This window comes from Prosthecobacter sp., assembly GCF_044222345.1.
In the GTDB taxonomy this organism is placed as follows: Bacteria; Verrucomicrobiota; Verrucomicrobiia; order Verrucomicrobiales; family Verrucomicrobiaceae; genus Prosthecobacter.
On record NZ_JBGANL010000044.1, the window covers coordinates 1 to 45,698 of the forward strand.

At 61.1% G+C, this 45,698-nt stretch carries 30 protein-coding genes; 19 read left to right on the plus strand and 11 right to left on the minus strand.

Annotated features, from left to right (window positions below; genetic code table 11):
• Positions 1–228: 228 nt before the first annotated feature.
• Positions 229–759 carry a hypothetical protein gene (locus ACILSL_RS20090; protein WP_395733847.1) on the plus strand — a complete coding sequence of 177 codons (531 nt, stop codon included), beginning with the start codon at positions 229–231 and terminating at the stop codon, positions 757–759.
• 24 nt (positions 760–783) lie between these two features.
• On the opposite strand, the gene ACILSL_RS20095 is transcribed toward ACILSL_RS20090, so the two are convergent.
• The gene (locus tag ACILSL_RS20095) at positions 784–1,194 is read right to left on the minus strand and encodes a hypothetical protein (RefSeq protein WP_395733848.1); all 411 of its coding nucleotides are present in this window, start codon (positions 1,192–1,194) and stop codon (positions 784–786) included.
• A gap of 329 nt (positions 1,195–1,523) precedes the next feature.
• Here ACILSL_RS20095 and ACILSL_RS20100 point away from each other — a divergent pair, with 329 nt between their 5' ends.
• Complete coding sequence (locus tag ACILSL_RS20100; protein ID WP_395733849.1) at positions 1,524–2,702, plus strand: M12 family metallopeptidase; 1,179 nt, start codon at positions 1,524–1,526, stop codon at positions 2,700–2,702.
• Between the two features lie 155 nt (positions 2,703–2,857).
• Here the strand turns inward: ACILSL_RS20100 and ACILSL_RS20105 are convergent, their stop codons facing one another.
• Complete coding sequence (locus tag ACILSL_RS20105) at positions 2,858–3,844, minus strand: class I SAM-dependent methyltransferase (RefSeq protein WP_395733850.1); 987 nt, start codon at positions 3,842–3,844, stop codon at positions 2,858–2,860.
• Positions 3,845–3,951: 107 nt separating this feature from the next.
• Here ACILSL_RS20105 and ACILSL_RS20110 point away from each other — a divergent pair, with 107 nt between their 5' ends.
• From ACILSL_RS20110 to ACILSL_RS20130, 5 genes are all read left to right on the plus strand, one after another.
• Entirely contained in the window at positions 3,952–6,369 is a 2,418-nt protein-coding gene (locus ACILSL_RS20110; RefSeq protein WP_395733851.1) for a spermidine synthase, read from the plus strand.
• Between the two features lie 63 nt (positions 6,370–6,432).
• Positions 6,433–6,930, plus strand: a complete 498-nt coding sequence (locus ACILSL_RS20115; RefSeq protein WP_395733852.1) for a hypothetical protein — start codon at positions 6,433–6,435, stop codon at positions 6,928–6,930.
• Between the two features lie 24 nt (positions 6,931–6,954).
• Positions 6,955–8,550, plus strand: a complete 1,596-nt coding sequence (locus ACILSL_RS20120) for a flippase activity-associated protein Agl23 (protein ID WP_395733853.1) — start codon at positions 6,955–6,957, stop codon at positions 8,548–8,550.
• Positions 8,547–9,416 carry an FAD:protein FMN transferase gene (locus ACILSL_RS20125; protein WP_395733854.1) on the plus strand — a complete coding sequence of 290 codons (870 nt, stop codon included), beginning with the start codon at positions 8,547–8,549 and terminating at the stop codon, positions 9,414–9,416. The genes ACILSL_RS20120 and ACILSL_RS20125 overlap by 4 nt, the downstream gene beginning before the upstream one ends.
• A gap of 43 nt (positions 9,417–9,459) precedes the next feature.
• Positions 9,460–9,912: a hypothetical protein gene (locus tag ACILSL_RS20130; protein WP_395733855.1), complete on the plus strand. Its 453-nt coding sequence runs from the start codon at positions 9,460–9,462 to the stop codon at positions 9,910–9,912.
• 18 nt (positions 9,913–9,930) lie between these two features.
• On the opposite strand, the gene ACILSL_RS20135 is transcribed toward ACILSL_RS20130, so the two are convergent.
• Entirely contained in the window at positions 9,931–12,468 is a 2,538-nt protein-coding gene (locus ACILSL_RS20135; RefSeq protein WP_395733856.1) for a peptidase MA family metallohydrolase, read from the minus strand.
• 160 nt (positions 12,469–12,628) lie between these two features.
• Between ACILSL_RS20135 and ACILSL_RS20140 the strand changes: the two genes are divergently transcribed.
• The gene (locus ACILSL_RS20140) at positions 12,629–12,862 is read left to right on the plus strand and encodes a hypothetical protein (RefSeq protein ID WP_395733857.1); all 234 of its coding nucleotides are present in this window, start codon (positions 12,629–12,631) and stop codon (positions 12,860–12,862) included.
• A 6-nt stretch (positions 12,863–12,868) separates the two neighbouring features.
• On the plus strand, positions 12,869–13,309 hold the full coding sequence (locus tag ACILSL_RS20145) for a TA system VapC family ribonuclease toxin (protein WP_395733858.1): 441 nt from the start codon (positions 12,869–12,871) through the stop codon (positions 13,307–13,309).
• Between the two features lie 428 nt (positions 13,310–13,737).
• On the opposite strand, the gene ACILSL_RS20150 is transcribed toward ACILSL_RS20145, so the two are convergent.
• Entirely contained in the window at positions 13,738–15,033 is a 1,296-nt protein-coding gene (locus ACILSL_RS20150) for a DUF1501 domain-containing protein (RefSeq protein ID WP_395733859.1), read from the minus strand.
• 20 nt (positions 15,034–15,053) lie between these two features.
• On the minus strand, positions 15,054–17,219 hold the full coding sequence (locus ACILSL_RS20155) for a DUF1549 domain-containing protein (protein WP_395733860.1): 2,166 nt from the start codon (positions 17,217–17,219) through the stop codon (positions 15,054–15,056).
• A gap of 206 nt (positions 17,220–17,425) precedes the next feature.
• On the opposite strand from ACILSL_RS20155, the gene ACILSL_RS20160 reads away from it, so the two are divergent.
• Together ACILSL_RS20160 and ACILSL_RS20165 are read left to right on the plus strand one after the other, a co-directional pair.
• Complete coding sequence (locus tag ACILSL_RS20160) at positions 17,426–20,029, plus strand: zinc-dependent metalloprotease (RefSeq protein WP_395733861.1); 2,604 nt, start codon at positions 17,426–17,428, stop codon at positions 20,027–20,029.
• Positions 20,030–20,123: 94 nt separating this feature from the next.
• Positions 20,124–21,452 (plus strand): carbon-nitrogen hydrolase family protein, encoded by a 1,329-nt coding sequence (locus ACILSL_RS20165; protein ID WP_395733862.1) that lies wholly within the window; start codon positions 20,124–20,126, stop codon positions 21,450–21,452.
• 54 nt (positions 21,453–21,506) lie between these two features.
• Here the strand turns inward: ACILSL_RS20165 and ACILSL_RS20170 are convergent, their stop codons facing one another.
• Complete coding sequence (locus ACILSL_RS20170; protein ID WP_395733863.1) at positions 21,507–29,294, minus strand: PA14 domain-containing protein; 7,788 nt, start codon at positions 29,292–29,294, stop codon at positions 21,507–21,509.
• A 300-nt stretch (positions 29,295–29,594) separates the two neighbouring features.
• On the opposite strand from ACILSL_RS20170, the gene ACILSL_RS20175 reads away from it, so the two are divergent.
• Complete coding sequence (locus ACILSL_RS20175) at positions 29,595–31,481, plus strand: DNA gyrase subunit A (RefSeq protein ID WP_395733864.1); 1,887 nt, start codon at positions 29,595–29,597, stop codon at positions 31,479–31,481.
• 360 nt (positions 31,482–31,841) lie between these two features.
• Here the strand turns inward: ACILSL_RS20175 and ACILSL_RS20180 are convergent, their stop codons facing one another.
• From ACILSL_RS20180 to purB, 3 genes are all read right to left on the minus strand, one after another.
• Positions 31,842–32,348: a DUF4375 domain-containing protein gene (locus ACILSL_RS20180; RefSeq protein ID WP_395733865.1), complete on the minus strand. Its 507-nt coding sequence runs from the start codon at positions 32,346–32,348 to the stop codon at positions 31,842–31,844.
• 262 nt (positions 32,349–32,610) lie between these two features.
• A complete protein-coding gene (locus ACILSL_RS20185; RefSeq protein ID WP_395733866.1) occupies positions 32,611–32,967 on the minus strand; it encodes a VOC family protein in 357 nt (118 codons plus the stop codon).
• A gap of 501 nt (positions 32,968–33,468) precedes the next feature.
• Entirely contained in the window at positions 33,469–34,896 is a 1,428-nt protein-coding gene (gene purB / locus ACILSL_RS20190) for an adenylosuccinate lyase (RefSeq protein ID WP_395733867.1), read from the minus strand.
• 467 nt (positions 34,897–35,363) lie between these two features.
• On the opposite strand from purB, the gene ACILSL_RS20195 reads away from it, so the two are divergent.
• On the plus strand, positions 35,364–35,903 hold the full coding sequence (locus ACILSL_RS20195; RefSeq protein ID WP_395733868.1) for a response regulator: 540 nt from the start codon (positions 35,364–35,366) through the stop codon (positions 35,901–35,903).
• Between the two features lie 164 nt (positions 35,904–36,067).
• Here ACILSL_RS20195 and ACILSL_RS20200 read toward each other — a convergent pair whose 3' ends face one another.
• Positions 36,068–36,997, minus strand: a complete 930-nt coding sequence (locus ACILSL_RS20200) for an amidohydrolase family protein (RefSeq protein WP_395733869.1) — start codon at positions 36,995–36,997, stop codon at positions 36,068–36,070.
• Positions 36,998–37,074: 77 nt separating this feature from the next.
• Here ACILSL_RS20200 and ACILSL_RS20205 point away from each other — a divergent pair, with 77 nt between their 5' ends.
• Together ACILSL_RS20205 and ACILSL_RS20210 are read left to right on the plus strand one after the other, a co-directional pair.
• Entirely contained in the window at positions 37,075–37,674 is a 600-nt protein-coding gene (locus tag ACILSL_RS20205) for a TIGR00730 family Rossman fold protein (RefSeq protein WP_395733870.1), read from the plus strand.
• 738 nt (positions 37,675–38,412) lie between these two features.
• The gene (locus ACILSL_RS20210; protein ID WP_395733871.1) at positions 38,413–39,423 is read left to right on the plus strand and encodes an NAD(P)-dependent alcohol dehydrogenase; all 1,011 of its coding nucleotides are present in this window, start codon (positions 38,413–38,415) and stop codon (positions 39,421–39,423) included.
• A gap of 360 nt (positions 39,424–39,783) precedes the next feature.
• On the opposite strand, the gene ACILSL_RS20215 is transcribed toward ACILSL_RS20210, so the two are convergent.
• Positions 39,784–42,333, minus strand: a complete 2,550-nt coding sequence (locus tag ACILSL_RS20215) for an ATP-dependent RNA helicase (RefSeq protein ID WP_395733872.1) — start codon at positions 42,331–42,333, stop codon at positions 39,784–39,786.
• A 105-nt stretch (positions 42,334–42,438) separates the two neighbouring features.
• Between ACILSL_RS20215 and ACILSL_RS20220 the strand changes: the two genes are divergently transcribed.
• From ACILSL_RS20220 to ACILSL_RS20235, 4 genes are all read left to right on the plus strand, one after another.
• Positions 42,439–43,065, plus strand: a complete 627-nt coding sequence (locus tag ACILSL_RS20220) for a hypothetical protein (RefSeq protein ID WP_395733873.1) — start codon at positions 42,439–42,441, stop codon at positions 43,063–43,065.
• Positions 43,066–43,085: 20 nt separating this feature from the next.
• Positions 43,086–44,795 carry an arylsulfatase gene (locus tag ACILSL_RS20225; protein ID WP_395733874.1) on the plus strand — a complete coding sequence of 570 codons (1,710 nt, stop codon included), beginning with the start codon at positions 43,086–43,088 and terminating at the stop codon, positions 44,793–44,795.
• A 65-nt stretch (positions 44,796–44,860) separates the two neighbouring features.
• Positions 44,861–45,271 (plus strand): hypothetical protein, encoded by a 411-nt coding sequence (locus tag ACILSL_RS20230; RefSeq protein ID WP_395733875.1) that lies wholly within the window; start codon positions 44,861–44,863, stop codon positions 45,269–45,271.
• A gap of 99 nt (positions 45,272–45,370) precedes the next feature.
• A partial coding sequence (locus ACILSL_RS20235) for a hypothetical protein (RefSeq protein ID WP_395733876.1) occupies positions 45,371–45,698 on the plus strand: 328 nt, incomplete at its 3' end.

A 45,698-nucleotide genomic window follows, 5' to 3' on the forward strand; every position in this document is an offset into this window, starting at 1 on the left:
AAAGCAGCACAGCGCTGAGGGCAAAATCGCCTGGCAGAATGCCAGAATTTAACCGGCATTCCGGGCAGGCCTTTCTAAAAAGAGTGTTTTCACACAGCCTGTGTCCTCAGCCAGCCGCCGTCGAAGCCCATGATCATCGATCAAGAAACAGCCTGCTAAACGGAAATGAGTTTTGCGAACCGCTATAATACCCAAGGCAAACCACCACCCCCCTATTTTTTGCATTCGATGCTTCGAGAGCTGTCATTCAACAACCATCAACACCTGATCGAGCAGTTTCGCCGTGACGCTTACAAAGGCACCCTGATCCGGGTCCTGGATGATTTTGACCCGCGGGCCCATCACTTTGCCCTGTGCGACAAGCACGATCAAATTCTGGCATTGGCCCGAATTCTCCGCAGCGATGAAGTCCAGCCTTTCGAACTTTTTCTTGAGTCCAAGGCGCAGGGGCTGAAGCTTCCCACCCAGGGCCTCGGTTTGGAATCCTCCCGAGTCTGTGCCAAAGACGGCAGCGCCGGCATCTATCTCCTCCGGCTCTGTCTGGGCGTCAGTGAAATCGCCCAGCGTTGGAGGGCCGACTACCTCATCGCCAAGACGGAAACGCATCTGCTGCCCATTTACCGCCAGTTCGGTTTCACCGTTTTCGCCCCACCGTTCATCAGTGACTTTTTCGGGGACAACCGCACCGTGCATCCCATCGTGTACCGCTGGAGGCACAAGCAGCCCAGGGTGGAGAAAGACGAAGTGCTGGTCTATTGAGCCGGAGCGGGTTCAACAACCAGCTCACCGCTTCTCCCACAGCAGCGCCAGAAACAACGGGAACTCTTTCCGCGCCCGGTTCTCAGCTTTAGCCCTCGGGCCGGGCTGGCTTTCTTTGTGCGAGTACCATTCTTCGATGCCTGCAAGCCGCAAGCCCGCGCCGAAGCCGGTGCCGGTGAGGGTTTGCAGGCTGCGGTGGAAGGAGGTGGTGGTCTCGCTGTCGGGCCTCCCGGGGTGCAGGCATGTGAGGCTGGTGTGAAAAGTTGACCAGTTGCGCTGCAACTGGTGCGCAGCCCGGACAGCTTCATTCTGCGGATGCCTTGATCTTGGCAAGGGAAAGCAGGACCACGGATCGCACGGATTTTCACGGATGACGGAGGATGAAGCATTGAATGGATCCGTGCTGCTCGTGAAATCCATGGTTTGATGATTCATGGTTGGCGGGCTTGATGCGCCAGCATGATGCTGAATTCATAAGAGTCGTTATCGCGGTTTTCGTGACGTTACGCGAGGCGTGTCGCAGACGCTGGGGGGTTATGGAAGTCATCGCGGCGGCCCAACGCATCCAAGCTCGCGCGTTTTTTTCACGCCCTGTTTTCAGCAGCTTAAACGCCTCCAAGCTGACACATTTTAATTACATCTTATAAGCTTTAAGATTAACATAAAACATATTTCATCTATTTAATTTTTGACATTTTACAAATATGTTTAGTACTAATAATTAAGTGGCTAGATTTTATCACCCTAGCACTTATTCTTCTATCATGAACAACTACATACCTTGCTCAATTAAAACTCTGCCCGAAGAGCTCAGAGAAGCAGCGGCTGCAACGGCTGTTGCAATCAATCCAACCAACGCACCGGCCGTACACATGCTCAAGGCATTAGCACCGGATGTTGTCATCCCGCCGGCACATCTCGCTGTTCTGACTTCAAAATATTGGGGGGCTGGCGGCGTTCAGCTGACGGTTGGCTTTCTTGACAATCCAGCGGCGGATCTCAGAGCGCGCATCATTTCACACATGAACGCGTGGAACGCCACCTCCAACGTGACGTTCGTTGAGTCTGCGGTTAACCCCCAGGTGCGAATCAGCCGGGCCAACAGCGGCTATTGGTCCTACCTGGGAACAGACATTGGCCACATAGCCGCAGGCCAGCCCACCATGAATCTACAGGGATTCACCATGAACACTCCCGATTCTGAATTTCATCGGGTCGTTCGCCATGAGACGGGTCACACGCTCGGATTTCCGCATGAACACATGCGCTCCGAAATTGTGAACCGGATCGACAGAGAAAAGGCCATTGCTTATTTCATGGCGACCCAGGGCTGGACACGTGAGCAGGTCATTGCGCAGGTGCTCACGCCGCTCGACAATTCTGCGCTGATGGCGACAGCGCACGCAGACATCAATTCCATCATGTGCTACTGGCTGCCCGGATCGATCATGACTGACGGGGTTGCCGTGGACGGTGGTCTGGACATTGATGCGCAAGACGCGCAATTCGCCGCGTCTCTGTATCCCAAGCCTGCTATCCGGCTCAATCTGCTCGTTCACTTGCAAGACATCGGCGATGTGGTGGTGCATGAAAATCAGTTTGGCGGCACGCGTGGGCAATCCCGGCGTCTGGAAGGATTTCAGATTGATTTTGGCGCGGTCATTCCGGGCCTGGGCTGCCGCTACATGGCCCACCTCCAAGACATCGGGGATGTGCCCTGGGTTGATGCGGGTCACTTCATTGGAACGCGTGGGCAGTCGCGCAGGCTCGAGGGTTTCGCGATTGAACTGACGGGTCCGGCTGCGGCCAATTTCAATGTCTTCTACATGGCGCATTTGCAGGACATCGGGGATACCGGCTTGTATTCCAACGGGCAATTCTGCGGAACGCGCGGGCAGTCCCGAAGAGTCGAAGGCATGCTCGTTCGCATTGAGTACAAATGATGCGTTGTTGAGACTCGCCGGATCGAGTGACGCCGCCGAGCTTGTGCCAGCGGCGTTGCTTTTGGTCAACCGGACCCGACGTGGCTTCATTCCGCGCTCTTCGTGGCGCGGCTCTGTTGCAGGGAAGCCCTGAGGAGGCAGAAATGCCGCTGATACTAGCGCTTCTCCCACAGCAGCGCTAGAAACAACGGAAACTCCTTCCGCGCCCGGTTCTCCGCTTTAGCCCTCGGGCCGGGCTGGCTCTCTTTGTGCGAATACCATTCTTCGATGCCTGCAAGCCGCAAGCCCGCGCCGAAGCCGGTGCCGGTGAGGGTTTGCAGGCTGCGATGGAAGGAGGTGGTGGTCTCGCTGTCGGGCCTGCCGGGGTGCATGATGATGGGGATGCTCAGGGTGCTGCTGTAGGCATCGATGCGGCGGTATTGGATCTTGGTGGCTTCATCATTGCCCCAGCTCGTCTGGCGCGGGATGCGGAAGGCGGGATGATTGACAACCCAGAGCATGCGACCGCCGGGCTTGAGGACTTTCGCGGCGGCGGCGCTGACGACATCGAGGTGCTCCATGTTTTGCACGCAGAGGATGGCGGAGGCGGCATCGAACTCGCCGAGATCTTCAATCTGCGCGGCATCGCGGGCGAGATAACGCACCGGCGGCTTCACGGGGTAAGTGCGTGCTTTTTGGATCAGCGTAGGGGCGGCATCCACACCGGTCACCTGGCAGCCCGCCTGCGCGAGCGCGCGTGAAAACACCCCCTGACCGCAGCCGAGATCGAGCACGCGCTCGCCGCGTTTGGGTGCCAGCAGATTGAGCGCCCCGGGAATGACGACGGCCTGGTAGAGTTCGGAGCCGCGCTCGCCGATGATGCCGTCGTACCAGTCGGCGGATTTTTCCCAGGAGGTGCCGTGTGTGTGGCCGCCCTGAGCACGGTTGAGTTTGCGCTGGGCGCGATTGCCGAACTCACGTTTGACGGGTTCACGGTTGCCCTGCGGACGATTGCCGTATTCGCGGCGGCCTTGCTCACTGCTGCTCTGCGGACGACTGCCTTGCTCGCGTTGGCCAGGCTGGCGCTCCCCCTGTTCGCGACTGCCCGGCTCACGAGGCGGTGAGGGACGAGGACGGAAGGGGCGGCGGGGCGGTTGCGGCATGCGGCATGATGTCGCGATAGGCGTGGATTGCCAGCGGCTCTGCACAATGTCCTTACTTTTATCTTCCCACAATCAGGGTGATATGCCAGCCTCACGCCCTTCCTCCCATGTCCGCCTCCCCTTCCCGTGCCGTGCCCGGTCTCATCCTCGCGGCACTGAGCCTGTTGAGCGCCTTCCTGCTGTTTCAGGTGCAGCCGATCATCAGCAAATTCATCCTGCCATGGTTCGGCGGCAGTCCGGGAGTGTGGACCACCTGCATGCTGTTTTTCCAGGTGGTGCTGTTCGCCGGATATGCCTATGCGCACACGCTGACGCTGCTGCCACGGCGCTGGCAGGGCATCGTGCATGGCCTGCTGCTCGGCATGGCGATCGCCATGCTGCCCATCGCTCCGAATGAGATGTGGAAGCCCACGGGCACCGAAGATCCGGCGCTGCGCATTTTGCTGCTGCTTTTTGTCAGCGTGGGGCTGCCCTACTTTGTGCTCTCCAGCACGAGTCCGCTGGTGCAGGTGTGGTTTACCCGCACCACGAATGGGGCCAGCCCGTGGCGGCTGTATGCGCTTTCCAACATCGGCTCGCTCGCGGCCCTGCTGAGCTACCCTTTGTTTTTCGAAGTCCACTGGGATGTGCTGGAGCAGACCACGCTGTGGGCAGTGGGCTTCGGCGCCTTTGTGGTGCTGTCCCTGGCAGGCATCTGGCTGGACCGCAATCACGCCATCGAGGCAGAGGCCAGGCCCGATGTGGTGATCGACACCGCCGCCGACCATCCCGGCTGGCTGAAAAGAATCCAGTGGGTGCTGCTGCCCGCGCTGGCCAGCTGCGTGCTGCTTTCCGCAACGAATCACGTCTGCCAGGACGTGGCGGTGATCCCCTTCCTGTGGGTCGTGCCTCTAAGCCTCTACCTTCTCACCTTCATCATCTGCTTTGAGCATGAGCGCTGGTATGCGCGCATCTGTGCGCTGTGGGCGCTGCTGGCGCTGCCCGTCCTGTTTCTCACCTGCACGGAAAAGCTCCTGCAAGGCCAGTCATACTGGATCAATTTCGAACTGTGGATGCACAACCATGTGGAGCCAATCCTGAACCAGCTGACCAAACGGAAGTTTCACCTGAGCAACATCGACCTCACGCCGAATTTCATCTGGGAGCTGGGCTGGTCCTTCAGCGCCATGTTCATCGCCTGCATGCTCTGCCATGGCGAACTCACACGGCTGAAACCCGCCCCGCGTCGGCTCACGGAGTTTTATCTCCTCATGTCCTTCGGCGGTGCACTGGGTGGATTGTTCGTCAGCCTGGGTGCTCCGCATCTGTTCACCTCCTTTGCTGAGTGGCCGATCAGCCTCATCGTGGTGGCTGCGCTGGCGTGCTATATTTTGCTGCGCTCGGTGCTGCGGGTCAAACATGTGTGGGAATGGCTGCTGGCCCTGGTCATCACGGCCGTGACCTGCTGGATTGGCTGGGAGCTCCATCAAAGAGGCATCCTGACCCTTGAGAAGTTGCGGGAACTGATGAAGCAAAAAGACATGCCACCGGCTGCGGCGATCTACGGCGCCCTGGGCACCATCGGCCTCTGCCTGGGGGGGCTCATTTTCCGACTGACCCGGCGTGGGCGCATGCGGCCCGGCTTGGTTTCCGTCACCCTGCTGGGCATGTATTTTACCATGATCCTGCTTTTGATGTCCGACCTCGGCTTCAAGCATGACGACAAGGTGGAACGTGTGCGCAATTTCTACGGCATGCTCTCCGTCTCGGAGGATGATTACCAAAGCGGCGGCGAGACCTTGAAATACCGCCAGCTCACTAACGGGGGCATCATCCACGGCATGCAAAACCTCGATGCGTCGATCCGTGAAGAGCCCACGTCCTACTACGGCCATCACACGGGCATCGGCAAGGCGCTCGACAGCCTCAAAGACCGCCCGGACGCGCGTGTCGGCGTCGTGGGCATGGGTGCGGGCACCGTGGCCTGCTACGCGAAAAGCGGCCAGACCTTCCGCTTCTATGACATCAATCCCGACGTGGTGCGCATCGCGGACAAATGGTTCCTCTACCTCGCAGATGCCCGAAAGCGCGGAGCCAAGGTGGAGATTGTCGTTGCCGATGCACGTCTGGCGCTTGATCGTGAAAAATCACAGCAGTTTGATGTGCTGCTGCTGGACGCCTTCAGCGGGGACTCCGTGCCGGTGCACCTGCTGACTCAGGAAGCCTTTGCCATCTATGACCGCCACATGAAGCCGGACGGCATCATCGCCGTGCACATCACCAACAGTTATCTCGTGCTGGCGCCGGTGATTGAAAAGATCGCCGCGGCGGCCGGCTTCAAAACCGTCCGCATCGCCACGGAGGCTGATGGCGACCATGACTCGACCGACTACATCCTCGTGACCCGCAACGAGGCCTTCCTCAAGGCCACGCCAGCGGAACTGCTGGGAAATGAGACTGAACTGAAGCACGACGTCCGGCTCTGGACCGACCGGTATCACAATCTGCTGAAAATTTTGGACATCCCGCAGAACACGAAGGAATAGGGTTTCTGGACCAAGAGTGAATTTGCGAACGCCCGCGAACGCGCCAAACTTAGGCGATTCGCCATGCCCTCACTCGATCCAGTCCCCACGCCGCAGCAGCTTTTCCGCTGGTTCGACAGCGGCCAAATCACGCGGGAGGAATTCCGCACCGCCATGGCGGTGCACACCGGGGAGATCATTCAGGAGATGGAGCAGGCGCATGCCAACCCGCTCGTGGCCAAGTTCAATGAACTCATGAACCGCCGGGAGGCCTGGAAGTGGTCTCGCAAACATGGTGAGATGGTGATGCGTGAGATCCTCTGCGCCCTGATGGATGAGGAGCGTTTCTCACCGGCACGCTGGCTGTGGAACGCGGCGCACCCGCACATTCCCCTGCACTGCTTCTTTCGCACGCGCGGCACCCCCGTGCTGCGCTTTCTCGAAATGTCCGTGCATCCGCAGTACGTCACCGTCCTCATTGAGCACGGCGGCAGTGAAACCCTGACTCCCACCCAGGAGCGCTTTCACCTGCGCCGCACCCGCCAGCAAAGCCTTCAGGTCGAACGCCGCGAACTCCTTTAGCCCCTTCGACATTCGTTTTTCCAAATGCCCCCTCCTCAGAAAAAATCACTCGGACTCCTCGGTCTGACGATCTTCACCCTGGTCTCCCTTTTCCTGGGCGCTTATTACCGCTTCCCCACCCTTGGCGAACGCCCCATGCACACGGACGAGGCCATCCTCGCGATGAAGTCCGCCGAATTTCAGGCCACCGGGCATTTCCAATACGACCCGAAAGACTTCCACGGCCCGGGGCTGCACGACATCACCCGCATCTGGTCCAAACTGGCCGGCTGGGGCGACTCCTCCACCTGGACCGAAGCCCAGCTGCGCACCGTGCCCGTGGTATGCGGGCTGCTGCTCCTGCTGACCACGCTGCTGCTGCGCAATGCACTCGGCCGGCTTGCCACGGGGTTCGCGATGCTGCTCATCGCCATCTCGCCGATGGAGGTCTATTACTCACGCTACTTCATCATGGAGGTGCCGCTGGTGCTGTTCATCACTCTCAGCATCGCTGCGCTGTGGCACTACTCTCAGGGGGGCGGGCGCTGGTGGCTGGTGCTGGCAGGCTTCGCCCTCGGCATGCAGCACGCCACCAAGGAGACCTTCGCCATCAATGTCGTCGCAGGCCTCGTCGGATTGGCCGTCACCAAAATGATGGTCGGCGACTTCGCCCCCCGGCCCAGCGGCTATGACAGCGGTGCTGGCAAACGCCGTGCGGCCTCCCCCTGGCTGTGGGTCATCATCGCCGCCATCGTGACCAGCATCACGATCTACTCCGGCGGCTTCAAAGACTGGCAGGCCGTGAAGGACAGCGCCCTGACCTACCTGAACTACTTTGAGCGCGCCGGTGGCAGCGGCCATGAGAAGCCCTGGCACTACTACCTCACGCTCATCTTCTGGCGCAAAGACGGCCTCGTGTGGAGCGAGGCCATGATCGGCGGCCTGGGCATCATCGGCATGCTGCATGCGTTTCTGGGAAACCACACGAAGCAGCCCGCGCGGCAGGCCTTTCTCGTCTTTCTCTCCGTTTACACCCTGGTCCTTTTCTCCATCTATTCCTTCCTCGCTTATAAGACTCCGTGGTCCATCCTCAGCGCCCAGCATGCGCTGACGCTGCTGGCCGGAGTGGGTGCCGCCGCCATTTCCAGCGCGCTCACCGGCAGCATCTCGCGAATCGTTTTCAGGGTCGCCTTCGCCCTCGGCATGTACCATCTGCTCTCGCAGACCAACCACGCCATTCACCTCTACGCCGCCGATTCGCGCAATCCCTACGTTTACTCGCACACCTCCACCAATCTCCTGCGGCTGCTGCCCCAGGTTCGGGAGCTGCAGAAGACCGCGCCGGATGATGCCTTCAATGTGCTCGTCATCAATCGCGACGCGGGCTGGCCGCTGCCCTGGTATTGGCGCGACATTAGAAGCGTTCATTACACCAACACCATCCCTGAAACCATCGACGCACGGATCATCATCGCAGAACCCGAGATGAAGGCCGCGCTGGAAGCGAAGTTTGCCGGCAAAACCTACACCAAGCCGGATCTCTTCGGCCTTCGCCCCGGTGTGATGCTGAACCTTTGGATTGAACAATCCCTCTGGGACCGGCACAGCCTGCGCAAGCAGCAGGAGGCCGCCAAACCGTGAGCACACCCGCCCCGCAGCACCATCGCTTCACCTGCAATGCGATGGCCACCACCTTCGACGTCATCATCAATCATGAGGATGCCGATGAAACCTACGCCGCCCAGGCCTCACAGGCGGTGTTTCAAGAAATCGCCCGGCTCGAAGACGAGCTGAGCCGCTTCCGCGCCACCAGCGACATCTACCGTCTCGGGCAGCTCAAAGCAGGCGAGAGCATCCGCGTGGGCATGGCGGCGTGGGATTGCCTCTCGCTGGCCAAGGCCATGCATCAGGAGACCGCCGGAGCCTTCGACATCACCATCGGTCCGCTCATGAATCTCTTCATCACGTCCGAAGGCGAGCCACGCCAGGTGAACAAAGACGTGCTGGAGCAGGCGCGCCAGATTATCGGCAGCCACCGCTTCGACCTTGATGAAGAAACCATGAGCGCCACCGTGCATGCCTCCGGCATGATCTTTGACCTCGGTGCCATGGGCAAAGGCTACGCGCTCGATCAAGCCGCCGACGTGCTGCAGGACTGGAAGATCAGCAACTTCGTCCTCAATGCCGGAGACAGCACCATCCTTGCCATCGGTGCACCGAGCGGCAAAGAAGCGTGGGCGATCACCCTCGGAGGCGGTGAAAAACGAACCGCTCTTCTCAATCGCGCGGTGAGCGGCTCCGGCTTTGCCGTCAAAGGCGCGCACATCATGAACCCGCGCCTTTTTGCACCCGTCCCCCTCAGGAACCGCCGCACCTACGCCCTCGCCCCCACCGCTGCATTGTCAGACGCTCTCTCGACCGCCTTCATGGTGATGGAGAAAGAGGAGATCGATGCGCTGTGCACCCGCTATGAGGGTGTGGAGGCGCTGGAGTTGGAAATGCAATAGCCCCCAAAAGCCGAGCCCCATTCAATTCGACATCTTCACAACCATGCACCGAATCGCTTTCATTTTCCTCCTCACCGCCATTCTCGCCTCGTGCTCCAGCAAACAAGCACCCGAGCTGTCCAAAGAAGAAAAGGCCCATCTGCTCGGCCCAAACTCCAGTGTCTCCATGCGCTGGCACAAGGTGCCGGGACCGGACTTCAGGGTTTATCATGGCATCCCCAAATCGCCCGCAGAGGGTGAAATCGGTTTTTACATCGGCGGGCATCCATCGTTTGCACCACTCGCCGGCAGCACGCGGCATGCTGGTAAAATCGGCACTCACAAAGTCACGTGGCATCGCAAGACCAAGTCCGATGGCTCCATCTATCAGACGACCCTTTTTGCCTTGGACGAGGACTACAAGATCCATGCCTGGGTCCTTGGAAAAGACCCGTCCGAGTTGGAGGCACTGACACTGGAACTTGGCACCCTGCGCCTGTTCTCACAGACCAGGTAGAAGCCACTCACTCCAAGATCACTTCCACGCTGCCAAGAGAGCGAGCCCTTCGCGATTCCTTGGAGCCAGCGCCAGTGAATCCAGCAGATGGCGCTTCGCCTTCGTGGCATCGGATGCACGGAGCAGTTCAGCCAGCTTGAAATGCGTCTGTGCACCGCTGCTGGGATCGAGCACCAACACGCGTTCATAAGCCGCAATCGCCTCCGGCGTGTCGTTCAGCGCCGCATAGGCATCTGCCAGCGCTCTTTGCGGTGTCACAAGAAAGGGATTCAAGGCCATCGAACGCAGGGCATTGGCTTTCACTTCCGGCCAGCGCTTGGCGGGCACATCGAGTTCGATCAGGCGCAGGAAGGAGCTTTGAGCGCTGGATGATTTCGCCGCGATCTGCCGCAGCACGGCGGCTTCTTCATCCGTACGCTTGAGCTGACGCAACGCCTGCACCTTCAGCGCGTAGCCGCTGTCGGCATCGTAGCTCTCCGGCAGCAGTTCGATAATCTTGTCAGCCAGCGGCAGCACCTCGGCCCATTTCTTGGCCTCCATCATTGCCCCGGCCTCCTTGTGCAGAGCCCAGAGATTGGTGGGGTGCTTTTTGAGAAACTCGGTGAATGAGCCGGGCTCAAAGGGATTCAGCTCTTCGGGCTTGGGCTCATTCCATTCAGCCTTGGCACCATAACTTTGGGCCTTGGCGGTGATGAACTGGGCAAACTGCTTCTCGACTTCTTCAATGTCACCCACGTTCGCGGCGATCGCATCGTTGATTCGCTTGCCAGCGGCGAGTTCCTGCAGAATGCCCTGGAACTTGTCCTTGCCGAATTTCTCCAGCAGAAACTCCACGGCCTGGCTCGACTCATAGTAGGCGAACATCAGATGATCCTGGGTCTTTGGCGCCATGAAAGCACCGCTGAGACGCGTCAGGGGCGTCAGTGTTTCCTCATCGAGCACCATCTCGCGAAACTTGTCATTCATCCACATGCCCCAGGCGGGGTCACGCTGCCGCTCTTCGTGAACGCTGATGCCTTCGCTCAGCCAGCGCGGCATGCGGTTCTTCGTCACGGTGAGCGTGATCACATGGCAGAACTCATGCCACAGCGTGCTCTCCCAGTTGTTGCGGCCATGGGCCAGACTGCCGGGGCTGTTCATCGTCACCACAGTGCCGAAGCACACGCCCAGCATCCCCTGCCCGCCCAGTGCGCCGAAGGTGCGAATGGCAAAATCCTGCTGCGCACCGAAAAACTCCACCAGCACCGGCCGCTTCAAATCCATGCCGTATTTCGCGCCCAGCACCGACTTCGCATCGCGCAGCAGCGCCAGTGCGCGCGCGCCATAAATGGGCCAGTCGCGTTTCGGCATTTTCAAGATGAAGTCCTCGAAGGTCTGCGTGGTGTAGCCATTCATCTCCTTCTCCAGCAGCGCCAGATTGTGCGCCTGGATGTTGTAGCCGTCCTCCTTGCGGATCAGCTCCGCGAGCTTCCATGCCTCCGCTTCTTCACCGAGGCGGAGCAGATCATGGCAGAGCTGCATCTTGGCCGGCAGATACTTCGGATCAAACTCCAGTGCCTGACGCTGGCGGGCCGAGCTCTCGGCAAAACGATAGGCCCGCGACAAGCAACGCCCGATGGTGTGATCCACCTCGGGATTCTTACCCCACCGTTCCAAAGCATGCGCTCGTGCCTCCTCCATCTTGCCGGCATCGGCCATGAACAGGTAGGCCACGACCGCACGCAGCGACCATGCCACAGGGTTGTACTCATCTTGATCCAGCACCTGCTGAATGGCAGCCTCGGCCTCGATGAACTTTTCCCCGCCGATGAGCTGTTCCGCCCGCAGCAGATGAGCGGCCGCAAGATGAGGATTCAATTCCAGCGCCTTTTTCAAGCTCTCCGTCGCCTTCTCGCGATCACCCGATTGAAACGCTCTGGCAAGCCCCAGCCGCAGATCGGCCGTCTCACCATGCGCCTTGAGTCCGGCACGAAAAACATCCGCCGCGCGCTGCGCATCATCCTTTTCGAGCGCGAGATTTCCTTCGGCCAGATACGCCGCTTCCAGCTTGGCATCCTTGCCCTGCGCCAGTTTGAAGTATTGTGCGATCACCTTCTGCGCATCGGCCCCGAGCATCACAGCCGCCCGGCCAAGCACCACCGATTCCATCGCCGTGCGATCCTTCGCAGCCTTCGATTTCGCCGCTTCATTGATCCCCTTCAGAGCCTCCGCCATCACATCCGCCCGGCCCAGCATGTGCGCCAGATCATGACGCAGCAGCAGGATTTCGAAATGTCCCGGAAACAGCACCAGCGCCCTGCCGGTTTCCTCCAGAGCCTGCTCGATGTGCCCCATTTCCCGCAACGCCTTGAACCGCAAAATCCGCCAGTCCGGAGCCTTCAGCCCCTTCTCCGCCGCCGCTTCGCCGATGCGCGCCACGAGTTCGTAATCCCCACGTGCCAGCAGCTCCCCCACCGGCCCCAGATTGCGTTCCTCAAAGATTTTTTCGAGATCGATCTGCTGAGCATTCGAGATCGAGATGCCCAGAAGGAGCAGAAGGCAGGAAAGCAGGCGCATGGATTCAAATCGTGTCCGAACACCCGATTCTCGCATGAGTTGTGCCTGCGTGGAAAGGAAAGATGCAGGACACACGCGTGAACGGAGGATGGCCTGCCGGCATTGGTTGCCGCCCTTTCCCCGCATTGCTTTCGTGCACGAGTCAGTCTATTTTGCCGCCATGAGCAGCATCACCCTGAACTTCGAAAAGGAGATTGAAGCCCTTGAACCGGAAGACGCGCAGAGCATTCAGCGTGCGCTGCTGGAGATGCTGAAGCTGGCGCGCAAAAAAGCGGACAGATCAGTCATGCCAAAAGGTGCCCCCTACACACTGCCTAGTTGGAACCTGGGGGTGCGTTCAGGCTTGGATCTGACCAAGCTGGCCCATGCAGATGAAGACGACCTGCCCAAGTAACCGGCCATGATCTTCATTGACGCCAATCTCCTCATTTACGCTGTCAACGCCGACGCTCCGCTGCACCTCCATGCGAAAACATGGGTTCAAGAAACTTTAAACGGCCACCGAGGCCCTGTGGCGCTGAGCTGGTTCTCCTTGGTCGCTTTTGTCCGCATCATCACGAATTCCCGAATCATTATCGCACCGCGTTCGCTGGACGAGGCTCTGCAGTTGGTGAATGCGTGGCTGACCCTGCCCGCTGTCCGGCTCATTGAACCGGGCCCCGGTCATGCGCATCATTTTGAAGCGATCTGCCGCGCCACCAAAGCACATGGCAACCTCGTTACCGATGCCCACCTCGCCGCACTTGCCATCGAGCACGATCTCGAACTCGCCTCCTGCGACACTGACTTTGCCAGATTCCCCGGTCTCCGCTGGATCAACCCGCTGCAGAACTTGGAGTGATACCGTGCTCAAATGAAAACAGGTCTGTTTCTCGCTGACAGGGCGTGCGGGCTTTCTGAAGCGTAGGTCGGCCGTGTTTGGCGGGCCGAGCTTCCGCGGCTCCAGCGCCCCCTTCGCCAAACCGCCCGACTGCGAGGGGGCTCGCAAGGCTCCAGCGCTTGCCGTGTGTTCATGGCTGCCAGAACGCCCGCGGCCTCAAGATGCCTGCCTCACGCTCATGGACGGACGGGCTGTCGCCACATCCATCCCACGTCCCCGCATGGAGCGCCTGCCCGATGCTCTGCTTGAAATACCGGCCCGTTCATTCAGGCTCGTTTTCAACTGTTCGTGGTATGAGTCCTGAATATCGGTGCGCAGGATGAGTGCCGTTTCTTTGTAGACGCCCTGTGAGGAAAGGCCTGAGCCAGTTGCGGCGCAACGGGTCAACTTTAGCCAAACAAGCTCGTGATCGGCTGGCCCTTGTCGGTCACGGTGAAAGGACGCTTGGTACTGGAATACAGCACGAGATCGAGCGGCAGGCCGAGGGCGTAGGCGATGGTTGCGTTGAAGTCGGGGACGCCGACTTTGTTCTCGGTGACTTCGATGCCTTTGTCCGTCTTGCCATAGACCTGACCACCGGCGATGCCACCGCCCCAGAGGACGGAGCTGAAGGCTTTCGGGTAGTGGTCGCGGCCTTCGTTCTGATTGATCTTCGGCGTGCGGCCGAATTCGGAGGTGAGGACGACGAGGGTGTCATCCAGCAGGCCACGACGCTCGAGATCGGTGAGCAGCGTGCCCAGCGCCTGATCGAGATCGCCACAGCGTTCGGGCAGACGGGCACCGATGTCCTGATGCATGTCCCAGCCGCCGAGGTTCACCTCGACAAAACGCACACCGTGCTCAATGAGGCGGCGGGCGAGAAGGCAGCCCTGCGCAAAGTTTCCATCACCGTACTCCGCGAGGGTTTCAGCGGATTCCTTGCTGAGGTCGAAGGCGTCGAGGTCTTCGCTCTTCATGACCTTGATGGCGTCTTTGTAGACGTCGGCATAGGCCTTCACGTTTTTGTAGTTGTAGGCCTGCTGGAAGCCTTGATCGAGCCTGGCGGACAAACCGAGGCGGTAATCGAAGTCGCCCTCGCTGAGCGCACCGGGACGATGGCTGTTTTGCAGACCTTTGGCAGGATCGTTGAGAATGAGCGGCTGGTACGCGGCCTCGAAGAAACCGCCGCCGGGATGCTTGCTGTCTCCAGTGATGATGACGGAGCCGGGCAGGTCGGCATTGCCCTTGCCCTGAAATTTCTGCATCCAGGCTCCCAGCGTGGGATGCCGCGTGGCACCGCGCATGGTGTAGCTGGTGTGCTGGAAGTAATTGCCCTGCGCATGCGCGCCCTGAGTCGAGGTGAGCGAATTGATGATGGCTCCGCGATGCATCATCTTCGCGGTGTGCGGCAGCAGTTCGCCGATCTGCACGCCATCCGCGCTGGTGGGGATGGTCTTGGTGCCGCCCATGGTGTCAGCCCCCGGAACGCAGCCGAAGGTGTCGAGGTGCGTCATGCCGCCGGACATGTAGAGATAGATGACGCGCTTGGCTGTGGCCGCCTGCTTCGCCTTGCTGGAGCCTTCAAAGGCCGCATAGCCACGTGGCGCCAGGGCGCTCATCATGGAAACGCCGAGACAGGTCTTGGCGATGTTTTTGGCAAAGTCACGGCGGGTGACATCGTCACAGGAATGGAGGAGGGATTTCATGAGGATGATGCGTGAGAGGATTACTGGACGAAGAGGAACTGCGAGCCGGTGATGAGGGCGTGGGTAACATCCGCGACGGCCTTGTCGCCGCGCTCTTTGATGACGCTGTTCAAAATGGCCTGCTCCTGTGAGGTCGGAGCGCGGCTCAGCAGCGCATGATAAAGGGTGGCGATTTTATCCGAAGGCGAACCGGCCTTGGCGATGGCTTGATTCAATTTGGAAGCCGGGTTGTTGATCACATCCGCAGCGGGTCCATTGAGCAGCGTGAGGGCCTGCGGCACGGAGGCATCGTCGCTGGCGTTCTGGATGAGCTCGCGATCGCTCTGGCCAAAGGTGCGCAGGAAGGTGCCGGGGCGTGCGGGGCTGGGCTGCTCAGAGGCACGGGAGGTGAGGCCCATGGCATCCTTGCCGCTGCTGTTGCGCTGGTAGGCTTTCAGGAACTCTTTGCGCTGTTCCTTGGTCATGGACGCGAGAGTTTTGGGATCAATCTGGGGGCGCTTTTCCTTGTCGGGTTTCTCGGGGCGATAGCCCTGGCGCAGATCATCCGCACGTTCCTTGCCCAGCAGGGCCACGAGGATGTCCTTCTCAGAGGCTTTGCGCAGGGTGGCGGCCTGCTTGGCGAGTGCTTTGGCCTCGGCCGTGACATCGATTCCCTTCGCCTTGTCAGCTTCGATCTTGGCTTTCATGGCGTCGATCTGCTTCTGATTGGCATCCAGCTTGGCCCGGCCTTCCTTGGCGATCTGCACGAGGCCTTCGGGGCCCTTGGATTTGACCGTCCCCAGGAAGGTGGAGAGATCGTCGAGGTATTGGTGCAGGCGGGCATTTTCGTCATCGACGGTGTCGTCCACGTTGCCCTTCGAGAGCGTGACGAAGGAGTCCCAGATCTGCTCGGCGCTCATGCGGCGGAGGATGGGGCCGGTGAAGTGGTAGGTCTCCCCCAGCGGCACCTCGTTCGCCGTGGCGGCACGCTGGTAGGTGTCGGTATTGTAGAGCACCCGCAGGAAGGATTTGAGCGAGTATTGTTTCTCGATCATGAGCTGGCCGAGGTAGTCCATCAGCGCCGGATTGCTGGCCACGGTGCTGTCGGTCATTTCATCCACGGGCTCGATCAAGCCGACGCCGAAGGCTTTCTTCCACATGCGGTTGGCGATCACGGTGGTGAAGCGCGGATTCTCCGGGCTGGTCATCCAGTCGGCGAAAGCTTGCAACTGCGTCTGGCCGGGCTTGAGCACGGCGTCCTGGCCAAACATCGTCTTGGGCTCCACCTTCTGGCCGGGCTTGGCATCGGGGTACTTGTAGTCGGCGGGCAGGCTGGGGAGCCTGCCCTCCTGCCACTCGGCGCTGGTGTAGCGCAGCGGCTTCATCACATCCTGCATGGCGCGTTTGACCTGCTGCATGTCCTCTCTGCTGATCTTGGATTCCTCGGCTTTTTTCTCCGCCTGCAGCTTGGCCCGGTAGGCTTTCTTCTCGGCGGCGCTCATGGCCTGCACGGCCTTTTTGTCCAGCTCCATGCTTTTGGCGGCGCTGCTCTTGAAATCCACGCCACGGCTCTTGGTATCCATGCCGTAGGTGAAGGCGGCCATGTGGTAGTAGTCCATCTGGGACCATTTGTCGAAGGGGTGGTTGTGACACTGCGCACAGACGATGCTGGTGCCCAGGAAGACCTGCACGGTGTAGGCCAGGTGATCGAGCTTGTTTTCATCCCGCTGCCAGAAGCCGATGCTGCCGCTGTCCCACACACCGCCATCGGTGGTGAGGAGGTTTTTCACGAACTTGTCATACGGCACGTTGGTTTTGACCTGCTGCTTCAGCCATTCCTCATAAGCCTCGGCGGTGATGCGGCCCTTCACGTTGTCCGTCAGGCGCAGCACATCGGCCCAGTAGTTGAACATGTGGCTGGTGTAGCCGTCGGAGGCCAGCAGGGTGTCGATGAGCTTGGCGCGCTTCTGCGGGTCTTTGGAACTGGTGTAGGCCTGCGCCTCCTCCAGCGTGGGGATGCGCCCGGCGATGTCGAGGTAGAGCCTGCGCACCAGCACCTCGTCAGTGGCGGGCGGGTTGGGCTTCAGTCCGGCCTTTTCCCAGTCCTGGCTGAGAAGCTGGTCGATCTTCTGGCTTTCCGGCAGAGGGGCCGCTTGCAGCGAAGCGGAAGTCAGCAGGCATGCGAGGAGGAGGCGGAGGGCTTTCATGAAGGGGCGGAGGGGTTCCAGCCGCGAAAACGCAGGCCCTGCACTCATCTTACCAATAAATGTGCACAAAGAGGGAATGAGTGCCTAGATGTCCTGCCGACCACCCCGTCGGCCTGCGTGCCACAATTTTATACAATGATCTGGCCGCTGGCACGTTGTGTCAGGTATTGTCGCATTTCCGCCCCCACCACCACCCTGCTTTCGCCATGTCACGCCGCCTTCTGATCGCATGCTCTGTCCTCGTTCTGCCTCTGTCCAGCCTGCCTGCGGCTCCTGAGGGCAAGCCGGAGCCCAAGCCTGCTCCAGCGAAACCCGCTCCAGCCAAACCGGAACCCGCCAAACCTGAGCCCAAACCTGAGCCGCAGCGCGATCCCAAGCCGGAACCCAAACCCGAGCCCGCGAAGCCCGAACCTGCCAAACCCGCCCCCGCGCCGACTCCCCCAGCCCAGAATCCCCTGGACTTTGAGCACGGCAGCCCGTGGCTGTATGTGACCAAGAGCCAGCTCGGCCCGGAGTTCATCTACTTCAATCACAGCGTGGACGGCCCCGTGGCCTCCGGCCACAACCGCGGCCGCTACGGCGACTCGCTGGTCTTCACGCTGCGCAAGATCTTTGACCGCATCGAGCTCATCGAGCAGAACACCAAACTCTATTTCGATCCGCAAAACGCGCTGGCCAAAGCAGACAAGGCCAACACCAGCAGCGCCATCCTCAACACTGAAACCATCGTGGCGGAGGACGAGGAAGGCTACCTCATCCCCTGCACCAATCTGTTTCTGCGCGAAAGCCTCGCGCAGGTCAAGTTCAGCCACAGCGGCGGAGACAAGGCGGTGCTGGGCAGGCTCTCCGAGACCAAGTCCAAGATTCTGCGCATCAACGGCTACCCCAAAAACACGGCCGTGACCAGCGAGTACGTGTTTGAAAACCCCACCCCCACCTGGGAAACCGCAGCCGATGTGGCCAATCCGCGCTACATCACCGTCAAGGTTCAGCACACGCTCATCGCCATGCCGGAGAGCGACTACAAGCCCCGCCTTGATGACCCGCGCCTCGGCTACTTCACCCATCAGATCACCGACATGACGAGCACGGACGTGGCTCCTTACCGCGATGTCATCCACCGCTGGCGCCTGGTGAAGCAGAAGCCCGGCACCGCCCTGAGCGAGCCCGTGGAGCCGATCGTGTTCTGGATCGAAAACACCACGCCCGTCGAATTTCGCGACACCATCCGCACCGCCGTGCTGAAGTGGAACGAGGCCTTTGAAACCGCCGGGTTCAAAGACGCCGTCGTCGTCAAACAGCAACCCGATGATGCGAAGTGGAATGCGGATGACATCGAGCACAACGTGCTGCGCTGGACCAGCAGTGTGGCTCCGCCCTTCGGTGGCTACGGTCCCAGCTTTGCCAATCCACGCACCGGCGAGATCCTCGGCGCGGACATCATGCTGGAGTACAGCTTCATCACCAAGCGCCTGCTCAGCAAGAGGCTCTTTGCCGATCTGGGCACCGAGGCCGAAGCAGCAGGTGAGACGAAGGCTTTCAACCCGCACGCCTGCGAGGCCTGCGGCTCCGCGCGCAACGGCCTCCTGTTTGGCCAGACCATGCTGCGCCTGCAAAAGAGCGACCGCGTGGAGATGGACCGGCTCATCAAAGAATCCCTCTACTACCTCTGCCTGCACGAAGTCGGGCACACGCTCGGCCTGAACCACAATTTCCGTGGCAGCCAGCTCCACAGCCTCAAGGACATCCACAACGCCGAGCTCACGGAAAAGACCGGCCTCACCGGCTCCGTCATGGACTACCCGCCCATCAACATCGCCCCCAAAGGCGTGAAGCAGGGCCAGTACTTCACCACCAAGCCCGGTCCCTATGACCACTGGGTGATCAATTTCGGCTACAGCGAATCCTTGGAGGACCCCGTCGAAGAAGCGAAGCGCCTCGAAGCCATCGCCTCTCTCTCGCACCAGCCGGAGCTGGCCTTCGCCAACGACGCCGACGACATGCGCTATCCCGGCAAGGCCATCGACCCACGCGCCATGCTCTTTGACATGAGCAGCGATGCCATCAGCTACGGCGAGCAGCGCTGTGAAATCGTGCGTGGAGAGATCGCCAACATCCTCAAAGATGTCTCGGATCCCGGCAAGAGCTGGCAGGAAGTCTCGCAGGCTTTTGCCTCTCTGACGAAAGAGGCCAGCGGCTCGCTCAACGCCGTTTCACGCTACGTGGGAGGCGTCTATGTGGAGCGCGCCGTGCAAGGCCAGGCTCCCGGAGCCGTGCCGTTCAAACCCGTGGAAGCTGACAAGCAGCGCCAAGCCCTCGCCGTGCTGGCGAAGTACGCCTTTGCACCGGATGCGCTCGCCGCGCCGCCCGAACTCTACGCCCACCTCCAGCTGCAGCGTCGTGGCTTTGACCATCGTGACGAAGGTGAGGACCCCAAGCTCCATGAGCGCGTCTTCCAGATCCAGCGCAGCTTGCTCGATCATCTCCTGCACTCCCACACGCTGGAGCGCATCGAAGACTCCGCACTCTACGGCAACCAGCTCAGCCTGGAAGAAGTCATGAACACCCTCACCACCACCATCTGCACCGGTGATGATCCCGCCAAACCGGTGAGCACCATGCGCCAGAACCTGCAGCTCGACTACCTCACCCGCCTGCTCAGCATCGCCCACAGCGGCAGTCATTACCCAGCCGTGCAGAGCGTGGCCCTGCTGCAGCTCGAACGCATCAAAGGTCTCACCTTCGCCAATTCCCCGGCGCATCAGCTTGCGGTCAAGTACCGCATTCGTCGTGGGCTGGATGAGAAATGAGCGTCCTGCCATTTCCAAATCAGTCCCCATCTGACGGGTGAGATGCACTTGATTGCGCCGCATAGACTGTAGTATCATCCACAGTACACTCTGCATGAAATCCATCACCGCCCTTCTCTGCCTCCTCGTCACCACTTCCCATGCGGCGTTTTCAGACGGCTGGGTGCTGTGGTCTCCGCGTGATGAGGCGAAGCCCGAGGCGGTTGTCAGCAAGACCGGCGGCCATGAGGGCAAAGGGGCTCTCATTTTAGAAACCGGCGCGGGTGAGCAATGGATCGGCTGCTGGACAAATACGCTGCCTGTCGAGGGCGGGAAGCACTACCAGTTTAGCGCGTGGGAAAAGGCCAGCGCCATGCCCACAGCGCGCCGCAGCGTGTATGCGCGCATTTTGTGGCAGGATGAAAACGGCAAGCCTGTGAGCTGGGAGGAGCCTGCGAAGCAAGGCTACGCGAAGGGCAGCATCCCACGCGCCGAGCCTGAGTATCCGCATGTGCCTGAGGGTGAAGCGAACCAGTGGATTCATTGCGAAAGCACCCTGCGCGCACCGGTGAAGGCGAAGCAGGCGAAGATCGAGCTCTATCTCCAGTGGGCGGCGAATGCACGTGTGGAGTGGAGCGACGTTTCACTCGCCGCCGTGCCCGCCCCTGCCCCGCGCAAGGCACGCCTCGCCACGATCCACCTTCAGCCGAAGGACGGCAAAAACCCTGCTGACAAGCCGCCGCAGTATGCCCCGCTCATTGCTGAAGCTGCCAAGCAGAAGGCGGACCTCGTGGTTCTCGGCGAAACGCTCACTTACTACGGCACCGGCAAGACGATGGCTGATTGCGCCGAGACGGTGCCCGGCCCCAGCACCGAGTATTTCGGCAGGCTGGCGAAGGAGCACAATCTCTACATCGTCGCCGGCCTCGTGGAGCGTGAGGGCAAGACGCTGTACAATACTTCGGCGCTCCTGGGCCCGGATGGAACGCTGGTGGGCAAATACCGCAAAGTGACCCTGCCGCGTGGCGAGATCGAGTCCGGCATCACCCCCGGTCATGACTACCCGGTCTTCGACACCCGTTTTGGCAAAGTGGGCATGATGGTCTGCTACGACGGCTTCTTTCCAGAAGTCGCCCGCGCGCTCACGATCAAGGGGGCTGAAGTCATCGCCTGGCCGGTCTGGGGCTGCAATCCCATGCTGGCCGCCGCACGCGCCTGCGAAAACCATGTCTACATCGTCAGCAGCACTTACACGGACGCCACCAAGAACCAGTGGATGATCTCAGGCATCTTTGATCACTATGGTGAGGTGCTGGCAAAGGCGGATGTGTTTGGCACGCTGGCCATCGCGGAAGTCGATCTCAATGCGCCCACACATTGGAACAGTCTCGGGGACTTCAAAGCGCAGATCCAGAGCCACAGGCCGCCTGCGCTGAAGGAGTGAGCGGGCTTCTGCTGCCCCGCCAGCGATGACGCAGCCTCTCCAAGAATGCCCCGCTCACGGCGGTGGAATGATCCAGACGGATGGGCTGGCCTGTGCAGGCATTCGGATGAAGGTGGCACGCCCGGCACGCAGCAGCGGGACATTGTTCTGAGAAATGATGGCGGCAGAGCTCATGGAAATCCAGATGGGCACGGACTGGCCCGGCTTCTGCAAGAGCCAGCTGGCCAGATACCCGCTCACACCGGCGGTGACATCCCCTTTCCAAAACTGCATCTGAGACGAAGCGGAAACGATGGTGCTGGCACGAAAAGGGAAAGAAGTCATCCCAGCCTGGGCAGGTGTGGTGTCGAGCGGCCAGGGATTGGCGCAGAGATTGTAGCCAGCCTGGAACGGACGGGCGAATGGGGTGGTGCGCACACTGCCGGCGCTGAGCAGTGGTGATGGACTGACGGCGGCAATTTTAAGCATCACACCTGTGCCGGGCGGAATGAGGGTGTCATTCATGCTGGCCGGGGCGGAGCCGTTCAAAACCCAGTGGCGTGTGCCGCCAAGGGCCTGGAGCCAGTAAGTGCTGTACTCTGAGGCGGTGAGAAACAGGACCTGATCCGCGCCGGCGGCGCTGGCAGCCCCTTGGAAGAGTGCGGGATCAAAGACTTCGCCCAGCGTGCGATGCGAGCGCAGGATCACACGCGCACCGGACAAACCGGCCACCGCCGATGCTGGGAGCGTGGTGCCGGGTGAGTCATTCGCTACGAGGCACGCGAGGGAGGTGATGCTTTGCAGATCCAGGCGATGCCCGGCCTGAGGCCCGCTGATGATTTCCAAATAATAGTGCTGCGCGGGATCCATGGCGGAGGCCACGGACGACTGCTCGCTGAGCATGACGCTGCCGGTGGTGGCGCTGCTGACCAAACCGGTGAAGAGCGCTTCGTGGTTGAGATTGAGGCCATAGGTCTGCGTGCCGGGATTGAGCATGGTCTGCTGCCAGCCCACCGGCGCACTGGTGGCGCTGCCGCCAGTGGATTGGGTGATGCGCAGACGGATGATGCCCTGTGCAAGACTTTGCCCGGGGAGCGCCTGGAGATCAGACCACGTCACCCGCTCCCAGCCATCCCCCTCATTAACAACTGCGGGGTCCGCCACCAGCGCCGACCAGTTGATCAAATCGCTGCTGCTTTCGAGCTTGAAGGTGAAGGTGCCCTGACCCGAGGGCCGCCGCAGGGTGGCATCGACGCTGCTGTTGCTGCGCGTGACGAGCTGCAAGCCTTCACCGGGCCGGGTGATGCCGCTGGTGAGCGCGGTGCCGAGCGCGGTTTCCAGAAGGTCCGTAGCGCTGTCCTCATCGCTGTTGGTGGTGGCGAGATTGTTGGGAAGACCGACGGTGCTGGACAGGACGGAGGCCAGCACGAGGGTGTTCGGCGAAGCCGCCGGAGCCGCAGGCGCATTGACGAGCCACTGGCTCTGCGGGATCACCTCGCGTGCCTGATCGGGGCTTTCCCACAGCAGCCGGGCGGTGGCGCCGCCGGTGCTCTCATAGTACTCCATGACAACCGGCACAGCCACGCCGGCCTGCAGGGCGATGACGCCGTTGTTCCAGGTGTCGCCGTGATTGTTCCAGTCATTGACCACGAGCTGGCCATTGACCCAGAGACGCACGCCGTCATCGGTCACAGGGATGAGGGTGTAGGTCTGGGTGTAACGCGGGACGAGGTACCCGTGCCAGCGCACGCTGTAGCCATCCGCAGGAAGAAGTGGATCAGGACTGCCTGTGCCCCAGGTGTAATTGACCGTGGACTCCATGCGCGTGAAGCTGAACTGCTCGAAGTTTTTGCCGATGTAGTAGTCCCCGGTGAGGCCGTTGGTGCTGACCGCCGGCGTGTAGCTCACGGTGATGAGATTGGACACCGTGTTCGGATTTCCAGCGGCGTCCTGCGCCACGCCTGCGGGGAGACTGACGGTGACATTGCCCGCTGCCGTGGGCGTGACCGTGACAGCCCATGCCGCCCCTGCGGAGGACAAAGCGGTGGCCGTGCCGTTGGTCACAGTGAACTCGGAAGCAAGCAGGCCGGTGACGCTCTCGCTGAAGGTGGCATTGACGACAAACGGCGCAGTGACGCTGCTGGCCGGAGTGGTCAGCACCACTGTCGGCGGCGTGATGTCGCCGGTGCCGTAGTTCACACTGAGGAGATTGGAGGCTGAATTGCCCAGGTTTGTGCTGTCGGTCGCGGCCTTGGCCGGAATGCTGACGGTGACGACCCCCGTGGCGGTCGGCTTGACTTTGAAGGAAAAGCTGGTGCCGCTGCCGCTGAGCGAGGAAGCGACGCCGTTGGTGACGACGATGTCGCCGAGCGTGAAGCCGGAGGCGGAGGCATTGAAGGTCGCCGTGACATTGAAGGTGGTGGACACCGTGGTGGAGACGGTGCTGAGCACGACCGCAAAAGGCAGCGGCGCTGCGGTGGGAGCATCGTCAATGCTGGCGACGAATGCGGCGAGGTTGGACAAGTCCGTGGCGGTCAGCGTCACGCCGCTGTGCGCGGTGATGGCGTCGGAAAGCGTGGCCGCAGAGCCATCGTGCAGATACGGCCCTGTGGCCCAGCTGCCACGCAGCGTGGGCACGTCCAGTCCGGTGAGCGCTGCGCCGAGGCGCGTGCCGCTGGCGGGCTTGAGGGTGCCGATGCTGGCAAAGACATTGAGCGCGCTGTTGGTGAAGTTCACCCCGCTGTGGCAGGAGGCGCAGTTTTGCGAGCGGAAGACCTGCTGCCCGGCGGTGGCCACTGTGCTCAGCGCGCCGCTGCTGGTGCGGCTTGGGCTTCTGCCGTTGACGGTGAGAGATTTCACATACGCGGCCAGCGCATCGAGATCGGCACTCACTCCGGCCTTGGGATCGCCCAGCGGCTGATTGCGCGTGCCGGTGTTGAACTGCGTGTCCGTCATGAGACCGGTGCCTCCGGCCAGGGTGCGGATCTGCCCTTCAAAATCCTGCACTTCATCGAAGTTCCCCGTCCAGTGCAGCATGCCGTGACTGGCGTGGCCTTTCAGCGTGATGGTGTTGCGCAGGCCTTCGCCAAAGCCGGTGAGATCCCACACGCGGCCATCGTGCCCGGCATCGTTGTGGCAGACGGCGCAGCTGATGTACTGCTGCAGAGCGAGGCGTGGGTCCTGCGCATCGTAGAAGAGCTGCTTCCCCTTCAGCACCTGCGCCGTGAGTTTTTCCATGGTGACGGCATTGAGCGTGGCCGTGGTGGCGGGTGCGGTGTTGCCGCCCTGCGTGATGCCGCGCACATCATGCACGGTGATGCTGCGGTCCATGAAGTTCTGGACATACAGCGTGCCGCCATCTGGCGAAGTGACGACGCCCTGCGGCGCGCGGCCTGCGGGAAAACGGGTGATTTCCTGATGTGACCACGCATCGAGAATGGCGACCTCGCGGCTGGCTTCGAGCGCGGTGAAGACATAGATGCCATACGGATCATACGCTGCGGCGCTGGGCATGCCCGCGTTGTCGATGTCCACGCGTGAAGGCAGGTGCTCCGTCTGCGCGGTGAGATCAATGCGCGAGACGATGGCGCGCACGCTGTTTTCATGATTCAGCGGCTGGCCATCGCGCAGCATGCCGCGCTGGATGTTGTCCTGCTTGGATGGCACCCAGGCCGAGAGACCGTCCGGCGAGATGACGGCGGCACCGAGATAGTTTGGCAGACCGCGTGCGGAGGTGGAGGTATCCGCAGCGGTGCAGGGATTGAGCAAAATCGTGCGTTCCACTGCAAGCGCCGCCGTGCCGATGACGACCACCTGACCGCCTGCGCCCGTGAGCATCGGTGTGGCGGTGTTTTCACCAGCCACGCGTGGCGTGATGAAGCGTGAGGCATAGACGCGGGCGCTGTCGGCAGAAATGGAGAGATGCCGCACAGGGCCGCCAGCATCCACGGAGGCGAGTTGGGCCCCGGTGCTGGGGTTCAGCTTCAGCACACGCCCGGTGCTTTCCAGAGTCACCCATGCGGCCGTGCCCGCAGGATCAAAAACGATGCCGAAGGGACGTGATCCATACGCGAGCTTCACCGTGGCGGCGACGGCGCGGGTGCTGGTCTTGATGATGCTGATCGTTCCGGCCTCCACATTCGTCACCCACAGCCTGCCGTCCGGTGCCAGAGCCAGGCTGCGCGGCGCGGTGCCCACAGTGATCTCGGCATAGCGCGCACGCGTCACCACATCAAAGGCGGTGACGCTGTTGTTGTCCGGATTCACACACCAGACGCGGTCATTGCCCGTGGCGGGATGTTCGTAGACAATGCTGCTGGAGGCGGCGGGCTTGCGCGTGGTGAGTGCGGCATACACTGCCTGATAAAAGGTGCTGGTGATCGTGATGCCGGTGTCATCGGTGGCGGTCAGCGTCACCAGATAGCGGCCCGGTCCGGCATAGGTATGCGTGATGCTCGTGGTCGTGAGCCATGCGGTCTCGGGCGTGCCATCGCCAAAGTTCCATTTGTAGCGCGCATTGATGCCGTTCGCGGACTGCGCGGTGAAGGTCAGCGCACTGCCGGTGGCCTTCGGAGCTGCGGCCAGCGGCTGCAGCGTGAGCCCTGCGGAGACGTTCCAGATGAAGGCGGCGGTGGCGGGAGTGCTGATGCCATCGCTGGCGCTGACGATGACGTTGAACGTGCCCGCAACTGTGACGGAACCGGAGATGACGCCTGAACCTGGCGAGATCGAAAGCCCCGTGGGCAAGCCTGTGGCGCTGAAGGTGATGGGATCGTTCTCAGGATCGTTCGCCGTGACGGGCAAGGACACCACCGCGCCGATGAGCGAGGCCTGCGCCCCCGGGTTTGTGATCTGCGGCGATTGATTCTGCGGCACGATGCTGGTGGCGTGGCGCAGATCGCGCAACGCGAGGATGTCCGGCTGGGACAAGGGAGCCTGATGGAGCGCGACTTCATCCACCGCGCCCGCAAAAAAGGCGCTGCCGGGGCTGTCAGCAGCGCCCACGACGAAAGGTTTGGAAGCATTCGGCACGTAGGTGCCGGTGTCTTCGTTGACGAGGATGCCGTTGAGGTACAAACGGCGCACGCCGGTCAATGTCGGACCGCTGGCACTCGTGGTGCGGAAGGTGGCCGCCACATGCGTCCACTGCCCCACGGTGACGGCGTCGCCTTTCAATCCGGAGGCGTCATCCCCCGTGCGAAGCTGCCAGAAGCCATCCGCAGTCACCCACAGGCCATAGCCTTTCTTGATGGCGGTGGATTCATCACGCGAGGCGAGCACGCAGCGCGCCGTGCCGGGTGCTGCATCACTGCGCACCCAGGCGGCGATGGTGAAGTCGTTCGGATTGAGCGATGCGCTGTAAGGCATGACGACGCTCTGGCTTGTGCCGTTGAACAACGCGCTGCTGCCCGTGCCGGGATTGCCGCTGAGCGCGGGACTGGCGCTGGTCGTATTCGCTCCACCGTTTGCCGTGCCTGCGATGGACACCAAACCTGCGGCGGTGGATTTCACTTCGCCCGCGGTGCCGTTCCAGCTCGCTTCATCGAAACTCCACGCCACCACCGGATTCTCGATGGGGAGGTAAGGCGAGAGGTAGGTGCCTGCGATGATGGAGACCGCTGCGTCTCCCGGTTTCTTCCAGCCGACGGAGAGGTGGTCATCCCCCGTGCCGTCCTTCATCAAGGCTTCGATGTAGTAGCGCGTGCCGGCCTGCAGGGTGATCAAGGCGGAGGCCTGCTGCGGATACCACGTCCAGGTTTGAGGTGGTGTGTAGCCGGGCTGGCTGGCGATCTCCACGGCGTTGGCGGGATTCGCATCGGTGCTCAGCTTCAGGCTCGATTCATCATCGCTGGAGATGAAGAACTGATACTGGCCGGTGACAGGCACGTAGAGAAAGCCGCGCAACCGCTGGGCGGTGATGTCGTCCCAGTTTTGAGGTGAATCAAAGGACGGCTGCAGATCGCGCCCGTTCGGATTCGCGGGGAAGACGGTGTTGCCGGTCAGGCTGGCCACCGTGACACCGTTGATGTTCGTCCAGTACTCACGCATGATCTGGCCGCTGCCGAGATTGGGCAGCAGCACGATCCAGTTGAAGGAAACGGAGGTCACCTGCCCTGCCGCGCTCACCAGGATGGTGCTGCGGTAGGTTCCCGGTGCGGCAGTCACGGTACCGGAGATCAAGCCGGTGCTGGCATCAATGCCGAGCCCCGTGGGCAAACCACTCGCGGTATAGCTCAGCGTGCCGCCCGTGGCGCTGGCGCTGATGGGCAGTGAGACCACGCTGTTTTGCGTCACGCTCTGCTGCCCCGGATTCGTCACCACGGGCAGCGTGGAGTTCGTGACCTGAAGGATGCGGGAGACGGACCACACGCCGTTCGCATCCACCGCAAACAGCATCCAGTAGCCCGGAGTGAGCACATTGATGCTCGGGGGTGCTGTGACTGCATACACACCCGGCGAGGGATTCGTATGCGTGAAGCGCACATGCCGCAGGCCGGTGTCCACCGAATGCGTCTGCGCAGACATGCTGATGGCGCTGAAATACTGCACACCGTCGCTGGCGTTCACCGTGAAGATGGACGCTGGGCCGATGCGATCCGGCGCCGCCGTAATAACGGGACGCACAGCGGCTGTGCCGTCCGCATTGAACAACTGCGGCGGTGTGAAAACCTGCGCATCCTGGTGATCCGTGAGCGCATCGCCCGACAAGCCGCCGCCGCCCGACCACACGCGGCCATCCGGCAGCAGCAGCGCCAGCGAGTGGTAATTGCGCGGCACGGACATGTCCGCCATGCCACGCCATTGACCGGTCGTGGGGTTCCAGATTTCCGGCGTGAAGACGGTGCCCAGGTCGCTGAAGAACTGTCCCGAAGTGTTGCCGCCCACCACCATCACTTCACCGTTTGGCAGCATGACGGAGTTTGAAAAGGAGCGTGCATTCGCCATCGGCGCGGTGGGAGCCACCACGGGCGTGGCGCCATTGAGATCCACGGTGAAGGCCTTGTTCACCACCACCCCGTCATCAATGGCTGTCAGACCCCCTGCCACCACCACCTTGCCGGGGGCATACATGGCCCAGGCACCCTGCTTGGGGTAATGTGTGCCCGGGATGCTGGCCCCTGCCGCTGTCATCGCGCCGGTGCCTGTGGCCGTGATCCAGTTCAGCGCCTGATGCGGGCCAAAGTGCGCCACACGGCCATCCGGGGCCACGAGGAAGAAGGGATGCCAGTTCGTTTCAATCGCATTCGCGATGGGCGGATTCGCCACCGTTTGCCATGAGATGCCGCTCATGCGCCGCCAGCCGGAGCTGGCATTCCATTGCTCGATGGTGCCGTTGCCATTCGCGCCGCCGTTGCCGCCAGCGGTCAGCACCTCGCCGTTGGGCAGAGCGATGCTGGTATTGTACCAGCGGCCATCGGCCATGGTTTGTGCGGGCACCCATTCATTCGTGCGCCAGTCAAACAAGCTGGCCAGCGCCGTGGTGCCATTGATGCCGTTGCCGCCATTCACCAGCAGCCGGCCATCTTGCAGAAAGGACAGCCCGCCGCAGAACATGTCATGCCGCCCGTTGTTGATCTCGGTAAAGAGGCCCGTGGCCGGATCCCACACGGCGGCGTAGGTAAACTGCGGCCCGTCTGGAAAGGTCGTGCGCTGATTGGACGCAAACGTCAGCAGCCTGCCATCCGGCAGCATGGCGGCCGAGGTAGGAATGTGCGGCGTCCAGGGGATGACGGCGCTCCAACTGCCCTTGGTGACCAGTTCCGTGGGGGAAACAGCGCCGATGCTCATCACCACCGCCTCCGCTGCGGGCGCGAGCCTTGCGGCCTCGGCCATCAGGGCATCGGCTTCGGCATGAGTCGCCACGTCTGCATGAAGCGCCTGAGCTGATAGCAAAAGTAGTAAGAACACCCGCTCAAGGCACGACGTCAGATGCCGTCCTCCCCGCCGGATTAATTCACTGATGCGATTCATATGTGAGGATATTTTCAAAGGCGACATACAGCGCCCTCCTAAACCCCTCCTCAATTCAGTAGATTGTAAATGACCTTCAGGGAGCTGACCTATTAACTTCACTTGATAGTTCACCCATCCGCGCTGCGAGCCCTTGCACTCGCCCCGGCACTGTCTATTCTCGCCGCCCCTGTTCTTTTCCCCTTTTGCACCGTGGCCAAAAAGTCCTCCAAAAAATCCGCTGACGAAGCCTACTCCCCCATCCTGCCATCCGCCGCCCCGGTGGAGCACAAGCCGGTGGACACGCTCTATGGCGACTGGTTTCTCGATTACGCCAGCTACGTCATCCTTGAGCGTGCCGTGCCGCACATCAATGACGGCCTGAAGCCGGTGCACCGCCGCATCCTGCACAGCATGGATGAGCTGGAAGACGGCCGGTACAACAAGGTGGCGAACGTCGTCGGGAACACGATGAAGTACCACCCGCATGGTGATGCCTCCATTGGCGACGCCATGGTGCAGCTGGGCCAGAAGGATCTGCTCATCGATACCCAGGGCAACTGGGGCAACACCCTCACCGGCGACAACGCGGCTGCTCCGCGATACATCGAAGCACGCCTGTCCAAATTTGCGCTGGATGTCGTGTTCAGCCCGAAGGTCACCGAATGGGCCGCCTCCTACGACGGCCGCAACAAGGAGCCCGTGACGCTGCCGGTGAAGTTCCCGCTGCTGCTCGCGCAGGGCGTGGAAGGCATCGCCGTGGGTCTTTCCTGCCGCATCCTGCCGCACAACTTCATTGAGCTGTGCGATGCCAGCATCGCCGCGCTGCGCGGTGAGGAAGTGAACCTGCTGCCCGACTTCATCTCCGGCGGCATCATGGACGCCGCGGACTACAACGGCGGCATGCGCGGCGGACGCATCCGCATTCGCGCCAAGATCGACGAAGGCGTGCACCTCCCCGCCGGCACGGACGCCGACCAGACCATCCAGGCGCTTTACGCTTTCACCGACTGCGAAGTCTCACTCTCACCGAACGCCGTCGTCATTCAGGACGACAAGCCGCGCTTCATGAACGTGAACGACCTGCTGCGGGCCAGCGCGGAGAACACCAAGCGAATCCTCGGCGAAGAGCTGGGCATCCTGCTCGGCGAGCTCAATGAGAAGTGGCACTTCAGTTCCTTGGAAAAGATCTTCATCGAGAACCGCATCTACCGCCGCATTGAAGAAGCCGAGACCTGGGAGGCCGTGATGGAGGCCATCTGGAAGGGCCTCAAGCCCCACCTGCATGTGCTCAAGCGCGAAGTCACCAATGACGACGTGGCGCGCCTGACGGAGATCAAGATCAAGCGCATCTCGAAATTCAACAGCTTCGAGGCCGACGAGCACATCCGCGAGCTGGAGGAGGAGATCGACCAGGCCGAGAAGTTCCTCAAGGGCCTGACCAAGTACACCATCCGCCACTTTGAAGAGCTCAAAAAGACCTACGGCGCAGGCCGCGAGCGCAAGACCGTGATCAGCGGTTTCGAGCGCGTGGCGGCTGCCGAAGTCATCGTGCAGGGCGAGACCCTGTACCTCAATGCCAAGGAAGGCTTTGCCGGCACCAGCCTCAAGCGCGAAGGCGACCCGATCTGCAAGTGCTCCCCGCTGGACGACGTGCTCTTCTTCACCCGCGAGGGCAACATGACCGTGACCAAGGCTGCTGCGAAGTTCTTCGTGGGCAAGAACCCGCTCTACGTGAACCTTTTCAAGAAGGACGAAAGCGCCGTTTATACCATGATCTACCGCGACGGCCGCCAGGGCAGCCTCATGGCCAAGCGCTTCCGCATCGGCGGCGTCACCCGCGACAAGGAATACGTCCTCACCAAAGGCACCCCCGGCAGCAACGTCCTCTATTTCATCCGCCACGAGACCGAGGAGGACAGCAACGCCCAGAACGTCGTCGTCCACCTCAAGCCCGCCCTGTATCTGCGCAACCTTTCCATCAAATTCCCCTTCAACTCCATCGCCATCAAAGGCCGCGAGTCCCAGGGGAACATCGTCACCAAACACGCGGTCGATCGCGTCGTGCGTGAGCCGAAGAGCGGAGAGAGCGCCGAGTGAGGTAGAGCGGCAGGAAAGTACTCGTGAGCTTCAGCTCACTCTGGGAAGCTCCGCGCTGCCCAGAGTGACCTCAAGCCTGAGCCTGCCCTCGTGCCGCCGCCAACCCGGAGCAAATAAGTCAGCTTCCGCAAATTCCCCATTTTCCTCGGGGGGGTATGCGCGCACAGAACTCGCCAGCGGAGAAACTTCACCCAATTCGCCAAATTCACCGGGAGGGTGTACGCACGCACACGTGCCGGAGCGGGACAAGGGTGAAAGGGATGGCATCGAATGGCAGATCATTGAAACCAGAGAACGGCGCGGCGCGGCGTGCTGATTCGGGACCGCGCTGCCGCTCGCAGCCTTCTGGTGGCCTTCTCTCTAGTCCTCCAGGTGGGACAGGACATAACGATGCAACTGCGTCCGGAAGCGGGTGCTGTCGGCGTGATGGAGGGCAAAGAACTCTTTCTCGATCTCGTCATAGACCAACGTGTCGAAGTCGTCTTCCAGCTGAGCATCGCGGATTCGCTCGATGATTTCATCCCACTCCTTGAGGGTGTCAGGGTATGGAGGTGCGGAATGGATGGCCAGCGCCTTTTCCGCACAGGGCGCAAACTCGGAAAGCCCCACCGCACGAAGAGCCTCCGGCACCCGATGCGCCAGCCGCCCGTGATCCCAGTCAAACCAGGTGACCACCCCACCATCGCACATGGCACCCCAGAAAGTCTCCACACAAAGGACATCACGAATCCACCCGGTGATGTCATCCGCATCCCCAAAGTAGAAGGCATCATCTGTGGCATGATAGACAAGATGGCAGGCAGCTTCGGGAGATGAAGACTGCCGAATGGCCTGCTTCTGGGCTGTGGTAAGAACGAGGCTGCTCATGGGAGCAGGAAGCTAGGCCGCCCCTCAGCCCTGGCAAACTCTACACGAGAATCTCCCGCATAGAACGGCTTGAGAGGCTTGCAATCCTCCATGCCACCTCCGCGCGCGCATACCCCCCCGAGGAAATTGGGGAATTTGGGGAGTTCCTCTGCTGGCACACCTCCATGCGCGTATACCCTACCGGTGAATTTGGCGAATTTGGTGAAGTTTCTCCGCTGGCAGCAGGAAACGCAGTCGCCCGTCCACGTCGGGGCGCACAGGGTCAGGCGGCTGCGCGCTGGTAAAACTGGAAGCACACGCCTGAGGGCGCGATCATGTGGAACTCGCGCCTGCCCCACGGCTTGAGTTCGAGCGGGCCGACCCGGGCGGGGATCGCCCGATACTCGTCGTAGAGTGCCTCAAGGTCGGACACGCCGATGCTGAAGCTCGCGTTGTCCGCCCAGTTCTGGTTGTCGTTTTCCACGAGGTTGAGGGACACGCCATCGCGCTCGATGCCGGCCATGCCATCGCCCTGCCAGAGAATGGAGAAGCCCATGTGGTCCGCGTAGAAACTGAGCGCCTCCTCCAGGCTGCCGCAAGTGGGGATCATGGGAGTGATGGAGTGGAAGGCGGGTTTCATAGATGTGATGTCTGCTGAGACAATACTGTTAATCCTGCCATCCTGTGAATCCTGTCCAAACAGGCACCGCGATACCTGCCATTTCTAGTTTCATCTTTGCTCGAAGCTGATTTTGACAGGATTCACAAGATTCCAGAATTTCAGGATTAATACCACGAGCAGTTAAAAAACGAGTCGGAAGATCAGCGAGAAGACAGGCAAAGGCGGTCGTAGGATGAGTGTGGCGACAGCCCGCCCGTCCATCAGCGTACGGCAACGCGCAATGGCCTGCGAACGTCCTCGCAGTCGGGCGGTTTGGCGGAAAGCGCTGTGGAGCACGATACGCTCCCGACGCCAAACACGCCCAACCTACGGGCCCTGGACGCCGCGCCGTTTACCTGTTCGATGACAGCCGCTGCTACGACAGGAATACAGACCTGTTTTCAATGGCGTTTGGTGCACGGGGCACAAAAAAACGGCGGCTTGAGACAAGCCGCCGCTGGGAGGGTGCTCGATTGAAGCCTACAGAATCACGCCCGGCTCGTACTTCGCGGCGTGGGGGAACTCTTTCTTGATGGCGGCCACGTGCTCACAGAAGGCGTCCACCTGCTGGGGGGCGTCTCCGGCGTTGGCTTTGCCGGCTTCCACAAGGCGCTGCATGTCTTCGGCGGTGAGGGTGAGGCGCACGTCTTCCACGAGGCGGGCGAGGAGGTCGTTCTCGCGCACTTTGCCGGTGCGCATGTCCTTGGCCACCTGCACGGCGTGCTCTTTGATCACTTCGTGGGCGGTTTCGCGACCCGCGCCCGCTTTGACGGCTTCCATCATGACGGTGGTGGTGAGGAGGAAAGGCAGGTAGCGCATGAGCTCCTGCTCCACCACGGCTTCGAAGACTTCCATCTGATTGAGCACGGTGAGCAGTGTCTCCAGCAGGCCGTCCATGGCCAGGAAGGCGTCCGGCAGCATGACGCGGCGCACCACGGAGCAGGAGACGTCTCCTTCATTCCACTGATCGCCCGCCAGGCCGGAGGCCATGGTGAGGTAGCCTTTGAGGATGACGTGCAGGCCGTTGATGCGCTCGCAGGAGCGGCTGTTCATCTTGTGCGGCATGGCGGAGGAGCCCACCTGCCCTTTGGCAAAGCCTTCGCTGGCGAGCTCCTGCCCGGCCATGAGGCGCAGCGTGCGCGCAAAGCTGGACGGACCGCTGGCGAGCTGGCACAGAGAGGCCACCACCTGCAGATCGAGACTGCGCGGGTACACCTGCCCCACGGCATTGAAGGCCGCCGGCATGCCGAGGTGCTTCAGGATGCTGCCTTCCAGTTCGGCCGCTTTTTTCGCGTCTCCATTAAAGAGAGTGATCTGATCCAGCCGGGTGCCCACGGCACCTTTTAGCCCACGGGCCGGATAGCTGGAGATGAGATGCTGCAGATCGCCAAAGGCCACGAGCAGTTCCTCGCCAAACATCGCCAGGCGCTTGCCCAGGGTGGTCACCTGTGCGGCCACGTTGTGCGTGCGGGCGGTCAGCGGAATGTCACGCGTCTCCTTGGCGCGCCGTGCGAGGCCCACGAGAGCCGCCACGCATTTGTTGCGGACCTCTAATAGAGAGCGGAAGACCTGAAGCTGCTCCACGTTCTCTGTGAGGTCGCGGCTGGTCATGCCTTTATGAAGGTGCTCGTGGCCCGCGAGGTCGCAGAATTCCTCGATGCGTGCCTTCACGTCATGCCGCGTCACGCGCTCGCGCTGCATGATGGAGGCCACATTCACCTGATCCTTCACCTTCTCATAGGCTTCGATCACGCCATCCGGCACCGGAATACCGAGATCGCGCTGGCCTTTCAGAACTGCGATCCAGTAATCGCGCTCCAGTCTGACTTTCCCTTCCGGCGACCAAAGGGCGCGCATGGAGGCGGTGGCGTAACGTTCAGCGAGGACATTGGGGATAGAATCAGACATGGGAAGGTTGATCTAGGCCAAGCCTGGCGATTTGGCAAATGGGTAGCCTCAGGTACAACCACTGCAATGAAAGCGTCTCTCCATGGGCTGGCGCAGCGTATTGGAATACAAACACTCATCGTAGCCACCATGACTTAATAATTTAGATCTGTGGACTGGTTCTATTCGGCGCGTTTGATGCTCCCCATTCTGGATTGATAGCAATTGTATGAAATTCTTCAGGATTTCCAAAGTTTTTCAGTTGCCACACAATTTTGGTTTGCAATTGTGGCAATAATTCGCAATTCTACCACTTATCTAAAACCAAACATTTAGCCACACCCCGATAATACCCCTGTAATGATAGAAATTATTGACGAACGTTGTTAACAACTTCTCAACGAGACTCAGTTTCGATTTTTACAGTTAATCGCAGGCAACAGACTCACCCCCAATTTTTTATGGCAGATCTAGCAGCACCCGAACTCATGACTGTGAAAGAGACCGCGGAATACCTCCGCATCCCTCTTCCAACGGTTTATTATCTCGTCCAGCGTGGCCAGTTGCCCGCTGTTCAAATCGGCGGCCGCTGGCGCATCAAGCGCAGCCTGCTCGACCGCGATGTGCTGCGCAAGGAAGACGAAGCCGGGCAGCCCACCGTCATGGTGGTCGATGACGACCCCGCCCTGCAGGCCCTCTTCAAGCAGTTCCTCAAGAAGGCTGGTTTCGGACGCCTCGTCGTCGGCACCGGCGCTGAAGCCATCACCATGGCGAAGAAGCAGAAGTTTGACTTCGTCTTCCTCGATCTCAAGCTCCCGGACGTTCCCGGAGACGAAGTGTACTCCCAGCTCAAGGCACTGTATCCGGATCTCCCCATCGTGGTGATCACCGGCTACCCTGACAGCGAAATCCTCAGCCGCATCCTCGGTCACGGCCCCGTGACGGTGATCAAGAAGCCGATCGAGTACGATCAGCTCAATCTCGCCGTGAAGCAGCTCGGTCACAAAGGCGCCGAAGCCGCAGCCTGAGCTTAGGTCAGCCCAGTCACTCTTCCCACTTCAGCCCCGTCAGCATTGCTGGCGGGGCTTTTTTATTTTCAGCCATCTTCCTCCTACTCTTACTCATACTCCTCCTCCCGGAAGCTCACCTCGGATTCCAATCCAAAGAGGAGGAAGATGGAAGATTCGTTGGCTCACACCGCCGCTGCGGAGAAAAACACCTTCTCAGCCGTGCCACGCAGCATCCAGGCCTTGTCGTGATCGCTGAGAAAATCGAGGCGGTCACGGATGATCGCGATGGCATTATGGTAGTTGTGGCCGTGCTCCACCTGGAAGGGGCAGTCACTGGCCCACATCACACGCTGCGGGCCGAAGGCATCCCGCACCTGCCGCACCAGCGGGCCCATGTCGGTGTACGGGGCCTTCTTTGCCCCCAGGGCGTAGAAGGCGGAGGCCTTCACGTGCGTTTTGGCATGCCGTGCCAGGCGCAGCAGGTTCTGCACCTCCTCAGGCTTGGCCGGCCCTGCCATGCCCAGACGGGCGAAGTGATCCACCACCACGCCCGTGTCCGGGTACCACTCGCACATCTTGTCCAGCAGCGGCAGCGTGTCCGGATTGATCAGCGGGCAGACGTTCACCTTCAGCTCCGCCGCCGTCTTCCACAGCGTGGCCATGCCCGGGGAGCCCATCCAGTCAGAGAGATTCTTCACCTTCTCCGGGTAGATGCGGAAGCCGCGCACGCCCTGCTTCACCAGGCTGCGCATGGTATCAGCCAGGCCTGCCGCATGCTCGTCCACGATGGCCACGCCGCTGAAGACACCTGGATGCGCGCGCATCATGTCCAGCATGTAGCGGTTGTCCGTCTGGTAGTAGCTCATCTGGATGAGCACGATGCGGCTCACGCCTTCCGGCCTGCAATGGGCAAACAACTGCTCCGGCGTGAAGCTCGGCGGCTGCATGTCGCTGACGGCATAGCCGCGTGCCAGCGGATACTTCTGCACATCAGGCGTCCACACATGCACATGCGCGTCGATCCAGTTTCCTCTTCCTGAAGGTGAGAAAAGATTGCAGCCTGTGAGGGCGGCGGCAGAGGAGGCAAGGAAGGAGCGGCGTGTCTGGTTCATCTTCACTAATCGTAGCGAAGAACTTCCCTTTTGCGCAAGCCTTTGCACCCGCGGCAGAAATCATTCATCATGCCCCCATGTCCCGACTGCGCCGAATCTGTGTTTACTGTGGCTCCTCCTCTGGCAGCGATCCCCGCCATCGCGCCGCCGCGCATGATCTGGGTGCGTTTCTCGCGCAGAGCGGCATCGGACTCGTCTATGGCGGTGGCAATGTGGGCCTGATGGGAGCCATCGCGGACGGGGCGCTTTCGCAAAAGGGAGAGGTCATCGGCGTGATCCCGAAATCCCTCATGGAAAAGGAGCTCGGCCATGGCGGCGTGACGCAGCTTCACGTCGTCGGCAGCATGCACGAACGCAAGCAGCTGATGGTGGACCTCAGCGACGGCTTCATCGCCCTGCCAGGCGGCTTTGGCACGCTGGATGAGCTTTTCGAGACCCTCACCTGGCTGCAGCTCTCCTTTCACGACAAACCCGTGGGCATCCTCAACGTGGGCGGCTTCTTCGACGGCTTGACCGACTTCATCTCCCACATGAGCCGCAGCGGCTTCCTCAAGCCCGAGCATGCCGCGTGTGTCTTGGTTGAGAATCAACCCGCCGCCCTGCTGGCCCGCATGGAGGCCTTCCGGCCACCGGATCTGGGCAAATGGATCGAGAAACTGGCCGCCGAGGCGCGCTAGTCTTAGGCAGGCCGGGCGAGCTCCCTTTCGTCAGATCGTCTTTACCCCGGAGGACACCCATTGTTCGCAGTTTCCCCCTACGCAAAGCGGACTTCTTGACAGGTTATTCACAAACAATTGAGAACTCTCACTTCTGTGTCTTGTCCGATCATAAGCTAGAAAAATCTCCCAAGGGTTTGTCGCGAGTCCGGAACAAAACCTTGAGCGTGGAACCCTTGTGTTTGAATCGTGGAACGTGCAGAAGGTGGTCATTATGAAACGATTTCGACACATGCTAGGCCAGCCACCTAACTAGGCAGCCGACTCTAGTAACCTTGTATCAACACGGCCAATAACAACTTTAGTTGTTTGATAACCAGCAAAGTAACAGCCGTTAACACAGGAAGCCATCAACCGCCCCCACTCCCATTTGCAGCTATCTGCCTCTCTGTAGGTGGCCTTGGAAGACAGAGATGCCGCGCCTCGGACGAGCCGCCATTTGCCCCCTATGGATTTCATGGCCCAATTATTTTGTTTAAAACATAAATACGTTCATTTTTGACAATTGCTCCTTCCTTGCTCTGCCGAGGCATCCGCTTTCCGTGAATCACCCACAAATTGTTCACACCCGATGTGGAGAATCTTTTTTTGCGCAGGGAGAACCTCGAAAAACATTGGCTGCAGGAGCACCCCGGAAGCCTCAATTCCGCCTTGTTGCAGAAGCAGGTTCCGGTAGCCTCGGTGACTTCTCTCCTCCATATGCACGCCTATCAAATCACCGGAACCACCGGCCTCGACTCGCTCAAGGCCGTGACCCTGCCAGATCCCACGCCCGGCCCCGGGGAGGTTTTGGTCCGTATCCGCGCCACCTGCCTGAACTACCGCGACTACATGAACGTCATGGGCATCCGTGGCGTGACCGGCCCGGTGCCACGCATTCCCTGCTCCGATGGCGCGGGCGAGGTGGCGGCCGTGGGTGCGGGCGTCACCCAGTTCAAGCCCGGCGACCGCGTCGTCTGCCCCTTCATGCCGAGCTGGCTGGACGGGGAATTCAGCCAGGCGCATGCCGCCCACGCCCTCGGCGGCGCGGTGGACGGCCTGCTGCGCGAGCTGGCGGTCATCCGTGCCGAGAGCCTCCTGCCCATCCCAGACTACCTTTCCACCGAGGAGGCGGCCACCCTGCCCTGCGCCGCCGTCACGGCCTGGGATGCCCTGCACTGCCGTGGCGGGCTGAAGGCCGGCGAAACCGTGCTCATTCTCGGCACGGGTGGCGTCTCGGTCTTCGCCCTGCAGTTTGCCAAGCTGGCCGGTGCCCGCGTTTTGGCCACGACGAGCTGCGACATCAAAGCCCAGCACCTGCTCCAGCTCGGTGCTGATGCGGTGCACAACTACAAGACCGATCCCGACTGGGACCAGTGGGCCGTCAAGCAAACCGGCGGGCTCGGCGTGGACAAAGTGGTCGAGATCGGCGGCGCGGAAACGCTCAACCGCTCGCTCAAAGCCACGCGCTTTGGCGGTCACATCGCCCTCATCGGCGTGCTCACCGGCACCAGCGCGGAGGTGCAGACCGTGCAGATCCTGCGCAAAGGCATCCGCCTGGACGGCATCTACGTCGGCTCACGCGAGATGTTTGCCCAGATGCTCGCTGAAATGGAACGCGTGAAACTCCAGCCCGTCATCGACTCCACCTTTGAGTTTCGAGACGCCCCGGCAGCCTTCCAGCGTCTCGAAAGCGGGAAGCACTTTGGGAAGATCGTGATCCGGGTGTGAAGAACTCCTTGAGCGATGCATGGACTTGTCTCCCGCTCCCGGAGGGAGCAGAGAAATTAGCCGGTGGTGGAGCGAGGCTTTGCGAGCGGGAACCACCGGATCTCGTGGACGTGGGGTTTAGTGACCGACGCCGCATGCCGAAGGTATGCGAGAATCGTTCGCAGGCTCCTCGTTTGCGCCGGAGGTTTGAAAGCTTCTCGCATACCTCCGGCATGCGCCCTCAGGAGGAGGGGTTGTCGTGGGCGTGGTCCGGTGGTTCTCGCTGCACCGCTGCGCGGTTTCGCTTCACCACCGGCTAATTTCCGTACTCCCTCCGGGAGCCTAAGACAGTGAGAGACTCAATGATCTGCCGACTGCACGCTACCGCCACAACAGCCCCGAAAACTTCTTCGCCACGGCCTGACGGTGCTTCGGCCATTCACGCGTTTGGAAGGTTGGCCAGTCCTTCGTGGTGGCCAGTTTCCTGCCATCTGGCGTGCAGAGAATGAGCGTCACCGGCAGCCGTCCCTCGCAAAGGGTCGGATGCTCCGTGAGCGCAAAGCATTCGTGCAGCTTCACCTGCACTTCGGGGAACTCATTCGCATAAGAAACCTTCAGGCTCCCACCCGCAGGCCATGGGATGGAGAGCGGCACCAGCTCATCCAGCCAGCTCACCTGCCCCTGGGCCAGATGCTGCTGGAAGGCGGCCATCAGCGGCGCGGCCTGGGCTTCCTTCACCAAAGACAGGCCTTTGAACGCACGGGCGAGACAGGCGGTGATGGCCTCCGCATCAAAGCGCGGAAACTCCAGCTCCGGCAGCGTGGCATGAACGAGATCCACCCGGGCGATGAACTGCTTCAGCCGATGATCCATCAGCGGCAGATCAAAGGCACCCGCGCGCTGCGCCTCCGCGAGGCAGCGCCCGCTGGCGATGGGATCGAGATCGCGCTGCTGCGCCTTCTGCTCGATCACGAGGTCGCGATAGCGCACCACCTTCATCGCGGCCACACGCTTGTTTTGCGCATCAAAGAGATGCTCCACCGTGGTGCTCAGATGCTGCGGAAACATCTCCGCGACCCACGCCGGCTGCACGGCGGTGGCGAGACTCAGAAGTGTCAGCGGCGCAGGGCCACGCGACGGCGCTTCCCGCAGGTTCGCCGCCACGAAAAAAGCCGCCTCCTGCACCACGCTCTCACGCACGAGCTGGCCTTGGCGCTGCTCGGTGAGATCGCACTCCGGCTTGCCGGGCACGCGGCGTTTGGCCAGTTGATCCACGAATCCGGCCATGAGGCAGCGGAGGAGCGCTTCGTCACCTTTGGCCGTGGTCCCGCCATCGCGATCAAACAGCCGCTGCTGCTGCGCGGCGTGCAGGATCTGCTGGCAGGTCTGCTCCACCTGCCGGGCCACCTGCGCATTGATGCCATGGCTGCGGCAGCGCTCAAAGCTGAAGCCGTTTTCTTTGGCGAAGTCGTAGGCCCGCATCAGCGTGATGAAGTCGGAGTCGCCGCTGTCCTCAAACATCTCGCGCAGGCCCTTCATTTGCGCATCATCGCGGTCCAGCCGCGCGAGCAGATCGCGCCCGCTGACGAGGGCGGCGCACAAAGCCGCATCCGGCACGCAGCCGCGCTGGCTGGCTTCGATGAGCATGCGCGAGTAGCGCGGGTGCATCGGCAGCCGCAGCATCTGGCGGCCGACCGGCGTGAGCTCCGCCCTGCCCTCGTGCAGAGCTCCCAGCATTGTCAGCAGCTTCTCGGCGCGCACCACGGCCTGCGGATCGGGTTTGTCCAGCCAGTCAAACGTGGCTGCCTCCTGAATGCCGAGCGAGTGCAGCAGCAGCACCACCTCCGCCAGATCGCTGCGCTGGATCTCGGGTGTGTTGCGCTCCTCTCGGGTCTGATGGCCAATCGAGGTCCACAGGCGATGACAGGTGCCGGGTGCCGTACGGCCTGCTCGGCCTTTGCGCTGGTCTGCACTCGCCCGGCTGATCGGCTCCAGCAGCAGCGTGCCGATCCCGCGCTCCGCATCGTAACGGGCCACACGCGCCACGCCGCTGTCCACCACATGGCGGATGCCGTCGATGGTGATGCTGGTCTCTGCCACATTCGTCGCCACGATGACTTTGCGCAGTGCGTTCGGCGCGAAGGCGCGGTCCTGCTCCTGCGGCTCCAGCTCGCCATGCAGCGGAATGCAGGCCACACGCTCCTGCGTTCTCATGCCTCTCAGTGCGTCCAGCGTGCCATTGATCTCGCCGCGCCCCGGCATGAAAACGAGGATGTCGCCGGGCTCGCCTTCGTACAGAATACGCTCCACCGCCTCCGCCGCCTGCACCGTGAGCGGGCGCTGATCAGGCACCGACAGATAGCCCACCTCCACGGGAAAGCTCTGCCCTTCCGAAACAAGGATGGGGCACTGGTTCAAATACGCCGCCACAGGATCTGCATCCAGCGTGGCGGACATCACCAGCATCACCAGATCGGGCCGCTGGCTCTGCTGCAAATGCTTCACCAAAGCCAGTGCCACATCGCTGAGCAGGTTGCGCTCATGGAACTCATCAAACACCACCGCACCGATCTTCGATAGCGCGCGATCATCCTGCAGCCAGCGCAGCAGGATGCCCTCCGTGACGAAGCAGATGCGCGTGCCCACGCTGGTGTGGTCATCAAAGCGGATCTGATAACCGACTTCCGCGCCCAGCTTACCCCCGCGCTCCGAGGCCACACGCGCCGCCACGGTGCGTGCCGCCACGCGGCGCGGCTGCAGCACCACGATCATCTTGTCTCCGGCCACACCCGCATCCAGCAGCATCTGCGGCACCTGCGTCGTCTTGCCCGAGCCCGTCGGCGCCACCAGCACCAGGCGATTGCCCCCTTGCAGCGTGCGCAGGATGTCGGCGTGAATTTTCCAAATGGGGAGCGCGGTGGGGGCAGGCATGAAGTGGGGGCGCTGGCTATAAACCAGAACTTCATCTTTTTCGACGAACGATGGTGGATTCCGTCCACGGCCTGCGTTTCGTCGGTTTCACCCAACCCACCCACCATGCACCGCCTTTCCTCCCTCCTCCTCGCCATTTCCCTCTGCGTCGCACCCGTTTCTCAAGCGGAGGATTTGAAAGCCGTCGCCGCCAGTCTCGATGGTTACCGTTTCGAATTCGCCTGCAAGGACCCCATGCCGGAAAACCCCAAGCCCGGCGCTGACGGCATCTCCGCGCGCGCGACGAATGATCCCGCGACCAACGACAAGTTCACCGACGTGCGCAAGTTTGGCGGCGAGCCCGGCAAACGCTACAAGGTCACCCTCCGCGTGCGCGGCGTGGTGGAGCCGATGATGTACAAGGACGGTCAGCAGGTGGGCGAATACTTCTACATCGGCGGCGCTCCGAACAACGCCACCTACAACATCTACCAGCTCACGGTCTCCTCCCCGGCGCAGCATTTCTTCTTCAACCGCCAGGACAAGGTGGGCCATAAAATCTTCACCATCGACTACACCGCAACCATCGAGGTCGAAGGCGGCACCACGCTCACTTTTCACGGCAACGGCCAGAACGGCCACATGATCACCAACTTCGCCAAACTCGTCGTGCCCGAAGTCTCCCCCGCCCCGCAGCCCTTCAACGGCCAGTTCATCCAGCTCAACGTGGTGGACGTGGCGGAGGTGAAGTGAAACGCCCAACTTTTTCCGCCATGATCCACCGCCTTCTGCTTCCACTCGCGTCCCTTTTGCTGACGGCTGCATCTTTGCAAGCCGCTGCGCCCAACATCATCCTCATCATGTCGGATGACATGGGCTTTTCCGACCTCGGCTGCTACGGCGGAGAAATCCAGACGCCGAATCTGGACCGCCTCGCCAAGGGCGGCGTGCGGCTGAGCCAGTTTTACAATGCCGGGCGCTGCTGCCCCACACGCGCATCGTTGCTCACGGGGCTGTATCCGCATCAGGCGGGCATCGGGCACATGATGGAAGATCGCGGCAACGACGGCTATCGCGGCGATTTGAACAACCGCTGCGTGACCATCGCGGAGGTGTTGAAACCGGCAGGCTACCGCACCTATGCCGTGGGCAAATGGCACGTGACCAAGCACGCCCAACCGGAAGGCCCCAAGCTCAACTGGCCGCTGCATCGCGGCTTTGACCGCTTCTACGGCACCATCACTGGCGCGGGCAGCTTCTATGATCCCGGCACGCTGACGCGCGATGACACGATGATCTCCCCCTTCGCCGATCCGGAGTACCAGCCCAAGCAGTACTACTACACCGATGCCATCAGCGACCACGCGATTCGCTTCATCGATGAGCATGCCAGCGCACAGAAGGACAAGCCATTCTTCATGTACATGGCCTACACCGCCGCCCACTGGCCCATGCACGCGCTGCCCGAAGACGTGGCCAAATACAAAGGCAAATACGACGCGGGCTACGAGTCCGTGCGGCAGGCGCGACTGCTGCGCATGCAGCAGATGGGATTGATCGCGAAGAACGCGGAGCTCTCCCCCACGAAAGGTGACTGGACGCAGGTGAGCAACAAAGACTGGGAGACACGCTGCATGGAAACCTACGCGGCGATGATTGACCGCATGGACCAGGGCATTGGCCGCGTGGTGGGCACGCTGGAAAAGAAGGGCATGCTGCAAAACACGCTCATCCTCTTTCTCCAGGACAATGGCGGCTGTCAGGAACCCATCGGCCGACAGGCCAAGCCGCCTGCGTTCAACGAGAAGACTTTTCCCGTCATCGCGCAGGATGCGATCCGCCTGGATGTCATCCCCAAACAAACCCGCGACGGCCAGCCGGTGAAGCAGGGCCAGGGCATCATGCCGGGCGGACCGAACGACTACATCGCCTATGGCGAAGCCTGGGCCAACGTCTCCAACACACCGCACCGCGAGTACAAGCACTACGTGCATGAAGGCGGCATCTCCACACCGCTCATTGCCCACTGGCCCGCCGGGATTCCCGAGGCACAGCATGGCAAAATTGAAACGCAGCCCGGCCATCTCATTGATCTCATGGCGACCTGCTCCGACGTGGCTGGAGCAGCCTATCCCGCCGCATTCAACGGCCAGGCCATCCGTCCCAAAGAAGGCATCAGTTTAATACCCGTCTTCAAGGGCCAGAGTCCGGCCACCCGTTCCATCTTTTGGGAACATGAAGGCAACCGCGCTCATCGCGCCGGTCCATGGAAGCTCGTGGCCAAGGAAAACCAGCCCTGGGAGCTCTACAACATCGACCAGGACCGCGCTGAGATGCATGACCTCGCCGCGGCTGAACCGGAGCGCGTCAAGTCCATGGCTGCAGCATGGGAAGCTTGGGCGGCACACGCGCAAGTGCTGCCCGTCGGCGCTTGGAAAAAGCCGAACATTGTCAAAAATGCGAAGGGCAGGCGGTCTAAATAAATGTGCAGGCCACATTGATTTTGGAATGAAACATGCTCCCATCTTTTCCTATGGACCTTTCTCAAATGGCTCTCGATGTCCCTACACTTAAATTGAGTTTGGCAGTCGTTGGAGGCCTGCTTCTTCTCTCGATGGTGCGGATTGTGTTTCTGCTGCGCACCAATGCCCGCCTGCGTGACAGCGCCTCCAAAATGGAGCAGCAGGTGCTCAATCAGCATCAGGCGCTTCTCTCGGTCCGTTCGGATTCCAATGCCTGGCGTGGAGAACTGCAGCGCATGTTTGACTCTTTCCGCGCAGAGTTTTCCAAACGTCTGGATGAATCCGAACAACGCTACAAGGAGGTGCAGCATCGTTGTGAAACCGCCGTCAAGCCGGCTGAAGTCTTTGCCCCGCCGCCGCCCCCCGCCGTGCTGGCAAAGATTGCAGCACAGGAAGAGAGGGCCGTACTGCCCGTTCCGGCGCTGAACATCTCCTGATTCACGCCATCGCAAAAAGCCCTGCGGAATTGAAAGTCTGCCAGAGCCAGGGACCGCCCACCAAATTGAATTGAAACAACATCTGCCGCATCCACCGGAATGAATCGTGAACTGTCTCAGGACCTCCTGGCTTTGCTCATCGGACTCGGCATCGTTACAGGTTTGTTTTTACTGTCCTTGGTGCGCACATTTCGGCTCATCCGTGCCAACAGCCGCATGCGGGTTGAAATCGCCGGGATGGAAAAGCAGTCCGTGCTGAGACATCTGGAAGTCACCGCCGTCCACCATGACGCCATGTCATGGAGAGCCAAAACCCAGCGTCAGTTTGACGCCCTGCGCAGCGAGCTCGCCCACCGACTGCAGCAGGTGGATCAGGGTGGTGCCAACGCCCTGCAGGAAATGGATGCGGTGCATCAGCAGACGCTGG

Coding starts and splice junctions, on each gene's coding strand:
- ACILSL_RS20145 (WP_395733858.1), top strand. CDS start 12,869: ATGATCTTCATTGACGCCAATCTCCTCATTTACGCTGTCAACGCCGAC.
- ACILSL_RS20200 (WP_395733869.1), bottom strand. CDS start 36,997: ATGAACCAGACACGCCGCTCCTTCCTTGCCTCCTCTGCCGCCGCCCTC.
- ACILSL_RS20220 (WP_395733873.1), top strand. CDS start 42,439: ATGCACCGCCTTTCCTCCCTCCTCCTCGCCATTTCCCTCTGCGTCGCA.
- ACILSL_RS20215 (WP_395733872.1), bottom strand. CDS start 42,333: ATGCCTGCCCCCACCGCGCTCCCCATTTGGAAAATTCACGCCGACATC.
- ACILSL_RS20150 (WP_395733859.1), bottom strand. CDS start 15,033: ATGAAATCCCTCCTCCATTCCTGTGACGATGTCACCCGCCGTGACTTT.
- ACILSL_RS20100 (WP_395733849.1), top strand. CDS start 1,524: ATGAACAACTACATACCTTGCTCAATTAAAACTCTGCCCGAAGAGCTC.
- ACILSL_RS20110 (WP_395733851.1), top strand. CDS start 3,952: ATGTCCGCCTCCCCTTCCCGTGCCGTGCCCGGTCTCATCCTCGCGGCA.
- ACILSL_RS20155 (WP_395733860.1), bottom strand. CDS start 17,219: ATGAAAGCCCTCCGCCTCCTCCTCGCATGCCTGCTGACTTCCGCTTCG.
- ACILSL_RS20135 (WP_395733856.1), bottom strand. CDS start 12,468: ATGCGCCTGCTTTCCTGCCTTCTGCTCCTTCTGGGCATCTCGATCTCG.
- ACILSL_RS20140 (WP_395733857.1), top strand. CDS start 12,629: ATGAGCAGCATCACCCTGAACTTCGAAAAGGAGATTGAAGCCCTTGAA.
- purB (WP_395733867.1), bottom strand. CDS start 34,896: ATGTCTGATTCTATCCCCAATGTCCTCGCTGAACGTTACGCCACCGCC.
- ACILSL_RS20230 (WP_395733875.1), top strand. CDS start 44,861: ATGGCTCTCGATGTCCCTACACTTAAATTGAGTTTGGCAGTCGTTGGA.
- ACILSL_RS20165 (WP_395733862.1), top strand. CDS start 20,124: ATGAAATCCATCACCGCCCTTCTCTGCCTCCTCGTCACCACTTCCCAT.
- ACILSL_RS20090 (WP_395733847.1), top strand. CDS start 229: ATGCTTCGAGAGCTGTCATTCAACAACCATCAACACCTGATCGAGCAG.
- ACILSL_RS20120 (WP_395733853.1), top strand. CDS start 6,955: ATGCCCCCTCCTCAGAAAAAATCACTCGGACTCCTCGGTCTGACGATC.
- ACILSL_RS20225 (WP_395733874.1), top strand. CDS start 43,086: ATGATCCACCGCCTTCTGCTTCCACTCGCGTCCCTTTTGCTGACGGCT.
- ACILSL_RS20180 (WP_395733865.1), bottom strand. CDS start 32,348: ATGAGCAGCCTCGTTCTTACCACAGCCCAGAAGCAGGCCATTCGGCAG.
- ACILSL_RS20115 (WP_395733852.1), top strand. CDS start 6,433: ATGCCCTCACTCGATCCAGTCCCCACGCCGCAGCAGCTTTTCCGCTGG.
- ACILSL_RS20205 (WP_395733870.1), top strand. CDS start 37,075: ATGTCCCGACTGCGCCGAATCTGTGTTTACTGTGGCTCCTCCTCTGGC.
- ACILSL_RS20185 (WP_395733866.1), bottom strand. CDS start 32,967: ATGAAACCCGCCTTCCACTCCATCACTCCCATGATCCCCACTTGCGGC.
- ACILSL_RS20160 (WP_395733861.1), top strand. CDS start 17,426: ATGTCACGCCGCCTTCTGATCGCATGCTCTGTCCTCGTTCTGCCTCTG.
- ACILSL_RS20105 (WP_395733850.1), bottom strand. CDS start 3,844: ATGCCGCAACCGCCCCGCCGCCCCTTCCGTCCTCGTCCCTCACCGCCT.
- ACILSL_RS20130 (WP_395733855.1), top strand. CDS start 9,460: ATGCACCGAATCGCTTTCATTTTCCTCCTCACCGCCATTCTCGCCTCG.
- ACILSL_RS20195 (WP_395733868.1), top strand. CDS start 35,364: ATGACTGTGAAAGAGACCGCGGAATACCTCCGCATCCCTCTTCCAACG.
- ACILSL_RS20210 (WP_395733871.1), top strand. CDS start 38,413: ATGCACGCCTATCAAATCACCGGAACCACCGGCCTCGACTCGCTCAAG.
- ACILSL_RS20095 (WP_395733848.1), bottom strand. CDS start 1,194: ATGAATCATCAAACCATGGATTTCACGAGCAGCACGGATCCATTCAAT.